General features: G+C 71.5%; 49 protein-coding genes and 2 tRNA genes (2 of these 51 cut by a window edge). 23 read left to right on the top strand and 28 right to left on the bottom strand.

Translation table 11 applies throughout. The features are described from left to right. Positions 1-517, bottom strand: partial view of a GTP cyclohydrolase I FolE gene (gene folE, locus ACFWGP_RS15540; RefSeq protein WP_231430261.1) — the 5' portion only. 122 nt of this gene lie to the left of the window's left edge; only the first 517 of its 639 coding nucleotides appear in the window; it begins with the start codon at positions 515-517; its stop codon lies off the left edge, out of view. Between the two features lie 86 nt (positions 518-603). Here folE and ACFWGP_RS15535 point away from each other — a divergent pair, with 86 nt between their 5' ends. The 4 genes from ACFWGP_RS15535 (at position 604) to ACFWGP_RS15520 (ending at position 4,286) form a co-directional block, all read left to right on the top strand. Then, positions 604-1,278, top strand: a complete 675-nt coding sequence (locus tag ACFWGP_RS15535; protein ID WP_231430260.1) for a metalloregulator ArsR/SmtB family transcription factor — start codon at positions 604-606, stop codon at positions 1,276-1,278. A 56-nt stretch (positions 1,279-1,334) separates the two neighbouring features. Further along, positions 1,335-2,027 carry a response regulator transcription factor gene (locus ACFWGP_RS15530; RefSeq protein ID WP_022894322.1) on the top strand — a complete coding sequence of 231 codons (693 nt, stop codon included), beginning with the start codon at positions 1,335-1,337 and terminating at the stop codon, positions 2,025-2,027. Between the two features lie 31 nt (positions 2,028-2,058). Further along, entirely contained in the window at positions 2,059-3,873 is a 1,815-nt protein-coding gene (locus ACFWGP_RS15525) for a cell wall metabolism sensor histidine kinase WalK (RefSeq protein ID WP_231430259.1), read from the top strand. A gap of 122 nt (positions 3,874-3,995) precedes the next feature. Next, the gene (locus ACFWGP_RS15520) at positions 3,996-4,286 is read left to right on the top strand and encodes a WXG100 family type VII secretion target (protein WP_231430258.1); all 291 of its coding nucleotides are present in this window, start codon (positions 3,996-3,998) and stop codon (positions 4,284-4,286) included. Between the two features lie 156 nt (positions 4,287-4,442). On the opposite strand, the gene groL is transcribed toward ACFWGP_RS15520, so the two are convergent. The 5 genes from groL to ACFWGP_RS15495 all read right to left on the bottom strand — a co-directional run bounded on the left by groL (position 4,443) and on the right by ACFWGP_RS15495 (position 8,748). Then, positions 4,443-6,062, bottom strand: coding sequence for a chaperonin GroEL (gene groL / locus ACFWGP_RS15515; protein WP_231430257.1), 1,620 nt, complete (start codon positions 6,060-6,062; stop codon positions 4,443-4,445). Positions 6,063-6,261: 199 nt separating this feature from the next. Beyond that, on the bottom strand, positions 6,262-7,314 hold the full coding sequence (locus tag ACFWGP_RS15510) for a DUF3048 domain-containing protein (RefSeq protein WP_275505548.1): 1,053 nt from the start codon (positions 7,312-7,314) through the stop codon (positions 6,262-6,264). Positions 7,315-7,464: 150 nt separating this feature from the next. Then, the gene (locus tag ACFWGP_RS15505; protein ID WP_231430255.1) at positions 7,465-7,668 is read right to left on the bottom strand and encodes a cold-shock protein; all 204 of its coding nucleotides are present in this window, start codon (positions 7,666-7,668) and stop codon (positions 7,465-7,467) included. A gap of 210 nt (positions 7,669-7,878) precedes the next feature. Continuing rightward, positions 7,879-8,424 (bottom strand): LytR C-terminal domain-containing protein, encoded by a 546-nt coding sequence (locus ACFWGP_RS15500; protein ID WP_231430254.1) that lies wholly within the window; start codon positions 8,422-8,424, stop codon positions 7,879-7,881. A 27-nt stretch (positions 8,425-8,451) separates the two neighbouring features. Then, the gene (locus ACFWGP_RS15495; RefSeq protein ID WP_231430253.1) at positions 8,452-8,748 is read right to left on the bottom strand and encodes a DUF3263 domain-containing protein; all 297 of its coding nucleotides are present in this window, start codon (positions 8,746-8,748) and stop codon (positions 8,452-8,454) included. A 191-nt stretch (positions 8,749-8,939) separates the two neighbouring features. On the opposite strand from ACFWGP_RS15495, the gene msrB reads away from it, so the two are divergent. Together msrB and ACFWGP_RS15485 are read left to right on the top strand one after the other, a co-directional pair. Then, complete coding sequence (gene msrB, locus ACFWGP_RS15490; RefSeq protein ID WP_231430252.1) at positions 8,940-9,341, top strand: peptide-methionine (R)-S-oxide reductase MsrB; 402 nt, start codon at positions 8,940-8,942, stop codon at positions 9,339-9,341. After that, positions 9,338-9,886 (top strand): nitroreductase family protein, encoded by a 549-nt coding sequence (locus tag ACFWGP_RS15485; protein WP_376931314.1) that lies wholly within the window; start codon positions 9,338-9,340, stop codon positions 9,884-9,886. Before msrB ends, ACFWGP_RS15485 begins: the two co-directional genes overlap by 4 nt. Here the strand turns inward: ACFWGP_RS15485 and ACFWGP_RS15480 are convergent. The 3 genes from ACFWGP_RS15480 to ACFWGP_RS15470 all read right to left on the bottom strand — a co-directional run bounded on the left by ACFWGP_RS15480 (position 9,870) and on the right by ACFWGP_RS15470 (position 12,016). Then, positions 9,870-10,898: a DMT family transporter gene (locus ACFWGP_RS15480; protein WP_376931313.1), complete on the bottom strand. Its 1,029-nt coding sequence runs from the start codon at positions 10,896-10,898 to the stop codon at positions 9,870-9,872. The genes ACFWGP_RS15485 and ACFWGP_RS15480 overlap by 17 nt on opposite strands. 1 nt (position 10,899) lies before the next feature. Beyond that, positions 10,900-10,972 (bottom strand) — tRNA-Thr (locus ACFWGP_RS15475). Between the two features lie 111 nt (positions 10,973-11,083). Then, a complete protein-coding gene (locus tag ACFWGP_RS15470) occupies positions 11,084-12,016 on the bottom strand; it encodes a thioredoxin domain-containing protein (RefSeq protein WP_231430249.1) in 933 nt (310 codons plus the stop codon). A 281-nt stretch (positions 12,017-12,297) separates the two neighbouring features. Between ACFWGP_RS15470 and ACFWGP_RS15465 the strand changes: the two genes are divergently transcribed. After that, entirely contained in the window at positions 12,298-13,398 is a 1,101-nt protein-coding gene (locus ACFWGP_RS15465) for an ABC transporter ATP-binding protein (protein ID WP_231430248.1), read from the top strand. Positions 13,399-13,519: 121 nt separating this feature from the next. Continuing rightward, entirely contained in the window at positions 13,520-14,839 is a 1,320-nt protein-coding gene (locus ACFWGP_RS15460; RefSeq protein ID WP_376931312.1) for a DUF4032 domain-containing protein, read from the top strand. Between the two features lie 76 nt (positions 14,840-14,915). Here ACFWGP_RS15460 and rlmB read toward each other — a convergent pair whose 3' ends face one another. The 4 genes from rlmB to ACFWGP_RS15440 all read right to left on the bottom strand — a co-directional run bounded on the left by rlmB (position 14,916) and on the right by ACFWGP_RS15440 (position 19,184). Further along, positions 14,916-15,959 carry a 23S rRNA (guanosine(2251)-2'-O)-methyltransferase RlmB gene (gene rlmB, locus ACFWGP_RS15455; protein ID WP_275505544.1) on the bottom strand — a complete coding sequence of 348 codons (1,044 nt, stop codon included), beginning with the start codon at positions 15,957-15,959 and terminating at the stop codon, positions 14,916-14,918. Beyond that, positions 15,956-17,386 carry a cysteine--tRNA ligase gene (gene cysS / locus ACFWGP_RS15450; RefSeq protein ID WP_231430245.1) on the bottom strand — a complete coding sequence of 477 codons (1,431 nt, stop codon included), beginning with the start codon at positions 17,384-17,386 and terminating at the stop codon, positions 15,956-15,958. The genes rlmB and cysS overlap by 4 nt, the downstream gene beginning before the upstream one ends. A gap of 40 nt (positions 17,387-17,426) precedes the next feature. Continuing rightward, entirely contained in the window at positions 17,427-18,632 is a 1,206-nt protein-coding gene (ispD, locus tag ACFWGP_RS15445; protein WP_275505543.1) for a 2-C-methyl-D-erythritol 4-phosphate cytidylyltransferase, read from the bottom strand. A gap of 69 nt (positions 18,633-18,701) precedes the next feature. After that, positions 18,702-19,184, bottom strand: coding sequence for a CarD family transcriptional regulator (locus ACFWGP_RS15440; RefSeq protein ID WP_022889889.1), 483 nt, complete (start codon positions 19,182-19,184; stop codon positions 18,702-18,704). A gap of 157 nt (positions 19,185-19,341) precedes the next feature. Between ACFWGP_RS15440 and ACFWGP_RS15435 the strand changes: the two genes are divergently transcribed. Then, positions 19,342-19,866, top strand: coding sequence for a hypothetical protein (locus tag ACFWGP_RS15435; RefSeq protein WP_231430243.1), 525 nt, complete (start codon positions 19,342-19,344; stop codon positions 19,864-19,866). Positions 19,867-19,941: 75 nt separating this feature from the next. On the opposite strand, the gene ACFWGP_RS15430 is transcribed toward ACFWGP_RS15435, so the two are convergent. The 3 genes from ACFWGP_RS15430 to ACFWGP_RS15420 all read right to left on the bottom strand — a co-directional run bounded on the left by ACFWGP_RS15430 (position 19,942) and on the right by ACFWGP_RS15420 (position 22,277). After that, entirely contained in the window at positions 19,942-20,280 is a 339-nt protein-coding gene (locus ACFWGP_RS15430; RefSeq protein WP_275505542.1) for a hypothetical protein, read from the bottom strand. A gap of 75 nt (positions 20,281-20,355) precedes the next feature. Further along, on the bottom strand, positions 20,356-21,036 hold the full coding sequence (locus tag ACFWGP_RS15425) for a response regulator transcription factor (RefSeq protein ID WP_231430241.1): 681 nt from the start codon (positions 21,034-21,036) through the stop codon (positions 20,356-20,358). Beyond that, positions 21,033-22,277, bottom strand: coding sequence for a sensor histidine kinase (locus tag ACFWGP_RS15420; protein WP_376931311.1), 1,245 nt, complete (start codon positions 22,275-22,277; stop codon positions 21,033-21,035). The genes ACFWGP_RS15425 and ACFWGP_RS15420 overlap by 4 nt, the downstream gene beginning before the upstream one ends. Positions 22,278-22,466: 189 nt before the next feature. Between ACFWGP_RS15420 and phoU the strand changes: the two genes are divergently transcribed. Then, complete coding sequence (phoU, locus tag ACFWGP_RS15415) at positions 22,467-23,126, top strand: phosphate signaling complex protein PhoU (protein WP_231430239.1); 660 nt, start codon at positions 22,467-22,469, stop codon at positions 23,124-23,126. Between the two features lie 68 nt (positions 23,127-23,194). Here the strand turns inward: phoU and ACFWGP_RS15410 are convergent, their stop codons facing one another. Then, positions 23,195-23,941: a phosphoglyceromutase gene (locus tag ACFWGP_RS15410; RefSeq protein WP_231430238.1), complete on the bottom strand. Its 747-nt coding sequence runs from the start codon at positions 23,939-23,941 to the stop codon at positions 23,195-23,197. An 89-nt stretch (positions 23,942-24,030) separates the two neighbouring features. Here ACFWGP_RS15410 and ACFWGP_RS15405 point away from each other — a divergent pair, with 89 nt between their 5' ends. Beyond that, a complete protein-coding gene (locus ACFWGP_RS15405) occupies positions 24,031-24,882 on the top strand; it encodes a class I SAM-dependent methyltransferase (RefSeq protein ID WP_275505538.1) in 852 nt (283 codons plus the stop codon). A gap of 220 nt (positions 24,883-25,102) precedes the next feature. Beyond that, complete coding sequence (locus ACFWGP_RS15400; protein WP_376931310.1) at positions 25,103-31,198, top strand: ThuA domain-containing protein; 6,096 nt, start codon at positions 25,103-25,105, stop codon at positions 31,196-31,198. Positions 31,199-31,306: 108 nt separating this feature from the next. On the opposite strand, the gene ACFWGP_RS15395 is transcribed toward ACFWGP_RS15400, so the two are convergent. The 3 genes from ACFWGP_RS15395 to ACFWGP_RS15385 all read right to left on the bottom strand — a co-directional run bounded on the left by ACFWGP_RS15395 (position 31,307) and on the right by ACFWGP_RS15385 (position 33,539). Beyond that, entirely contained in the window at positions 31,307-32,470 is a 1,164-nt protein-coding gene (locus tag ACFWGP_RS15395; RefSeq protein ID WP_376931309.1) for a YgfZ/GcvT domain-containing protein, read from the bottom strand. Then, the gene (locus ACFWGP_RS15390) at positions 32,470-33,078 is read right to left on the bottom strand and encodes an FABP family protein (RefSeq protein ID WP_275505535.1); all 609 of its coding nucleotides are present in this window, start codon (positions 33,076-33,078) and stop codon (positions 32,470-32,472) included. The genes ACFWGP_RS15395 and ACFWGP_RS15390 overlap by 1 nt, the downstream gene beginning before the upstream one ends. Positions 33,079-33,224: 146 nt before the next feature. Next, entirely contained in the window at positions 33,225-33,539 is a 315-nt protein-coding gene (locus tag ACFWGP_RS15385) for a hypothetical protein (RefSeq protein WP_376931308.1), read from the bottom strand. A 76-nt stretch (positions 33,540-33,615) separates the two neighbouring features. Here ACFWGP_RS15385 and ACFWGP_RS15380 point away from each other — a divergent pair, with 76 nt between their 5' ends. From ACFWGP_RS15380 to pstB, 7 genes are all read left to right on the top strand, one after another. After that, a complete protein-coding gene (locus ACFWGP_RS15380) occupies positions 33,616-34,302 on the top strand; it encodes a response regulator transcription factor (RefSeq protein WP_231430232.1) in 687 nt (228 codons plus the stop codon). Positions 34,303-34,347: 45 nt separating this feature from the next. Then, a complete protein-coding gene (locus ACFWGP_RS15375; RefSeq protein WP_376931307.1) occupies positions 34,348-36,555 on the top strand; it encodes an RNA degradosome polyphosphate kinase in 2,208 nt (735 codons plus the stop codon). Beyond that, complete coding sequence (locus ACFWGP_RS15370; protein WP_231430230.1) at positions 36,552-37,487, top strand: NUDIX hydrolase; 936 nt, start codon at positions 36,552-36,554, stop codon at positions 37,485-37,487. The genes ACFWGP_RS15375 and ACFWGP_RS15370 overlap by 4 nt, the downstream gene beginning before the upstream one ends. Before the next feature lie 138 nt (positions 37,488-37,625). Next, a complete protein-coding gene (pstS, locus tag ACFWGP_RS15365) occupies positions 37,626-38,720 on the top strand; it encodes a phosphate ABC transporter substrate-binding protein PstS (RefSeq protein WP_231430229.1) in 1,095 nt (364 codons plus the stop codon). Positions 38,721-38,837: 117 nt separating this feature from the next. After that, a complete protein-coding gene (gene pstC, locus ACFWGP_RS15360) occupies positions 38,838-39,779 on the top strand; it encodes a phosphate ABC transporter permease subunit PstC (protein ID WP_231430228.1) in 942 nt (313 codons plus the stop codon). Then, positions 39,779-40,885 (top strand): phosphate ABC transporter permease PstA, encoded by a 1,107-nt coding sequence (gene pstA / locus ACFWGP_RS15355; protein WP_231430227.1) that lies wholly within the window; start codon positions 39,779-39,781, stop codon positions 40,883-40,885. The genes pstC and pstA overlap by 1 nt, the downstream gene beginning before the upstream one ends. Before the next feature lie 43 nt (positions 40,886-40,928). Next, positions 40,929-41,708, top strand: coding sequence for a phosphate ABC transporter ATP-binding protein PstB (pstB, locus tag ACFWGP_RS15350; RefSeq protein ID WP_231430226.1), 780 nt, complete (start codon positions 40,929-40,931; stop codon positions 41,706-41,708). A 73-nt stretch (positions 41,709-41,781) separates the two neighbouring features. Here the strand turns inward: pstB and ACFWGP_RS15345 are convergent, their stop codons facing one another. The 4 genes from ACFWGP_RS15345 to ACFWGP_RS15330 form a co-directional block, all read right to left on the bottom strand. Beyond that, complete coding sequence (locus ACFWGP_RS15345) at positions 41,782-43,626, bottom strand: glycosyl hydrolase family 18 protein (RefSeq protein WP_376931306.1); 1,845 nt, start codon at positions 43,624-43,626, stop codon at positions 41,782-41,784. Between the two features lie 232 nt (positions 43,627-43,858). Beyond that, complete coding sequence (locus ACFWGP_RS15340; protein WP_376931305.1) at positions 43,859-46,495, bottom strand: glycosyl hydrolase family 18 protein; 2,637 nt, start codon at positions 46,493-46,495, stop codon at positions 43,859-43,861. Between the two features lie 176 nt (positions 46,496-46,671). Beyond that, positions 46,672-49,191 carry a LuxR C-terminal-related transcriptional regulator gene (locus ACFWGP_RS15335; protein ID WP_376931304.1) on the bottom strand — a complete coding sequence of 840 codons (2,520 nt, stop codon included), beginning with the start codon at positions 49,189-49,191 and terminating at the stop codon, positions 46,672-46,674. A 112-nt stretch (positions 49,192-49,303) separates the two neighbouring features. After that, the gene (locus ACFWGP_RS15330; RefSeq protein ID WP_376931303.1) at positions 49,304-50,191 is read right to left on the bottom strand and encodes an aminodeoxychorismate lyase; all 888 of its coding nucleotides are present in this window, start codon (positions 50,189-50,191) and stop codon (positions 49,304-49,306) included. 51 nt (positions 50,192-50,242) lie between these two features. On the opposite strand from ACFWGP_RS15330, the gene ACFWGP_RS15325 reads away from it, so the two are divergent. Together ACFWGP_RS15325 and ACFWGP_RS15320 are read left to right on the top strand one after the other, a co-directional pair. Continuing rightward, positions 50,243-51,148, top strand: coding sequence for a MerR family transcriptional regulator (locus tag ACFWGP_RS15325; RefSeq protein ID WP_376931302.1), 906 nt, complete (start codon positions 50,243-50,245; stop codon positions 51,146-51,148). Beyond that, positions 51,145-52,065, top strand: a complete 921-nt coding sequence (locus tag ACFWGP_RS15320) for a transglutaminase-like domain-containing protein (RefSeq protein ID WP_376931301.1) — start codon at positions 51,145-51,147, stop codon at positions 52,063-52,065. The genes ACFWGP_RS15325 and ACFWGP_RS15320 overlap by 4 nt, the downstream gene beginning before the upstream one ends. A gap of 231 nt (positions 52,066-52,296) precedes the next feature. Here ACFWGP_RS15320 and ACFWGP_RS15315 read toward each other — a convergent pair whose 3' ends face one another. Both ACFWGP_RS15315 and ACFWGP_RS15310 read right to left on the bottom strand, forming a co-directional pair. Continuing rightward, positions 52,297-52,935 (bottom strand): DNA-directed RNA polymerase subunit beta, encoded by a 639-nt coding sequence (locus ACFWGP_RS15315; RefSeq protein WP_231430220.1) that lies wholly within the window; start codon positions 52,933-52,935, stop codon positions 52,297-52,299. Between the two features lie 291 nt (positions 52,936-53,226). After that, positions 53,227-53,706 carry a hypothetical protein gene (locus tag ACFWGP_RS15310; RefSeq protein WP_376931300.1) on the bottom strand — a complete coding sequence of 160 codons (480 nt, stop codon included), beginning with the start codon at positions 53,704-53,706 and terminating at the stop codon, positions 53,227-53,229. 7 nt (positions 53,707-53,713) lie between these two features. Here ACFWGP_RS15310 and ACFWGP_RS15305 point away from each other — a divergent pair. Next, positions 53,714-53,788: transfer RNA gene (locus tag ACFWGP_RS15305), tRNA-Lys, on the top strand. Between the two features lie 85 nt (positions 53,789-53,873). Here ACFWGP_RS15305 and ACFWGP_RS15300 read toward each other — a convergent pair. Continuing rightward, positions 53,874-54,545 (bottom strand): response regulator transcription factor, encoded by a 672-nt coding sequence (locus tag ACFWGP_RS15300; protein WP_231430218.1) that lies wholly within the window; start codon positions 54,543-54,545, stop codon positions 53,874-53,876. Further along, positions 54,542-55,879, bottom strand: a complete 1,338-nt coding sequence (locus ACFWGP_RS15295; protein WP_376931461.1) for a sensor histidine kinase — start codon at positions 55,877-55,879, stop codon at positions 54,542-54,544. Before ACFWGP_RS15295 ends, ACFWGP_RS15300 begins: the two co-directional genes overlap by 4 nt. Positions 55,880-56,037: 158 nt before the next feature. Here ACFWGP_RS15295 and ACFWGP_RS15290 point away from each other — a divergent pair, with 158 nt between their 5' ends. Further along, positions 56,038-56,251, top strand: partial view of a hypothetical protein gene (locus ACFWGP_RS15290; protein ID WP_376931299.1) — the start only. 938 nt of this gene lie beyond the right edge of the window; the window shows 214 of its 1,152 coding nt (coding positions 1-214); it begins with the start codon at positions 56,038-56,040; its stop codon lies beyond the right edge, outside the window.

Genomic DNA, 56,251 nt, shown 5'->3' with positions numbered 1-56,251 from the left:
GGAGCGACATGCAGAGGTGCTCGGCCTCGAGCACGACGCCGACCCCGTCGGGCTCGAGCACCTCGACGAGGCGGTCGGCGATCTGCCGTGTCAGCCGCTCCTGCACCTGCAGGTCCCGGGCGTACTGCTCGACCACGCGGGCGAGCTTCGAGAGCCCGATGATGCGGTCGCCGGGGACGTAGCCGAGGTGGGCGACGCCGCGGAAGGGCAGCAGGTGGTGCTCGCAGAGGGAGTCGAACGGGATGTCGCGGACGACCACGAGTTCGCCGTAGCCCTCGCCGGGGAAGGTCGTCGGCGAGAACGGCCGCGGCGTCAGGAGCTCGATGAAGGCGTCGGCGACGCGTCGCGGGGTGTCGGCGAGGTGCTCGCTCTCGACGTCGCGGCCGAGCGCGACGAGCAGCGCCCGCACCGCGCGGGCGGCCCCCTCGCGGTCGACGGCACGCTCCGGCGCCTCGTCGGCGGTGACGGCGTGGAGTCTCGGCACCTCGGCCGCCCCTGCGAGTTCGATCGACGTCATGCGCACCTCCCGGGCCCTCGATGCCGAGGCTAGGCCCGCGTGATTCTTTTGTCAATGATTTCTGCATTTAGAGATATGATCGGGCCATGGCCTCCGCAGCGCAGGGCGACGCCGACGCGATCCGGGCGGTCGGCGCCCTCGCCGACCCGATCCGCAGACGCGTCTACCGCACCGTCTCGGCGAGCCGCGACGCCGTCGGTCGCGATCACGTCGCCGAGGTGCTCGACCTGCCGCGATCGACGGCCGCGTTCCACCTCGACCGCCTCGCGGACGCCGGTCTGCTCGCGACCGAGTCGCGCCGCCTGACCGGCCGATCGGGACCGGGGGCGGGCCGACCCGCGAAGCTCTACCGGCGCGCCGACGACGAGATCGCCTTCAGCATCCCGGCCCGGCTCTACGAGCTCGGCGGCGGCGTCATGGCCGAGGCGATCGGCCGAGCCGTCGACGAGGGGGTCCCGGTGCGCGACGCGCTGCGCGACGCGGCCGAACGAGCTGGGCGGCGTCTCGCCGAGGCATCCGGCGACCTCACCGAGGCGCTCGGCGACGCCGGCCTCGAACCGCGCGACGACGGCGGCGAGGGGGTCGTGCTCGGCACCTGCCCGTTCCATCGGCTCGCCCGCGAGAACCCCGGCGTGGTGTGCGAACTCAACCACGCCCTCGTCTGCGGCATGGCCGACTCGACCGGGTCCGACCCCGAACGCGTCATGCTCGACCCCGGGGCGGGCGCATGCTGCATCCGCATCGTCGACGCGCCGCACTGACCCGCCGCCCACACGACTCACAGCCACGTTTCAGCAAACGTCAAGAGAATCGAGCCATGAGCGACGGACCTCGCATTCTCATCGTCGACGACGAGCCCAACATCCGCGACCTCCTCACCACCAGCCTGCGGTTCGCGGGCTTCGCGGTGCGCGCCGTGGGCAACGGCGCGCAGACCATCTCGGCCGTGCTCGAGGAGGAGCCCGACCTCATCATCCTCGACGTCATGCTGCCCGACATGAACGGCTTCGGCGTCACCAAGCGGCTGCGCTCGGCCGGGTACACCGCGCCGATCCTCTTCCTCACCGCGAAGGACGACACCGAGGACAAGATCACCGGCCTCACCGTCGGCGGCGACGACTACGTGACGAAGCCTTTCTCGCTCGACGAGATCGTCGCGCGCATCAAGGCCATCCTGCGGCGCACGATGCACGCCGAGGAGGACGCGGTCATCCGCACCGGCGAGCTCACGATGGACCAGGACACCCACGAGGTGCTCGTCGGCGACGTGCCGGTGGAGCTCTCCCCCACCGAGTTCAAGCTGCTCCGCTACCTCATGCTGAACCCCAACCGGGTGCTGTCGAAGGCGCAGATCCTCGACCACGTCTGGGAGTACGACTTCAACGGCGACGCCGGCATCGTCGAGAGCTACATCTCGTACCTGCGCCGCAAGCTCGACCAGCACTCGGCCGAGCCGCTCATCCAGACCAAGCGCGGGTTCGGCTACATGCTGAAGAGCTCCAAGCCCTGACCCAGCTTCCGCCGCCTAGACTCGGCCAGCCATGAATCAGACGATGTTCGAGCGGTGGAACCGCATCTCGCTGCGCACCAAGATCACCGGTGTGACGGTGCTCATGCTGACGCTCGGGCTGCTCGTCTCGGGCATCGGCACGGCCGCGATGCTGCGCTCGTACGTCGAGGACCAGATGGAGTCGAAGCTCCAGTCGCTCGCCTCGGGCGACGGGCTCACGAAGTACTTCGAGATCGACAGCGACCGGCCCCGGGCGCAGACGAACCTCAACCAGCTCGACTTCAGGCCGAGCGACGACGTCTTCGTCGCGATCTACACCTCGAGCGGCGAGTACCTCCGCAGCAACTGGGAGGACCGGCCCGAGGCCGACTGGCCGCGGATCCCCAAGACGCTCACGCAGGGGAAGGTCACCTCGCTCAACGACGGGGGCTACCGGACGTTCGCCCTCGACGACGACGCCGACGAGCCGACCTTCCGCGCCGTGACGACGCTCGTCACCGCCGACTCGCACGGCACCCTCGTGCCGATCGTGATCGCGATCTCGTCGAAGGACACCGAGCGCCTGCTCGCGGTCTACCTGACGATCTTCTTCGGCTTCGGGCTCGGCGTCGTGCTCGTCGGGGCGCTGCTCACCCGGATGCTGGTGACGAGCACCTTCGCGCCGCTCCGCGAGGTCGAGCGCACGGCCGCCGCGATCGCCGACGGCGACTTCAGCCAGCGCCTCGGCGGCGCCACCCCGAACACCGAGGTCGGCCGGCTGAACCGGTCGCTCAACACGATGCTCAACCGCATCGACCGCGCCTTCCGCGACCGCGCGCGCACGATCGACCAGATGCGCCGCTTCGTCGGCGACGCATCGCACGAGCTGCGCACGCCGCTCGTCTCGGTCCGCGGCTACGCCGAGCTCTACCGCATGGGCGCACTGCAGTCGCCCGAAGAGGTCGGCCAGGCGATGGAGCGCATCGAGAAGGAGGCCATCCGCATGGGCGGTCTCGTCGAAGACCTCCTCGCCCTCGCCCGCCTCGACGAGGCGAAGCCGCTCGAGCTCGCCGAGGTCGACCTGGTTCCGCTCGCCCGCGACGCAGCGCTCGACACGATGGCGGCGCATCCCGACCGCACCGTGACGGTCATCGCCCCCGAGGCCGGCACCGTCGAGGACGCCTCGGAGCCCGTGGAGCTCGCCGTCGACCTCGAGCAGGCCCCCATGCGCTCGACCGGCGCGATCGCGTTCGCCGGCGCGACCCTCGCGCGACTCCGTGGCCGACGACTCGCACCGGCGCCGCGGCGCACCTCTTCGCGCGCGGCCGGACGCGAGGCGCAGCGACGGCGCCAGCTCGACGCCGCCGGCATCGAGCTCGAGGCATCCGCAGCCGCATCGGCCGGCGAGCCCACCGGGCCCGCGCCCACGATGCCGGTGCCCATCGGGTCCGGTGAACCCGCCCCCGTGCAGCGCGCCGTCGTGCTCGCCGAGGAGAACAAGATCCGCCAGGTCATCACGAACCTGATGGGCAACGCGATGCGCTTCACGAACGACGGCTCGCCGATCGAGATCAGGGTGAGCATCGACCCGGCCGACGAGCGGGCAATGGTCGAGGTGATCGACCACGGCGAGGGCATCCCGCCGCAGATCCGCGAGAAGATCTTCCAGCGGTTCTGGCGCGCCGACACCTCGCGCACGCGCGAGACCGGGGGCTCCGGTCTCGGGCTCGCGATCGTCTCGTCGATCGTCGCGGCCCACAACGGCAGCGTCGACGTCGTCGAGACGCCCGGCGGCGGCGCGACCTTCCGCGTCATGCTGCCGCTCGCCGGTTCCGCCGCCGCTCCGCAGTCGATCGTCGAGGCCTGAGGCACGACCCGTCCTCGACAGCCGGCCGCTCGTTCGATCGAGGCACCCCGGCGACCTCGCCCGCGGCTCGGGACGCCCGGCGCGCCTAGCGTGTCGAGCGAACCGAACGAAAGGGATGTCCCATGACGAGCTATCACGTCGACGCCGACCAGGTCTCCGCCGCGACCCAGACCGTGCAGGGCACGATCGGGCGCATCCAGTCCGACGTCGCGGCGCTCATGTCGCAGCTCACCGGGCTGCAGTCGTCGTGGTCGGGCCAGGCGTCGTCGGCCTTCCAGGGCGCGGTCGCCGACTGGCGGGCCACGCAGTTGCAGGTCGAGCAGAGCCTCGTCGGTCTCAATCGCGCACTCGGGCTCGCCGCGGCGCAGTACGCCGACGCTGAGCAGTCGAACGCCCGGCTCTTCCTGCGCTGAGCCGGGCGCATTCCCGGCGTCGGTGCCACGTGCCCGAGACCGGGTCCATGACGAACGAGACACCGCTCGACCGGTCGCCGGCGGACGCCCGGCGGGCGGACACGACGAAGGGCGCCTCCCGGGGGAGGCGCCCTTCGCGCATTTCGTGCGGACTGCTTAGAAGTCCATGCCACCCGTGGGGTCGCCGACCGGAGCCGGGTTCTTCTCGGGCTTGTCGGCGACGACGGCCTCGGTCGTGAGGAAGAGGCCGGCGATCGACGCGGCGTTGAGCAGCGCCGAGCGGGTCACCTTCACCGGGTCGTTGATGCCCGCGGCGAGCATGTCGACGTACTCGCCGGTCGCGGCGTTGAGGCCCTGGCCGACCGGGAGGTTGCGCACGCGGTCGACCACGACGCCCGGCTCGAGGCCGGCGTTGAGGGCGATCTGCTTGAGCGGTGCGTCGATCGCGACGCGGACGATGTTCGCGCCGGTCGCCTCGTCGCCCGAGACGTCGAGCTTCTCGAAGGCGGTCTTGCCGGCCTGGATGAGCGCGACGCCACCACCGGCGACGATGCCCTCCTCGACGGCGGCCTTCGCGTTGCGGACGGCGTCCTCGATGCGGTGCTTGCGCTCCTTGAGCTCGACCTCGGTGGCCGCGCCCGCCTTGATGACGGCGACGCCGCCGGCGAGCTTGGCGAGGCGCTCCTGGAGCTTCTCGCGGTCGTAGTCGGAGTCGGTGTTGTCGATCTCCTTGCGGATCTGCGCGACGCGGCCGGCGATGGCCTCCTCGTCACCGGCACCCTCGACGATGGTCGTCTCGTCCTTGGTGATGATGACCTTGCGGGCCTGGCCGAGCAGGTCGAGGGTGACGTTCTCGAGCTTGAGGCCGACCTCCTCGGAGATGACCTGGCCGCCGGTGAGGATCGCGATGTCCTGGAGCTGCGCCTTGCGGCGGTCGCCGAAGCCGGGAGCCTTGACGGCGACCGACTTGAAGATGCCGCGGATCTTGTTCACGATCAGGGTCGCGAGCGCCTCGCCGTCGACGTCCTCCGCGATGATGAGCAGCTGCTTGCCGGTCTGGATCACCTTGTCGACGATGGGCAGCAGGTCCTTGATGTTCGAGACCTTGCTGTTGACGATCAGGATGTACGGGTCTTCGAAGACCGCCTCCTGACGCTCGGGGTCGGTGACGAAGTACGCCGACAGGTAGCCCTTGTCGAAGCGCATGCCCTCGGTCAGCTCGAGCTCGGTGCCGAAGGTGTTCGACTCCTCGACGGTGACGACGCCCTCCTTGCCGACCTTGTCGATCGCCTCGGCGATGAGCGCACCGATCTGCTCGTCGGCGGCCGAGATCGAGGCCGTGGCGGCGATCTCTTCCTTCGTCTCGACGTCCTTCGCGTTCGCGAGGAGCTCGGCCTCGACGGCCTGGACGGCCTTCTCGATGCCGCGCTTCAGCGAGATGGGGTCGGCGCCTGCGGCGACGTTGCGGAGGCCCTCGCGGACGAGCGCCTGAGCGAGGACGACCGAGGTCGTGGTGCCGTCACCGGCGACGTCGTCGGTCTTCTTCGCGACCTCCTTGACGAGCTCGGCGCCGATCTTCTCGTACGGGTCGTCGAGTTCGATCTCCTTGGCGATCGAGACGCCGTCGTTCGTGATCGTGGGGGCGCCCCACTTCTTCTCGAGCACGACGTTGCGGCCGCGCGGGCCGAGGGTCACCTTGACCGCGTCGGCGAGCGTGTTGAGGCCGCGCTCGAGGCCGCGGCGGGCCTCTTCGTCGAAAGCAATGATCTTTGCCATGTGTGTCTCTCGTCCCTTCTCGGACGTCTTCAAAGATTCGTGGTTTAGCACTCAAAACGAGTGAGTGCTAAGACGATTCTGGCACTCTCGTGCTGGGAGTGCAAGCGAGCACCGGACCCTTCCGCACGCTCGCGGCGAACACCCGCCGCTGCGTGCGCGGCGGTCCGAGACCTCCCGGATGCCTCGTGGCCGGCGCCGTTCAGGGCGCGAACTTCACCGAACCCGACTTCGGCACGAGTTCGATCCAGGTGTTGCCCGGCGCGAGCCGAAGCGGCGACCCGTCGTCGGCGGTGAGCACGATCGGCGCCGCCTGCGAGTCCTTCTTCCAGGTTCCGTGGGCGGTGCGCCCGGCGCTCGAGACCCACACCTCCCCCGAGCCGACCATCACCGTCTTCGGCACCTCGCCGTATCGCCAGTCGATGCCGACCCGCATCGTGACGACATTCGTCGCACGGACGCGTTCGCCGCCCTCCTGCGTGTCGGCCCGCCCCTCCTGCGAGCGGAGCCAGCTCGAGGTGCCCGCGTCCCAGTCCCACGAGGGGTTTCGGGCATCGGAGAACACGAGCGCGATCTTCGAGGTCGGTGCCGCCTTCAGGGCGGGGTCGGCGAGCGGGTCGGCCGTGCCGTACGCGAACTGCACCGGGGGCGGATCGAGCTTCGCGTTGCGCCCGACCGCCTCCTTCGAGCGCAGGATCACGTCGTGCGGTCCCGGCCGCTCGTCGGCGCGGTGGAAGAGACCGGTGTCGTCGTAGTCGAACACGATGTTCTTGAGCGGGGTCGCCATCATCATCGCGACGAACTGGTCCTGCCCGCCCGAGTACGCGATGATGCCGCCGAGCGGCGTCACGATGTCGGGATCCATCGGCCGGATCGACCGGACCGGTCCCACGCTGTCCGGCACGTCCGAGTGCCAGACCGCGACGTAGCGGGTGATGCCGCCCTCGACGAGCTCCTCGAAGACGAGGTCGGTGCGGTTGAGCGCGATCTGCGGCCGCGCCTCCTCGTGGTCGTCGATCTTGACCGCGAGCGACGGGTGCGCGGGCGCCGCGGGGTCGGTCGTGGTGCCGCGCAGCGGCGAGAACGAGACCGCGACGGGCTGCGACGTCCCGACCGGCCGCGGTTCGGCCGACGGCGTCGGCGCCTCGGTCGGTTCGGGCGGTGACGACTGGCACGCCGCGGTGACGAGCACCGCCGCGGCGAGCACGAGGACGGCGATCGCACGTCTCGCGCCCGGGCGGACCCCCTTGACCATGCCGTCATCGTAGCCATCGCCGGGCTTCGCCGGCCGGGATGCGGCCCGGGACACGCCGCGCCCGCCGCACGTCGCCGGGTCGCGCGACGAACCCCACGAACACCGAACGCGCCGCCGATCGGCGACGCGTTCGGGACGCTCGGATGACGCTCAGGCGGGACGCACCGCCTCGGCCTGCGGCCCCTTCGACCCGGTGCCGACCTCGAAGACGACCTGCTGGCCCTCTTCGAGCACCTTGTACCCGGCCATGTCGATGGCCGAGTAGTGGACGAAGACGTCCTGGCTGCCGTCGTCGACGGTGATGAAACCGTATCCCTTTTCAGCGTTGAACCACTTGACGGTTCCGTTCGCCATGCGTTGCTCCCATAACTGCAGTGTGTCGATCAGCACGTGCCTGTCGCCTGTACCGGGCCGGCTCAGTCGATGCACTGGCACGAGCCCCGAGGGGGCGCCTGCACAGCGCGGGCGCGAGCGACCAATTCCAGATACTCACAGACCCGACATCCCGCGCACAAGGGGTCCGATGCAACGAATGGTCGCAGAATGGCAACGATTCGCGGGCGATCAGCCGGCGGACGCCTCCGCGTAGTCGGAGCCCAGGACGAGGACGAGCGGCGTGCCCGTCTCGGCGAAGCTCTCCGACAACCGGACGTCGGCTTCCGGCAGGAGTCCGGCGACCCCGCGCGCCGCGCCCTCGAGGTCGGGTGTCGCATAATAGACGACCGTCTCCGTGATGTCGTTCTCGCTGGCGTTCGCGGTGGCGCCCACCGTGACCCCGCCGGCCGTCAGCGTCTCGCTCGCCTTCGCCGCGAGGCCCGCCGTCGAGGTGCCGTTGAGCACCGTCACCGGCACCGGTGCGATCGTCGGCGGGGCCGTGGCGGCGGGCGACGCCGACGCCGTCGCAGCGGGCCCGCCGCCCGAGATGTCGAGGCGGTCGTTGAAGATCATGACCCCCGCGATGCCGATGCCGGCGAGCACGACGGTCGCGAGCGCCGCCCAGCCGAACCTGATCCACTTCGCACCGCGGCGGGCGGGAGCGCGATGCGCGCCGACGCGGTCGATGCCGTGCGGGATCGAGTCGAAGCGGTCGCGGGGGAACTTCTGCGCCATGGGGTCCAGATCGGGGTCGGGGCCGGCTCAGTCGAGCGGTCGGCCGAGGGAGAGCGAACGTTGCGATCTCGCCGCGCGGCGTGCGGACCGCAGGCGTTGCAGTCGCTTGACGAGCATCGGGTCGTGGCGCAGCGCCGCCGGCGAATCGATGAGCTCGCCGAGGATCCGATAGTAACGGGCGGCCGAGATGCCGAACTCGTCGCGGATCGCCTCGGCCTTGCGGGCCGGCTGCTGCCACGCGCGCGCCTCGAAGGCGAGCACGCGCAACTGGCGATCGTCGAGCGGGGCGTCGTCGGGGCGGTGCGGCACGCGCTCGGCGCTCATCCGGTCCTCCCGTCGCGCGAGCCGGGCGGCCCGCCTGCAGCACATCCTAGGCAACGCTCGCCGAGAGGCCGCCGCATGGCGGCGTGTGTCACCGCGGAACAGCCGGGCCGCTCGCGGCGTTGCATCCGATGTCGTCGCCGCCCCTGAGAACTGCGACGATGGAACCGACCCCGTGAACGAGAGGAGCGCCCATGTCACACCCGGTGCAGAAGAGCGATGAGGAATGGCGCGCCGAGCTCGACCCCGCACGGTACTCGGTGCTCCGTGAGGCCGCGACCGAGCGGCCGTGGTCGGGCGAACTGCTCGACGAGGAGCGCGCCGGCGTCTACACCTGCGGCGCATGCGGTGCCGAGCTCTTCAAGAGCGGCACCAAGTTCGACTCGGGGTGCGGCTGGCCGAGCTTCTACGAGTCGGTGCGGCCCGAGGCGGTCGAGCTCATCGAGGACCGCACCCTCGGCATGGTGCGCACCGAGGTCCGCTGCGCGGCGTGCGGCTCGCACCTGGGGCACGTCTTCCCCGACGGGTTCGGCACGCCGACCGGCGACCGCTACTGCATGAATTCGCTCGCGCTCGGCTTCACGCCCGAGCAGTGACGACGGATCCGGCACGCCGGGCGGCGCTCCTGCGCCGCTCGGCACCCAAGGTGACGGAGGCCGCGCCCGACGACGCCGAGCTGCTCGTGCTGCTCGAGGCGGTGGAACGGGTCGCCGATCACGCGGGCCTCCGTCCGTGGCGGACGATCGCCCTGCGCGGCGACGCGCGGAGGCGGCTCGGTGCCGCACTCGTCGAGGCATCCGGTCTCGACGGCGCGGCCGCCGACAAGCTCGCGGCCAAGCCGTTGCGCGCCCCGCTCCTCATCGCGCTCGTCGTGCGCCGCACCTGGCACCCGAAGGCTGCCGACTGGGAGCAGGACGCCGCGGCGGCCGGCGTCGCGCACATGCTGAGCCTCCTGCTCGACGAGGCCGGCTGGGGCGTCATGTGGCGCACCGGGCCGTATACGAGGCATCCGGCCGTCGCCGACATGCACGGCCTCGCGCCCAACGAGCAGCTGCTCGGCTGGCTCTACGTCGGCGGCCGCGACGGCGAACGGGCGCCGAGGGGCCCGGCCAGGCCGCCGCAGTTCAGCTCGATCGATTGACCGCGTCGGGGCGCTCGACGACGTCGGAGCGGTGCCGGTGGCGCGACCACCGGATCGATGCGACCGCGACCGCGGCGAGCGCGAGGAGGGTGCCGCCGATCGTCGCCGCGTCCACGGCGCGTCCGGTCGGCAGGAAGAGGTCGAGCGCGAGCGCGCCCGCGAGCTGTCCGGCGACGCCGCACAGCGCGAGCAGGAGCACGCCGACGACGCGCACGACGAGCGCCTGGCCCGCGATGAAGATGCAGCCGATCGCCCCGCCGGCGTAGAGCCACGGTTCGGTCGGCAGGCGTTCGGGCCAGCCTGCGGCGACGCCGTGCACGACCGCCGCCGCGACGAGAGCGACGGTGCCGACCGCGAAGTTCACGAACGCCGCCGTCAGCGCGCTCGACGCCTCGGCCTTGACGCGGCCGTTGACGGCCTGCTGCCACGAGACGGCGAGGCCGGCCGCGAACGGCAGCAGCATGACGACGAACGGCACGTCGTGGGCGAGCTGCGCCGAGACGGCCCAGGCGATCGCCGCGAGGGCGAGGACCGCGCCGAGCACCCGGGTCGGCGAGAGCGGCCTCCTGCCGCCCGGGCCGAGGCCCGCGAGGTCGAACACGATCCCGCCGATCGTCTGGCCCGCGACGATCGCGACGGTGAACATCGCGACGCCGAGGAGCCCCGCCGACAGGCCCTGGGTCGTGACGAACCACGCACCGCTCAAACCGCCGAGCACCATCCACCAGGCGAGCCGGCGCGCGCCGAGCGCGGCGATCACCCGCCGGAGGCCGACCCGACCCGGACGCCACACGCAGAGGGCGACGGCGAGGATCACGAGCCCCGACCCGAACGAGATCGCGGCGGCCGTGAACGCGTCGTCGAGGTCGGCCGCGAGCGCGCCGTTGACCCGCGACTGCAGGGCCGTGAACGCCCCGAACACGATCGCCAGCGCGATGGCGATCCAGCGCGGCATGCGGGTGCGTTCGGCGTGCTGGTGGTGCTCGTGCACGTCGGCGGGATGCTCGGTCAAGAGCCGACTGCGGGACTTGAACCCGCAACCCCCGTATTACAAGTACGGTGCGCTACCAATTGCGCCAAGCCGGCATGGCCCGACCGGTGCGGGCCCCGACAATCCTACTCGGAGCCCGGCCGCCGGTGTGCGGAGACGACGAAGGCCCGGCGACGCGCGCCGGGCCTTCGTGCGATCGCGATGGGTCAGCCCGCGGGCGTGGGCGTCGGGGTGGGCGACGGGGTCGAGTTCGACTCCGAGAACGCCTCGCCGGTGGCCTGCAGCACGAACGACTGGAACTCGGCCGGGTCGGTGAGCGAACCCTGGTACTGCTTGCCGTTCACGAGCACCGTCGGGGTGCCCTTGATCGACTCGAGCTCCGAGTTCGGCACGGGCTGGGTGAGCGCGCGGGTCGTCGCCTCCTGCACCCACGACTTGAACTGGGTCTCGTCGATGCACTTCTCGATCGTCGACGTCGACTTGGCACCCGACTGCGACACGAACTCCTTCAGCTGGTCGTTCGTGAGGCCGTCGCTGCCCTCCTCGGGCTGGTTCTCGAAGAGCAGCGCGTTGAAGTCGAGGAACGCCTCGGGCGAGGTGTCGGCGACGCACGCCGCCGCGTTCGCGGCGCGCAGCGAGTACTGGGTGCCGTTCGATCGGTTCGTGAGGATCGCGAGCGGGTGCACCTCGAGCGTCGCCGCCCCCTGCTCGACCATCGTGCTGATCGCTTCGCCGTTCGTCGTCTCGAACTGGCCGCAGAAGGGGCACAGGTAGTCGACGTAGACGACGATGTTCGCGACCGTGCCGCTGTCGTCCTGCTCGGTCGGCTTGGGCGTCGCACCGGCTGCCAGCGCCGGGGTGTCGACCGGCGTGATCGTGCCGTCGGCCCCCGTGAGCACGATGCCGTCGCTCGCCATGTTGGCGGGGCCGGGGCCGGCCGGCTTCACGCTGTTGAAGATGAGCGTGCCGACGAGCGCCGCGATCGCGATGACCGCCACGATGATTCCGCCCTGGATCAGCACCTTGTTGCGGCGGTCGCGCTTCTTCTGCGCCTCGCGGAGCTCGCGCGCCTTCTCGCGCGCGGCCTCCCGCTGCTGGTTACGGGTGGGGCGTGGCTGGTTGGATCCGCCGTTGCTCATCGATGGTCACTCCGGTCGCTGTGTGGGCACGCCGAAACAGGGGGGCGCACGTGAACACGATAGTAGGAACGGCATCTGGGAATCACCCGAACCCCGGCTGGACATCGCGACGACGGTCTGGCGGTCCGCCCCGAGAGGTCCGTGCGAGGCATCCCCGCGAATTCCTCCGTGGTCGGGAGCCTCTGCCGCGCGTGCGATACTGAGGAGGCGTCACCGTCGACGCGCTTCCATTCACAACGGATCGTCCGGCACGTACCTGCCGGTGAAGGAGAGAAATCAACATGGCGTCAGTCACGTTCGACAAGGCCACCCGCCTCTACCCGGGCGGCACCCGCCCCGCGGTCGACCAGCTCGACCTCGAGATCGCCGACGGCGAGTTCCTCGTGCTCGTCGGCCCGTCCGGCTGCGGCAAGTCCACGTCGCTCCGCATGCTCGCCGGCCTCGAAGAGGTCAACGACGGCAACATCTTCATCGGCGACCGCAACGTCACCGACGTCCCCCCGAAAGACCGCGACATCGCGATGGTCTTCCAGAACTACGCGCTCTACCCGCACATGACGGTCGCCGAGAACATGGGCTTCGCGCTCAAGATCGCGGGCGTCGGCAAGGACGAGCGCGCTGCGCGGGTCCTCGAGGCCGCGAAGCTGCTCGACCTCGAGCCCTACCTCAGCCGCAAGCCGAAGGCCCTCTCCGGCGGCCAGCGCCAGCGCGTCGCGATGGGCCGCGCGATCGTTCGCCAGCCCCAGGTCTTCCTCATGGACGAGCCGCTCTCGAACCTCGACGCCAAGCTCCGCGTGCAGACCCGCACCCAGATCGCGTCGCTCCAGCGCCGGCTCGGCGTCACGACCGTCTACGTCACGCACGACCAGACCGAGGCGCTCACGATGGGCGACCGCATCGCGGTCCTGAAGGACGGCCTGCTCCAGCAGGTCGGCACCCCGCGCGACCTGTACGAGAAGCCGAACAACGTGTTCGTCGCCGGCTTCATCGGCTCGCCCGCCATGAACCTGTTCCACGCCGACCTCGTCGACTCCGGCGTCAAGTTCGGCACGGCTGTCGTTCCCGTCGACCGCGACGTGCTCGCCGAGGCCAACGGGGCTGTCGCCACGATCGGCGTGCGCCCCGAGGACATCGTCGTGTCGGCGACCCCGGGCGAGGGCCTCGAGGTCGACGTCGACCTCGTCGAGGAGCTCGGCGCCGACGGCTACCTCTACGGGCACTCGACCGTCGAGGGCAAGCGCACCGACATCGTCGCGCGCGTCGACGGCCGCCTGCACCCGAACGCCGGCGACAAGGTCTACCTCACCGCGACGCCGAACCACGTGCACCTCTTCGACGCCGAGTCGGGCGACCGCCTCGGCAACAAGGCCGTCGTCAGCTGACGCGCCTCACGACGATCGATGCCGGTCGGGCCCTCGGCCCGGCCGGCATCGTCGTCTCCGGCGGCGCCCCGCGCGAGGCATCCCGTTTCTGCAACCGCCGCAGGGCTGCAAGGATCGACATATGAGCGGTTCCCTCTCGATCACCTCGGCCATGACCGACCCGGCGCTCCTCGATCTGCCGTGGAACCTCCCGCTCGAGTCATGGCCGTCCGACGCGATCGCCGCGCTGCCGAAGGGCATCTCGCGGCACCTCGTGCGCTTCGCCCATCTCGGCGGCCACGTCGTCGCGATCAAGGAGACGACCGCCGAGATGGCGCGGGGCGAGTACGAGATGCTGCGCACCCTGCAGCGGCTCGAGATCCCCTGCGTCGAACCGGTCGCGGTCATCACGAACCGCACCGACGACGAGGCCGAGGAGCTCAAGCCCGTGCTCGTGACGCGGCACCTGCGGTTCTCGCTGCCGTACCGGGCCCTGTTCTCGCAGACGCTGCGACCCGACACCGCGACCCGGCTCGTCGACGCCCTGGCGGTGCTGCTCGTGCGGCTCCACATCGTCGGCTTCTTCTGGGGCGACGTGTCGCTCTCGAACACGCTCTTCCGCCGTGATGCCGGCGCGTTCGCCGCCTACCTCGTCGACGCCGAGACCGGCAAGCTCTTCGAGGGCGGCCTCTCGAACGGCCAGCGCGAGAACGACCTCGAGATCGCGCGCGTGAACATCGCCGGCGAGCTGCTCGACCTCGAGGCCGGCGGCAAGGTCGCCGACGAGCTCGACCCGGTGCGCATCTCGAACGGCATCGTCGACGCCTACCGCAAGCTCTGGGGCGAGCTCACCGGGCCGGAATCGTTCCCCGGCGCCGAGCGCTGGCGCATCACCGAACGCGTCAACCGCCTCAACGAGCTCGGCTTCGACGTCGAAGAGCTGGCGATCAAGACGGATGCCTCGGGCACGACGGTCCGCATCCAGCCGAAGGTCGTCGACGCGGGCCACCACCAGCGGCGCCTGCTGCGCCTCACCGGCCTCGACGCGGGCGAGAACCAGGCCCGGCGGCTGCTCAACGACCTCGACTCGTACCGCGCGGCGTACGGCAAGGCCGACCTCGACGAGGAGATGGTCGCGCACGAGTGGCTCATGCGGGTGTTCGAGCCGGTGGTCCGCGCCATCCCGCTCGAGCTGCGCCGCAAGCTGGAGCCGGCCGAGGTGTTCCACCAGCTGCTCGAGCACCGCTGGTTCATGGCGCAGCGCGCCGGACACGACATTCCCCTCGCCGAGGCCGTGACCTCGTACGTCAACGAGGTGCTGCGGCACCGCCGCGACGAGGCGACCGTGATCGACCCGCCGACCGGATCGATCACGGCGGCGATGGACGTCGTGCCGACCGAGACGGCTGCGATCAGCGCGATCGACCCCGACGACGAGGACGACTGGCGGCTGAAGGTCTGACGCACGGGCGTCGCGCCCGCGGGTCGGCGCCCGCGGGGGTCGGCGCCCGTGGGTCGGTCGCGCGGCGGCGCGCTCGTTACTCGGCGGCGCGCAGCTTCGCGATCTCGTAGAGCGTGACCGATGCGGCGATGCCCGCGTTCAGCGACTCGGTCGAGGCGCTGATCGGGATCGACACGATCGCGTCGCACGTCTCGGCGACGAGGCGCGAGAGCCCCTTGCCCTCGCTGCCGACCACGATGACGATCGGGCGATCGGCCCAGCTGAGGCCCGGCAGCGACACGTCGCCGTCGCCGTCGAGGCCCAGCACGAAGACACCGCGCTCCTTGAGGCTCTTGAGCGTCTGCGTGAGGTTCGCGGCCATCGCGACGGGCACGCGAGCCGCGGCGCCCGCGGAGGTCTTCCACGCCGCCGAGTTCACGCCGACCGAACGGCGCTGCGGCACGATGACGCCCTGGCCGCCGAACGCGCCCGTCGACCGCAGGATCGCGCCGAGGTTGCGCGGGTCGGTGACGCCGTCCAGGGCGACCAGCAGCGGCGTCTCGTCGCGGGCGATGACCTCGTCGAGCAGTTCGATCGGGTGGGCGTACTCGTAGGGCGGCACCTTGAGCGCGAGGCCCTGGTGCACGCCGCCGTCGCCGGCGAGCCGGTCGAGCTCGGGCCGCATGACCTCGAGGATCGGGATGCCACGGTTCGTGGCGAGCTTGACGGCCTCTTTCACCCGGTCGTCCATCTCGACGCGGGCGGCGATGTACAGCGTCGTCGCGGGAATGCGGGTGCGCAGCGCCTCGACGACCGAGTTGCGGCCCGTCACGATCTCCGACTCGTCGCCGGACTTGGCGCGGCGCGATGCGCCCGAGGCGCCGCGGGGCGCGCTCGCGCCCCGGCCCTGACCTGCGACCTTGCCGGCCGGCTTGCCCTTGCCGCCGGCCGCGGCGTAGCGCTCCTGCGCCGCCTTGCGCTTGCCGGCGGGGTGCCAGGCGCGATCCTCCGCCTTCGGGGTCGGGCCCTTGCCCTCGAGCGCCTTGCGCCCGTGCCCGCCGGTGCCGACCTGCTTGCCTGCCGCGCCCTTGCCGCCCTTGCGTACGGCTCCGGCGCGCGACTTGCCGCTGCTGCCCTTCATGATCCCAAGCTCCAATGCGTGCCGGTCTGACTGTCTTCGATGGTGATGCCCGCCTCGGCGAGCTCGGTGCGGATGCGGTCGGCGGTCGCCCAGTCCTTCGCGTCGCGCGCTGCGCGGCGGTCGTCGATGAGGCGTTCGACGAGCGAACCGAGGGCGGATGCCGCGGGGCCGGCGTCGGCCGTGGCCCAGTGCGGGTCGCGGGGATCGATGCCGAGCACCTCGACCATGGCGCCCACCTGCCCGTGGGCGACGGCGGCGTCGTGCAGTTCTTCGTCGTCGAGCGCCTGGTTGCCGGCGCGCACCGTGTCGTGCAGCACGGCGAGCGCCTGCGGAACGCCCAGGTCGTCGTCCATCGCCGCGGCGAACGCCTCGGGGACCTCGGGCGCGCCGACGCCGACGAACCGGGTGCCGGCGAGTCGGCGTTCGACGCGCTGCAGGAACGTGCGGATGCGATCGACGGCGGCCTCGGCCTCGGTGAGCGAGCCCGGCGAGTAGTCGAGCGTCGAACGGTAGTGGGCCTGCCCCAGCAGGTACCGCACGGCGAGCGGAGAGGCGAGGCTCAGGAGCTCGGCCGCGTAGACCGAGTTGCCGAGCGACTTCGACATCTTCTGCCCGCCGATGTTCACGAGGCCGTTGTGCACCCAGTAGCGCGCGAACGCCTGGCCGGCCGCGGTCGACTGGGCGAGCTCGTTCTCGTGGTGCGGGAAGCGCAGGTCGAGGCCGCCCCCGTGCACGTCGAACTCGTCGCCGAGGTAGCGCGCAGCCATCGCCGAGCACTCGATGTGCCAGCCGGGCCTGCCCACGCCCCAGGGCGAGCGCCAGCCCGCGGACTCGGGCTCGCCGGGCTTGCGTCCCTTCCACAGGGCGAAGTCGCGGGGGTCGCGCTTGCCGCGCGGGTCGGCGTCGGCTGCGGCCTCCATCTTGTCGCGCGACTGACGCGTGAGCTCGCCGTAGGCGGGCCAGCTCGAGGTGTCGAAGTACACATCGCCCGAGTCGTCGGCGGCCGGATAGGCGTGCCCCGATTCGATGAGGCGGGCGATGAGCTCCTGCATCTGCTGCACGCTCGCCGTCGCCCGCGGCTCGTACGTCGGCGGCAGGATGCCGAGCTGCGCGTAGCCCGACGTGAACTCGAGCTCGATGCGGTAGGCGAGGGCCCACCACTCCTCGCCCGAGCCCTGCAGCTCGCGGTGCGCGGCGTCGAGGATCTTGTCGTCGATGTCGGTGACGTTGCGCACGAAGACGACCTCGTTGCCGCGATAGGCGAACCAGCGCCGCATGATGTCGTAGACGAGCGCACTGCGGAGGTGCCCGATGTGCGGGCTCGACTGCACCGTCGGACCGCAGACGTACATGCCGACGCGCCCCTCGCGGAGGGGCACGAAGTCGCGCAGCGCCTGGGCCTTCGAGTCGTAGAGTCGCACGGTCACCCGCCAAGCCTACCGGCGGGGGGCCCGAACGTCGTGCGGCTCAGGCGGGCACGATGAGCGCGGTCGCGATCGCCGCGACCCCCTCGCCGCGCCCGGTGAAGCCGAGCGCGTCGCTCGTCGTCGCGGCGACGCTCACGGGGGCGCCGAGCACGCGGGAGAGCAGCGCCTCGGCCTCGGCGCGACGCGGCGCGAGCTTCGGCCGGTTGCCCACGACCTGCACCGTGACGTTGCCGATGACGAACCCGGATGCCTCGACGAGGCGCCGCGTCTCGGCGAGGAAGACCTCGCCGTGGGCGCCGGCGAAGCGCGCGTCGGCCGTGCCGAAGATCTTGCCGACGTCGCCGAGGCCCGCGGCCGCGAGCAGCGCGTCGCAGATCGCGTGGGCCGCGGCGTCACCGTCGGAATGGCCCGAGAGCCCGCGCTCCCCCGGCCACTCGAGCCCGGCGAGCCACAGCGGCGTGTCGTCCTGCCCGAACGCGTGCACGTCGGTGCCGGTGCCGATGCGCGGCACCGCGGCGCTCCTGCCCCGGGCGGCCGCCGCGGCGGCGCCGGCCGGGTGCGGCTCGGCGAGCAACTGTTCGGCGCGGCGCAGGTCTGCGGGCACCGTGATCTTGAAGGCGCGCACGTCGCCCGGCACGGTGTCGACGACGAGCCCGGTCGCTGCGACGAGCGCCGCATCGTCGGTGTGTTCGGCGTCGGCCGTACGGTAGGCGTGGTCGAGCGCCCCGCGCGGGAACCCCTGCGGGGTCTGCACCGCCCGGAGCTCGGACCGGTCGATCGTCTCGACCACCGACCCGTCGGCGACGCGCTTGATGGTGTCGACGACCTCGAGTGCCGGCACGATTCCGTGACCCCGGGCGCGCACCGCGGCGGCGACCTCGTCGAAGACCGGTGCGGGCGTGAGCGGCCGGGCGGCATCGTGCACGAGCACCGTGTCGACGCCAGCGGCGACGACCGCGAGGCCCCGGGCCACGGAGTCCTGCCGGCTCGCACCGCCCGCGACGACCTCGAGCGGAGCGCCGGCGGCCGCGACGACCGGGGCGAGCCCGCCCCGCACCTCGTCGACCCGGTCGGCGGGGGCGACGACGACGATCGCCGGCGTCTCGCGCATGGCGAGCACGCCGGCGATCGCGGTCGAGAGCACCGTGCCGTCGCCGAGCGGCACGAACGCCTTCGGCTCGGGACGGCCCAACCTCGTGCCGCTTCCTGCGGCGACGATGATGACGGCGGTGCGCGGGGTGCTCATGGGATGAGCGTAGCCGCGACCCCGGTGGCCTCGATACGGCGCTGCGCGCCTACTCGACCGACCGTGACGTCAGGAGGCGAGGACCTCGTCGAGGACGGTCGACGCCGCCTCTTCGTCGGTCTTCTCGGCGAGCGCGAGCTCGGAGATCAGGATCTGGCGGGCCTTCGCGAGCATGCGCTTCTCACCGGCCGAGAGGCCGCGGTCCTGATCGCGGCGCCACAGGTCGCGCACGACCTCGGACACCTTGATCACGTCGCCCGAGGCGAGCTTCTCGAGGTTCGCCTTGTAGCGGCGCGACCAGTTGGTCGGCTCCTCGGTGAACGGCGCGCGAAGCACCTCGAAGACCTTGTCGAGGCCCTCTTTGCCGATGACGTCGCGCACGCCGACGAGGTCGACGTTCTCGGCCGGAACCTCGATGACGAGGTCGCCCTGCGTGACGTTCAGCTTGAGGTAGAGCTTCTCTTCACCCTTGATGATCCGTTTCTTCACCTCGGTGATCGTTGCGGCTCCGTGGTGGGGGTAAACGACGGTTTCGCCAACCTCAAAAAGCATGAATAAAAGTCCTTTCGGCAACTTTCAGGATATCACATTCGTGATCGTGCTAAGGTTCGCCTCCCCTTCCACGCCCGCCTCCTGCCGTGCGATATGCTCGGAGTCGATCGCGCGCGCCACCTGGGCGCGCGTGCGCACGCTCGCACTTGGAGGTTCTGTGAAGGCGCGTCTCGCGGCATCAGCTGCTCTGGCCCTCGGCATCGCGATCGGCGCGAGCGGCTGCTCGATGCTGACCTATCAGGCGACGACCGAGCCGTACGACGCGAGCGACGGCGTCGGGGTCAACGTCGGCGACCTCCACCTCCGCAACGTGCTCGTCGTGAGCGACGACGGCGTCGACGGCACCCTCGTGCTGACGATCGTGAACGACGGCGCCGACGACGTCGAACTCGGTGTCCAGGTCGCCGACGGCGAGACGCAGACCATCCCGGTCGACGCGGGCGCCACGGTCGCCTTCGGCGTCGCCGACGAGGACGAGCTCGACGTCGTCCCGCCGCTGGTCCTCGAGGGCATCGACACGAAGCCCGGCGCGCTGCTGCCGATCTACTTCCAGTACGGCTCGGCCGAGGGCATCGAGAAGGAGGTCCCCGTGCTCGACGGCCGCCTGCCCGAGTACGCAGGCCTGCTTCCGGCCGAGGTCGCCGTCGAGGACGTCGCGACCGAGGCGCCGACCGCGGGCTGACCCCACCGACGACGACGAAGGGCGGATGCTTCGGCATCCGCCTTTCGTGCACCCGGGCGAGCCGCCCGGAGCGGGTCAGCCGGGGAAGGTGCTCGCGACGCCGCCGAGGAATCCGACGAGGAACATCACCGTCGCGGTGACCGCCGCGATGACGCAGATGCCGATGCCCACGAACGCGGGCCACTTCGGGCGCGGACGGAAGATCGCGATCACCGACACCGCGAGTGCGGCGATCAGCAGCACTCCCCCGACGAACTCGAACAGGATGCTCGGGCTGGCCACGCCGACCAGGGCGAGCACCCCGAGGCCGATGCCGAGGTACCCGAGCACGTTGTGGCGCCGGGGCCGCTCTCCTGCGCTCGGTTCGGGCGTGGTCGTGCGTTCGGTTCCGTCGGCAGGGGCGTTGGCGGTCATCACCCGATCGTCGCAAACGCCGCTCGCCCGGTGCAAGGGCGCGACGCCCGCGGCACACGGGCCATGCGGGTCGGCCTAGCCCTCGAAGCGGTAGCCGAGCCCCCGCACCGTCACCAGCTGGACGGGCTCGGAGGGCTGCACCTCGATCTTCGAGCGGATCCGCTTGATGTGCACGTCGAGCGTCTTGGTGTCGCCGAAGTAGTCGGACCCCCACACGCGGTCGATGAGCTGGCCCCGCGTGAGCACCCGCCCGGGATTGCGCATCAGCAGCTCGAGCAGCTCGAACTCCTTCAGGGGCATCGGCACCTGGACGCCGTCGACCTCGACCGTGTGCCGGTCGACGTCCATGCGCACGCGCCCGCCCTCGAGCACCGACTCGTCGAAGTCCTCGATCTCGGTGCGTCGGCGGAGCACGGCACGGATGCGGGCGAGCAGCTCGCGCGTCTTGTACGGCTTCGTGACGTAGTCGTCGGCGCCGAGCTCGAGCCCCACGACGATGTCGATCTCGGAGTCCTTCGCGGTCAGCATGATGATCGGCACCGACGAGCGGTTGCGCAGCTCCCGGCACACCTCCGTGCCCGGCAGGCCCGGCAGCATGAGGTCGAGCAGCACCAGGTCGGCGCCTTCGCGGTCGAACGCCGCGATCGCCGAAGGACCGTCGGCGGCGACCTCGACCTCGTAGCCCTCGCGCTCGAGCAGGAAGCTCAGCGGGTCTGAGAGGGCGATCTCGTCTTCGACGAGCAGGATGCGGGTCACTGGTGTTCTCCTCGGTCGGATGCTGCGGCCTTCGCAGCGTGTCGGCGCGCGCCGGCGCCACTCGCCGGAGGCTCCGCGGATCGCGCAGCATCGGCGCCGGCCGGTTCGTCGACCGGCGGCAGCTCGGCGAGCGGAAGCCGGATCATGAAGGTCGACCCGCGCCCCGGCTGCGACCAGACGCGCACGTCGCCGCCGTGGTTCTGAACGGTGTGCTTGACGATGCTGAGGCCGAGGCCCGAACCGCCCGTGTTGCGGGAGCGGGCCTGGTCGACCCGGTAGAACCGCTCGAAGACGCGCTCGAGCTCGTCGCCGTCGATGCCGATGCCCTGGTCGGTGACGGCGATCTCGACGGAGCCGTCGACGATCTTCGTGCCGACCCCCACCCTTCCGCCCTCGTTCGAATACGCGATCGCGTTCGCGACGAGGTTGTGCACGGCGACGACCATGAGGGCCCGATCTCCGTAGACCTTCGCCCCGGTCGCGGCCTTGACCGCCATCTCGACGCGCTTGCCGCCCGCGACGACCCGGTTCTGGTCGACCGCCGACGCCACGACCTCGTCGACGTCGACGAGGGAGTCGGGGCGCAGCGCGTCGCGCGCCTGAAGCCGGGACAGCTCGATGACCTCGCTCGTGATGTGCGCGAGCCGCGTCGCCTCGACCGACAGGCGGCCCGCGAAGCGGCGCACCTGGTCGGGCTCGTCGGCGGCCTGGTCGAGCGCCTCCGCGAGCAGGCTCACCGAGGCGATCGGCGTCTTCAGCTCGTGGCTGATGTTGGCGACGAAGTCGCGCCGCACCTCATCGAGCCGGTGCGCCTCGGTGCGGTCCTCGGCGAGGAGCAGCACGAACCGGGCGCCGAGCCGGGCGACCCGCACCCGGAGGCGCATCGTCGCTTCGCCCTGTGCGGACCTGGCGACCGCGAGCTCCTCGGCGATCGGCTCGCCCGAGCGGCGGACCGCGGCCACGAGCTCGATGAGTTCGGGATGCATGAGCGCCCGCTGGCGCACGAGCCCCATCGCGAGCGCCCCGGGCGAGGCGCGCAGCACGTTGTTCGACGGGTCGAGCACGATCCCGGCGGACTCCAGCACCTCGAGCACCTGGTCGACCCCGTCGGGGATCGTCGGTGCCACGACCTTCGCGGCGCTCGAGCCACGGCGCTCGGCCATGTGCAGCACGACCATGAAGGCGGCCCCGAGGAACAGGCCGAAGGCGAGCGCGGTGAGCACTGCCCAGGTGGAATCCATGGCACCAGACTAACGACGCCGCAACGGCCCGATTCGCCGTCTCGCCCGCCGTGGAGCGGTACGTTGGTGAGTGTTCAGCCAACCGGCACCTGTTGTTCACCTGCGCCGGAGAAGATGGCGCGGAGCCGGAATCGACCCGGCCGGTTCGTGCTGTGCGCGCGGCCGATGAGAGACAGAGGTATCCCGAACATGCGTGAGGTGTTCCAGCAGGAGCTGGCCGAGGTGCAGGAACGACTCGTCGAGATCGCCGACCTCGTCGCCGTTTCGATCGACAAGGCGACCCGGGCGTTCAACGAGTCGGACGTCAGCCTGGCCGAGGAGGTGATCGCCGACGACGACAAGATCGACCAGGCGGCCGTCGAGCTCGACGAGCTCGCGATCACGATCCTGGCCCGCCAGCAGCCCGTGGCGCGCGACCTGCGCATCGTCGTGAGCGCACTGCGCATCAGCGCCTCGCTCGAGCGCATGGGCGACATGTCGACCCACATCTCGCAGCTCGCCCGCTACCGGTTCCCCGACAAGGTCGTGCCGAAGTCGCTGCGCCCGACCTTCGCCGAGATGGGCCGCCTCGATGTCGAGATCGCCCGCCGGCTCGTCGAGCTGCTGCGCACCGAAGACGTGCACCTCGCCGAGGAGATCCGCAACGAGGACGACAAGGTCGACGCCCTGCACCTCTCGGTGTTCGACAAGGTGCTCGGCGAGAAGTGGAAGGGCGAGACCGTCGACACGGTCGACGCGACCCTCGCGAGCCGCTACCACGAGCGCTTCGCCGACCACGCCGTGTCGATCGCGAAGAAGGTGCAGTACCTCGCGACGGGCGACTGGGACCCGGAGAAGTCCGCACTCTGAGTGCGACGCGGACCTGACGAGGGGGATGCCGGACGGCATCCCCCTCGTCATGTCCCAGCGGCTCGCGCCTACTTCTTGCCCTGCGCGGCGACCGCGGCAGCGCCGGCTGCAGCGGCCTCGGGGTCGAGGTACTCGGCCGGCTTCGTCGGGCGGAACTCGTCGTCGAGCTCGTACACGAGCGGGATTCCGGTGGGGATGTTGAGCTCGGCGATGTCGTCGTCGCTGATGCCGTCGAGGTGCTTCACGAGGGCGCGGAGCGAGTTGCCGTGCGCGGTGACGAGCACGGTCCTTCCCGCGGCCAGGTCGGGGACGATGCCCACCTCCCAGTACGGCAGCATGCGCGCGATCACGTCTTTCAGGCACTCGGTGCGGGGCAGCTCGTCGTCGCTCAGCGCCGCGTAACGCGGGTCGCCGACCTGCGACCACTGGGCGTCGTCGGCGAGCGCGGGCGGCGGCACGTCGAACGAGCGGCGCCAGAGCTGGAACTGCTCGGGGCCGTACTTCTCGAGCGTCTCGGCCTTGTCGAGCCCCTGCAGCGCGCCGTAGTGGCGCTCGTTGAGGCGCCACGTGCGGCGGACGTCGATCCACGCGCGGTCGGCGACGTCGAGCGCGATGTTCGCGGTCTGGATCGCGCGCGTGAGCACCGACGTGTGCAGCACGTCGGGCAGCACGCCGTGCTCCGCGAGGAGTTCGCCGGCGCGCGCGGCCTCGGTGCGGCCGAGCTCGGAGAGTCGCACGTCGACCCAACCGGTGAACAGGTTCTTCTGGTTCCATTCGCTGTTGCCGTGGCGGAGCAGCACGAGGGTGTGAGGCATGCGAACAGCCTACCGGCGAGGCATCCGGCGCCCCGTCGCGTGAAGCGCGATGACCGGATGCCTCGCCGAGTGCCTGACAGACTGGAGGCATGCCCGACGCCTCGCCCCACCCCCGGCGCCTGCGGCCCGGGCAGCGCGTCGGCACCGTGACCCGCGGCACCACGAACGCGAACCGGCTGCGCCGCGTCGACCGGTGGATCGCGGCGCACCCCGCCCTCGTGCACGCGACCGACCCGTTCGTCGTCGACCTCGGCTACGGGGCGAGCGGCGTGACGACGCTCGAGCTCGCCTCGCGCCTCGTGCACGTGCGACCCGACGTGCGCGTGCTCGGCCTCGAGATCGAGCCCGAGCGGGTGCGCGTCGCCCGCGAGCAGCTCGAGCGGGTGCGCGCAGGCGACGCCCACTTCGACCCGGGTCTCGACGTCGGCTTCGCGGTCGGCGGGTTCGAGGTGCCGACGCCGGGCGATCGCCGACCCGTTGTGATCCGTGCGTTCAACGTCCTGCGGCAGTACGACGAGTCCGACGTCGCGGGCGCCTGGGCGCACATGACCGCGCGCCTCGCTCCCGGCGGACTCGTGGTGGAGGGCACGTGCGACGAGCTCGGCCGCGTAGCGAGCTGGATCGGGCTCGGCGGCGACGGGCCGCGCACCTTCACGATCAGCCTCCGCCGCTCGGGGCTCGAGAACCCGTCGGTCGTGGCCGAGCGGCTGCCGAAGGCGCTCATCCATCGGAACGTCCCCGGCGAGCCGGTGCACGAGCTCCTCGCGGCACTCGACGCCGCATGGCGGATGCATGCCCCCCTCGCGGTCTACGGGCCCTCCCAACGCTGGATCGCGATGGTCGCCACCCTGCGGCACGAGGGATGGCCCGTGATCGGCGGTCCGCGTCGGAGCCGGCTGGGCGAGCTCACCCTGCCGTGGGCAGCGGTCGCACCCCGCTGAGTTCGGGCCCGAAACGCCCGTTCAGGGGCCCTTTCAAAGTGCCTTTCGAGGCGCAAGTTCTGCGCGTGTTCGATCATTACAGACCGCCGTGTTCGAGTAAGAAGACGATGCGCGACCAACTTTTGCTTGACGCACGACATAAGTCGCCCTAGGTTCAGGACCGGGCTCGCACTCGATCCGCCATATCGCGTGTCCAGCATCTGAAACCAACGGAGGTCTCATGCTGACGAAGTTGCACCACGTCCTCTCCCGGCTCCTCGCCGGAGCCGTCGCCGCGATCCTCGCCGCAGGCGCGATCACGGCGATCGCCGCACCCGCACAGGCCCACGACGGCGCCCACGTGCTGATCTTCACCAAGACGACGCAGTTCCGGCACACGGACGCGATCGACAAGGGCACGCCGCTCATCACGGCTGCGCTCGAGGCCGAGGGGATGGAGGTGACGCACACCGAGGACTCCACGATCTTCAACGACACCGATCTCGCCGGCTTCGACGCGCTCATCATGTTCCAGGCGTCCGGCGACCCGTGGAACGCCGACCAGAAGGCGGCCCTCGAGCGCTACCAGGAGGCGGGCGGCGGCATCGTCGCCATCCACAACGCGACCGACATGCGCGGCAACTACGCCTGGTGGGACCAGCTCGTCGGTTCGCTCATGCCGGGCCACGCGGCCACCGGCACCGACCCCGGCCAGCCGGGCACGGTGCGGATCGAGGACCATGCGCACCCGTCGACGGCCCACTTCGACGACGCGCGATGGGAGCGCTCCGACGAGTGGTACAACTTCTCGAACAACGTGCGCGGCACCGCGCACGTGCTCGCCTCGATGGACGAGTCGACCTACGACGCCGGCGGCAACGCGATGGGCTACGACCACCCGATCTCGTGGTGCAAGCCCTACGACGGCGGACGCGCCTGGGCGACCGCGATGGGGCACTTCGGCTCGCACTACCTCGAGCCCGACTTCATGGCCCACATCGTCGGCGGCGTGAAGTACGCCGCGGGCATCGAGCCAGGTGACTGCGGCGGCACCGTCTGGAACGACTTCGAGAAGGTCGCCCTCGACGAGAACACCTCGGCACCGTTCGCCATGGACATCGCCGACGACGGCCGCGTCTTCTACACGGAGCTCGTACGCGGCCAGGTACGGGTCTGGGACCCGGCGACGAACAACGTCACGACCGCCCTCGAGCTCGACGTGTACTCGGGCGGCGAGGACGGCCTGCTCGGCATCGCCCTCGATCCCGACTTCACCGACAACGGTCGCGTCTACCTCTACCGATCGCCCGACGCCGCCGACAACGCGGACCCGTCGAACTTCTTCAGCCGTGTCTCCCGGTTCACGATGGAGAACGGCGTCATCGACCCGGCCAGCGAGGAGCTCATCATCGAGGTCCCGGCCCGGCGCCTGCCCGACGAGCCCGGCCACACGGGCGGCGGGCTCGACTTCGACGCCGACGGCAACCTCTACCTCAGCGTCGGCGACGACGTGAACCCGCACTCCGAGCCCTCCGGCGGCTACGCGCCGCTGTCGACGCGCGACGGCACGTTCCACGACGCGCGGGCGACGTCGGCGAACACCAACGACCTGCGCGGCAAGCTGCTGCGCATCACGCCGAAGGCCGACGGCCCCGGCTACACGGTGCCCGAGGGCAACCTGTTCCCCGAGGCCGACGACCCGGGCGACAAGACCCGTCCAGAGATCTACGCGATGGGCTTCCGCAACCCGTTCCGCTTCTCGGTCGACCAGGAGACCGGCTGGATCAGCCTCGCCGACTACTCCCCCGACAACGGCACCGATGCGCCCGCCACCCGCGGCCCCGCCGGCATCGCCGAATGGAACCTCATCAAGAGCCCCGGCAACTACGGCTGGCCCCTCTGCATGGGTGACAACGAGCCGTTCCGCGACGTCGACTACACGACGAGCCCGGTGACCGTCGGCGACTTCTTCGACTGCGACGCCCCGGTCAACGACTCACCTCGCAACACCGGCCTGACCGAGCTGCCCGCGGCCCGGGCCGCCGACATGTGGTACGGCTACAAGCGCTCCTCGGTGCCCGAGATGATCCCCCAGGGCGGCGGCCTCGCCCCCATGGGCGGTCCGGTCTACGACTACGACGCCGACCTCGTGTCGGACACGAAGTTCCCCGCGTCGTACGACGGCAAGCCGTTCTTCTACGAGTGGGCGCGCAACAAGATGTACTCGATCCAGCTCAAGGACCCGGCTGCCGAGTCGGGCTCGCAGGTGGAGAAGGTCAACGCCTTCCTGCCGCAGGAGCAGTTCCTCGCACCGATCGACTCGAAGTTCGGTCCCGACGGTTCGCTCTACGTGCTCGACTGGGGCGGCGGCTTCGGCCGCGACAACCCGAACTCGGGCCTGCACCGGATCGACTACATCCAGGGTTCACGGTCGCCGATCGCGAAGATCGCGGTCGACCGTGACTCGGGCCCGGCGCCCCTCGAGGTCGCCTTCGACGGAACGGCCTCGACCGATCCCGAGGACGCCGCGCTCGCGTACGAGTGGGACTTCGACGGCGACGGCACGACCGACGCGACCACCGCGACGGCGAGCCATTCGTACGCCGCGACGGGCGTCTTCGACGCACGGTTGACCGTGACCGACCCCGACGGCAAGACCGGCACCACGACCGTGCCCATCACCGTCGGCAACACGAGGCCCGACGTCGGCATCTCGCTGCCGCCGGACGGCGCGTTCTTCGACTTCGGCGACGAGCTCGCGTGGGCGGCCCAGGTGACCGACCCCGAGGACGGCACCGTCGACGGCTCGGAGGTCATCATCCAGCCGGCACTCGGCCACGACGACCACGCCCACCCGCTGACCCCGTTGAGCGGGCTCACGGGGACCACGGAGACGAGCCTCGGCGGCCACGCGCCCGACGAGGACATCTTCTTCGCGATCGACGCGCGCTACACCGACCACGGCGGCGAGGGCGGCGCGAACCCGCTCACGGGTTCGGCGACGACGCTCGTGTTCCCCAAGCTCAAGCAGGCCGAGTTCTTCGACGGCGCCTCACCCGGGGTGACCGTGGCACCGAGCCGCGACACGGAGGGCGGCGAGGCCGACAAGGTCGTCGTCGGGCACGACGGCGACTGGGCGCACTACGAGCCGGTGAGCTTCCACCGCGTCGACGAGCTCGCGCTGCGGGTCTCGGCGAACGCCGAGGGCGGCTCGATCGAGCTGCGAAAGGGCGCGGCCGACGGCGAGCTGCTCGCGACCGCCGACGTGCCCGCGACCGGATCGACGCGGTTCGCCGACGTCGTCGTCGACGTGAGCGCGTTCCCGAGCGACTCGCTCGACCTCTACCTCGTGTTCCGGGGCGGCGAGACGAAGCTCAACTTCATCGAGGCGATCGGCCGCGGCTCCTCGCCGACCGCCGCGCCGGACGTCGCGATCACCGCACCCGCCCCGGGCGTCGAGCTCGAGCCCGGCCAGGACGTGACGATCGAGGCCGCGGCGACCGACCCGCACAACGTCGATGGCGGCGTCACCGCCGTCGAGTTCTTCGTCGACGGCGAATCGATCGGCACCGACGAGTCCGCGCCGTTCGCCGCCGCGTGGGCGAGCCCCGAGGAGGGGCTCTACGAGCTCACCGCGGTCGCGAGCAACGAGGCGGGCAAGTCGCGCACCTCGCGCGTCGTCGTCGCCCAGGTCGGTGAGCTGTTCGGCGACCTCGTGCCGTTCACGAACGCCGACGGCGTGTTCGAACGCCTCGGCGAGGGTCGCTTCCGCATCACCGGCGCCGGAGCCGACACGTGGCAGGGCATCGACGAGTACTCGACGCTGTACGCCCCCGCCGGCGGCGACGAGGACTGGGAGGCGGTCGTGAAGGTCGACGCCCAGCAGAACACGAACGGCTCGGCGAAGGCCGGTGTCATCGTTCGCAACGACCTGACGCAACCGGGCACCTCGCCCGGCTACGCGATGGTCGGCATCCGCCCCTCGGGCGGCGTCGAGTTCCTGGCCGACCCCGACGGCAACGGGCAGCTCAACACCTCGGTCGCGGGCGGCACCACCAGCTACCCCGTCTGGGTGAAGCTCAAGCGCTCGGATGCCTCGTACAGGGCGTACTTCTCGAAGAACGGCACGAGCTGGACCCAGGTCGGCGGCGCCGTGACCCTCACGGGTGCGGCGAGCACGCAGGACGTCGGCATGTTCACGGTGTCGCATGCGAGCGGCGCCGGCACGGTCGACTTCGCCGACTTCGCGATCGACACCGACCCGCAGGGGCCCGAGCCCGAACTGCCGCTCGAACCGCTCATGTGCGCGGGTGCGCCGCTCTCCGACGAGTTCGACGGACCGGCCGTCGCGCCTTCGTGGGCCTTGCGCACGGGCCCGGTTCCGATCACCCAGTCGGGTGGCACGCTGAAGCTGCCGGTGACGACGGGCGACATCAACGAGACGTCGACCGGCCCCGTGAGCTTCGCGGGCAAGCCGCTGCCGACCGGTGCCTGGGAGGCGACGACGAAGCTCTCGCTCGCCCACACCTCGCACTGGCAGTGGGCCGGGCTCGTGGTGCACCAGAGCGACGACGAGTACAACAAGCTCGCCTTCGTCCGCCACCAGAACGGAAACCGGTTCATCGAGTTCCAGAGCGAGACGGGCGGATCGCGGACCACCGCAGCGGCGCCCACGCTGCCGGCCGACTTCCCGTCGACGATCCACCTCAAGCTGACGAGCGACGGCACGACCCTCACGGGCGCGTACTCCGCCGACGGCACGACGTGGACCCCGCTCGCCGGAAGCCTGCAGCTCAAGGCGAACGCGAGGATCGGACTGATGTCCGCGGGCGACCTCGGCAGCACGCCGGTGGTGGCGACGGCCGACTGGTTCCGCTTCGCACCGGAACCGGAGCCCGGTGATCCGGTGACGCCGAACGACGAGTTCGACGGGACCACGCTCGACGGCTGCCGCTGGTCGCAGAGCGTGCGCTACGACTCGAACCACCTGGAGGTCGCCGACGGTCACCTGAGGATCGAGACGCAGCCGGGCGACGTCAACGGCACGAACCCGATCTCGCCGCGCAACTTCATCCTCACCGAGGCGCCTGAGGGCGACTGGGTGGCGACGACGAAGTTCACGGCGCCGCTGAAGCACCGCTGGCAGCTGGCCGGGCTGATGATGTGGGCCGACGACGACAACTACGTCAAGGCCGACGTCGTGGCGTACAACAACCCGGGTACGGCGCTCGACCTGCGGGCGGAGCTCGCGGGCGAGGCCGACGCGGTGGGCATCGGCAACCGGAACCTCAACATCGCGGACTCCAGCGAGAGCGGGTACTGGTACATCCGGGTGACCAAGACGGGCGATCTGTACACGGCCGAGGTGAGCGACGGCGGCGTCAACTGGACGTCGATCGGCGCCGACATCACCTTCGACCGGCCGCTGCGGGGCCTCGGCCTCATGGCGATCGGTCCGCAGCAGGAGGAGTCGGTCGTGGTCGGGTTCGACTCGTTCACGCTCGAGGCCGAGTCGGAGGACACGACATCGCCGACGACGACGCTCACGTGGGATCCCGCCGAGCCCGACGGCGAGGCGGGCTGGTACACGGCCGCGCCGAGCTTCTCGCTCGAGGCGAGCGACGCCGGCGGATCGGGGGTCGCCACCACCGAGTACGCGATCGGCGACGGAGCGTGGACGGCCTACACCGAGCCGGTCGCCGTCACCGTCGAGGGCGAGGCGACCGTCGCCTACCGGTCGACCGACACGGCCGGAAACGTCGAGGAGGCGGGATCGGCGACGGTCCAGGTCGACACGGTGGCGCCGGTCACCACCGCCACGGTCGACGCCGGCGACGGCGACGCCCGCGTCACGCTGACCGCGACCGACGACACCTCCGGCGCGGCGCGCACGGAGTTCCGGGTCGACGACGGCGAATGGGGCGCGTACGCCGACCCGATCGTCGTGACCGGTGCCGGCGACCACACCGTCGCCTACCGCTCGGTCGACGTCGCCGGCAACGCCGAGGAGGAACAGGCGGCCACGCTCACGATCGACGAGCCCGTCCCCGTCGAGATGGGCGTGACGGCGACCGCCGCCAGCCAGTGCCTCGCCGGAACCGCCCAGGTCGCCGTGTACGCGGCGAACACGGGCAACACGCCGGCCGACCTCGTGATCTCGACGCCGTGGGGCGACCACGAGATCGCCGACGTCGCGGCGGGCTCGGCGGTGTACCACCTGTTCGACACGGGCACGGCGCGACTCAAGAAGGGCACGCTTGAGGTGACCGCCCGCCATCAGGACGGCGAGCACGAGGCCGAGGCGCGCGCGGCGTACGCCAAGGCGAACTGCAGGTAGCCCTGTGACGTCGGCCCCGGCGCTCCGGCGTCGGGGCCGTCGTCGTGCGCGCGAAGGAGCCGGCGCGCGACGGACGTCGGCACCCGGCAGATCAGCCGGTCGGCGGTGTCAGGGCTTGCGCACGCCGAGGCGGGGCAGGCGCGGCACCTCGACGGCGGCGCCCGCATCGGCGGGCACGATCTCGACCTGGGCGGCCGCCACCTCCACGCCGTGGCGCTCGACGATGAGCGGCAGGTCGGCGGGAACCGCGCGCTTGACGAGCGCGAGCGCGATGGGGCCGAGCTCGTGGTGCATCGCGCTCGAGGTGACGTGGCCCACGACCTTGCGCTCGGGCGCCTCGCCCTCGGCGGGCTCGGGCCGCACCTTCTCGCCGACCACTTCGTCGCCCGGCACCGGCAGCACGGTGTCGCTGCCGTCGAGGTGCAGCAGCACGAGTCGCCGGGGCGGCCGGCCGAGGTTGAGCACCTTCGCGACCGTCTCCTGGCCCTTGTAGCAGCCCTTGCCGAGGTCGACCGCGCTGCGCAGCCAGTCGACCTCGTGCGGAATGGTCTTCTCGTCGACCTCCGTCGCGAGGCGCGGACGCCACGCGGCGATCCGCAGCGCCTCGGCGGCGAGCGCTCCGGCGGCGGCCACGCGGCCCGAACGGACCGATGCGGCCGCGTCGGCCAGCGCGGCGCGTTCGACGATGCGCTCGATCCAGCGCCAGTCGGCGCCCGGGTGCCCGGCTGCGGCGGCGTACTGGTGGCCGCCCGGGCGGGGTTCGGCCCAGGGGTCGAACCAGTCGAGCGCGACGCCGGCGGGCGCGTACGCCGCGACCGCCGCATCGAGCGCGTCGGCCGACATCGCCGCGATCACGGCCAGGTCGGCCGTTCGGTCGGCGACCTCGACCCGGAGCATGAACCGCATGCGGTCGAGCCAGGCGGCGAGCGGAGCCGCTTCGTCGCCCTCGACGATGAGCCACACCGACTCACCGTCGTCGACCGCGTGCACCGCGTGCTCGACACGGCCGGAGGCGTCGAGGAGCAGCGCCTCGATACCTTCGCCCGGCCGGAGGCCGGTGAACGACTGGCTCGCCATGGAGTGCATCCAGCTCAGCCGGTCGGGACCGGTGACGACGACGAGACCGCGGTCGGACAGATCGACGATCGCCTCGCCGCGCTCGAGGCGACGCTGCTCGATCATCGGCTCGCCGTAGTGGCCGGCGACGCCGGGCGACGTCTCGAGGGCGACGGCTCCGGGAAGGGCGAGGAACGGCGACGGCGACCCGGTCATCAGTCGACCTTCGCGAGGCGGGCCGACGCATGCGTGCGCAGGTCCTGACCGAGCGCCGCGATGTCCCAGGCCCACAGGAGGTGCCCCTCAACGAGGCCGTACAGCCGCGTCGCGGCCGCGTAGTCCTTCGCACCGGCCGAGCGCATGACGGCGTCGGTCGCGAGGTCGATGCGCGGGCCCTTCACCTGGCCGAGGTAGAGCTCGCTCACCCCGCCGGGGTGCACGATCGACACTTCGAGGTCGAACCCGCCCTCGGCGTTGCGCAGCCGCTCGACGGCCTCGGCGTCGCCGTAGCGCGGCTCGCCGACGGCCGGCAGCATCGCTGGGCCCGGGTCGCCCTCGCCCTGTGCACGTGCGAGCCGCCAGTACCCCGTCTCGGTGGCGAGCGGCGTCGGTTCACCGCCCTCGTCGTCGGGGAAGAGCCACGTGTACGAGGTGTAGTTGAGGTGCGGCAGCCCGTCGTGGCTGAAGCTCACCCGCTGGCCGAACTCGTGCGTGACGGACTCGTCGCCGACCTTGTAGTCGATGACGCCCGACCCCTCCCACACGCCGAGGAGCCACGAGAGCGGGACGAGCTCGGCGGGAAGGTCGACGGGCAGCTCGATCATCGCCACGCCTTCACCAGCGCCTAGCGCTGACCCTTGAAGAGCTTGTAGACGACGACGCCGCTAATCCACGCGATCGCGAGGCTCGCGAGGCCGAGCAGGCCGATGAAGAGGAGTTCGAGGGCGAGCAGCTCAGACATGCCTCGAGTCTAGCCCGCGGCGACGGGGGCGACGATCGCCGCCGCGACCGCGACGACCACGAACGCGCCCGCGATCGACGCCGAGACGCGACCGACGAATCCGGCCGGCCGGCGGCTCGCGAGCTGGACCGCGAGCGTGCCGAGCACCGAGACGGCGAGCACGACGCCGAGCGCGCCGAACACGCCGAGCCACGAGTCATCCTCGAACCAGTCGTCGAGGCCGCCGAACGCCAGCCCGGCGACGATCGCGGAACCGACGACGGCGACCGCCCAGATCAGGACGATTCCCGGCCATCCCGTGCGCGTCTCGGTCTCGTCGGTCATGCCGCTCCGTTCGGTTCGCAGGACGGCGTCGGCCGTCCCGTAGTATTGACCGCACCTTACTACTGGAGGGTGTGGCGTGGCGCAGCTGCTCATTCTGACGCCGGCGGCCGACGACGTTCTCCCGGCGCTCGCACTCCTGACGCATCGGGTGCGGGTCATCCCCGCCTCGCCCGAGCGCCTCGTCAACGCGCCCGACGCCGAGCTCGTGCTGCTCGACGCCCGCACGAACCTCGCCGGCGCCAAGGCGCTCGCGCAGATTCTGCGCACCACCGGGCTCTCGGCGCCGCTCGTGCTCGTCGTCACCGAGGGCGGGCTCACCGCCGTCTCCCCCGACTGGGGCGTCGACGACGTCGTGCTCGAGGGGGCCGGCCCGGCCGAGGTCGACGCGCGCATCCGGCTCGCGATCGGTCGGGCGCTGCAGTCGCAGCCCGCGGAGCGGATCCAGACCTCGGGCGTCGTCATCGACGAGGCCAGCTATTCGGCCAAGGTGCACGGCAAGCCGCTCGACCTCACCTACAAGGAGTTCGAGCTGCTGCGCTTCCTCGCGGCGCACCCGTCGCGGGTCTTCACGCGCGAGCAACTGCTGAGCGAGGTGTGGGGCTACGACTACTTCGGCGGCACCCGCACCGTCGACGTGCACGTGCGGCGACTTCGGGCGAAGCTCGGCGACCTCGACAGCCTCATCGGCACCGTGCGCAACGTGGGCTACCGGTTCAACGTGCACGAAGAGGATGACGAGAGCGCGCCCGTCACCGCCCGTTAACCCTGCCCTCATCGGCCGCAACCGCGTGCGTGCCATGATGAGTGGATGAGCCCGGACAGCATCCTCGAGGACGACCGGACGTCGGATCGCACGGCGAGCGACTTCGACGACGACTTCGAACCGCTCGACATCGAAGGCGCGCCCGAGCTGCCGGCCGAGCGCTACCTCGACCGCGAGCTGAGCTGGCTCGCCTTCAACCAGCGCGTGCTCGAGCTCGCCGAGGACCCGCTCGTCCCGGTGCTCGAGCGGGCGAACTTCCTCGCGATCTTCGCGTCGAACCTCGACGAGTTCTTCATGGTGCGGGTCGCCGGGCTCAAGCGCCGCATCATGACCGGGCTCGCCGTGCCGACGAACGTCGGCCGCGCCCCGGTCGACGTGCTGAGCGACATCTCGCGCATGGCGCACGAACTGCAGGAGCGCCACGCCGCCGCCTACCAGGAGCTCGTGAAGCCCGCCCTCGCCGACGTGGGCATCCGCATCGTGACCTGGGCCGAGCTCGGCGACGACGAGCGCGCGCACCTGCGCGGCTACTTCTCGTCGCAGATCTTCCCCGTGCTCATGCCGCTCGCGGTCGATCCGGCGCACCCGTTCCCCTACATCTCGGGCCTCTCGCTGAACCTCTCGGTGCGCGTGCGCAACAGCCGCACCGGCCGGCAGGAGTTCGCGCGCGTGAAGGTGCCGCAGATGCTGCCCCGGTTCGTCCGCGTCGAGCCCGGCGAGTCGGTCGAGGACGCGCGCTACATCACACTCGAGGACCTCATCGCGAACCACCTCGGCGACCTCTTCCCCGGCATGGAGATCGTGGAGCACCACGTGTTCCGCGTCACCCGCAACGAGGACGTCGAGATCGAGGAGGACGAGACCGAGAACCTCATCAAGGCGCTCGAGAAGGAATTGCTGCGACGCCGGTTCGGCCCGCCGATCCGCCTCGAGGTCACCGACGACATGGACGAGGTGACGCTGGGCCTGCTCGTGCGCGAGCTCGACGTCACCGAGCAGGAGGTGTACCGGCTGCCCGCGCCGCTCGACCTCGGCGGGCTCTTCGACCTCGCGCGGCTCGACCGCCCCGAGCTGCACTACCCCACGCACGTGCCGACCACGGCCGTGCAGCTGCAGCCGACCGAGTCGAACCTGCGCGCCGACGTGTTCAAGGCCGTCTCCCGCCAGGACGTGCTGCTGCACCACCCGTACGAGTCGTTCGCGACGAGCGTGCAGGCCTTCCTCGAGCAGGCCGCCGCCGACCCCGACGTGCTCGCGATCAAGCAGACCCTGTACCGCACGTCGGGCGACAGCCCGATCGTCGAGGCCCTCATCGACGCCGCGGAGTCGGGGAAGCAGGTGCTCGCCCTCGTCGAGATCAAGGCCCGCTTCGACGAGCAGGCGAACATCACGTGGGCCCGCAAGCTCGAGAAGGCCGGCGTGCACGTCGTCTACGGCCTCGTCGGCCTCAAGACCCACTGCAAGCTCGCGCTCGTGATCCGCCAGGAGAAGGGCGTGCTGCGGCACTACAGCCACATCGGCACGGGCAACTACAACCCGAAGACGAGCCGCATCTACGAGGACCTCGGCCTGCTCACCGCCGACGACCAGGTCGGCAAGGACCTGACGCGCCTCTTCAACGAGCTGAGCGGCTACGCGATCGAGAAGAAGTTCAAGCGGCTCCTCGTCGCGCCGCTCCACCTGCGCAAGGGGCTCCTGAAGCTCATCGCGGGCGAGATCAGGGCGGCCGAGGAGGGCCGGCCCTGCGGCATCCGCATCAAGGTCAACTCGATGGTCGACGAGGCCATCATCGACGCGCTCTACCGGGCCTCGAACTCCGGCGTCCCCGTCGAAGTGTGGGTGCGCGGCATCTGCAGCCTGCGACCGGGCATCCCCGGCCTCAGCGAGAACATCCGCGTCCGGTCGATCCTCGGCCGCTACCTCGAGCACTCGCGCATCTTCTCGTTCGCGAACGACGGCGACCCGCAGGTCTACATCGGCTCCGCCGACATGATGCACCGCAACCTCGACCGCAGGGTCGAGGCGCTCGTGCGCCTCACCGACCCGCAGCACCTCGTCGAGATCGAGCGCATCTTCGACCAGGCGATGGACGAGTCGACGAGTTCGTGGCACCTCGACGGCGACGGCGTCTGGACACGCCGGTCGGTCGATGAGGAGGGGCGCCCGCTCACCGACCTGCAGAATGGCCTCATGCTCGAGATCGCCCAGCGCACCCGATCGGGCCAGCGCACCCGATCGGGGTCGCGCCGGTGACGACGGCCGTCTACGCCGCCGGCGCCGTCTGCTGGCGCTACATCGACGGCAAGCTGCACGTGCTCGTCATCCACCGCACCGTGTACGGCGACGTGACCATCCCGAAGGGCAAGGTCGACCCCGGCGAGTCGCTGCCGCAGACGGCCGTGCGCGAGATCCAGGAGGAGACCGGCCTCGCCGTCGACCTCGGCGTGCCGCTCGGCGTCTCGCGCTACCCGCTGCCGTCGGGCCGCGAGAAGATCGTGCACTACTGGGCGGCCGAGGTGGGCGAGAAGGCGGTGCAGCGCTCGACCTTCAAGCCGAACGCCGAGGTCGCCGCGCTCGAATGGGTCACCCCCAAGCGCGCCCGCGGCTACCTCACCTACGAACCCGACGTCGAGATCCTCGACAACTTCACGGCGCTCGTCGAACAGGGCGTCACCGAGACGTTCAGCATCACGGTCCTCCGGCACGGCAAGGCGGTCGGGCGGGGCGGCTTCGACGGACCGGATGCCTCGCGGCCGCTCTCCGCCCGCGGCGTCGACCAGGCCGCGGGCCTCGTCGATACCCTCACCGCCTGGGGCCCGAAGCGGATCGTGTCGAGCCCGGCCGTACGCTGCGTCACCACCGTGACGCCGCTCGCCGCGGCCACCGGCATCGAGATCAAGCGAGACGCCGGCATCAGCCAGGAGGCGTTCGAGGCCGGCGAGGCCGAGGTGCGCCGGGTCGTCGGCAAGCGCGTGCGCGCAGGCAAGTCGGCCGTCATCTGCAGCCACGGGCCGGTGCTGCCCGACATCATGCGCGAGCTCGCACTCGCGACCGGCACGCCCCTCGGCACGTACGCGACCGACGCCGCGGAACTCGAGCCCGGCGCGTTCAGCGTCGTGCACCTGTCGGCGACGAACCAGGGCTCCGGCATCATCTCGATCGAGACGCACGCGCCGCGCGCCTGAGCGCAGCGGAATCAGGCGCCCGATTCCGTTCACCTCCCGTTCACCGGCGTGGCGGAAGCTCGTAAGGCGCACTGATTAGCGTCGCAGGCGGGTCGGCACCGACCCGGACCTGCAATCGAACCCCGGAAGGGACTTCACGTGAACTTCAAGCGTTTCGGCGTGCCCGCCGTCGTCGCCGTCACCGCGGCGCTCGCGCTCAGCTCCTGCGCAGCAAACGAAGGCGGCGGCAGCGCCACCCCCGAAGAGTCGACCTCGACCCTCTCGGGCACGATCGACGCGGCCGGCGCCTCGTCGCAGGGCTCGGCGCAGGAGGCGTGGGTCGCCGCGTTCCAGACCGCGAACCCCGACGTCACCATCAACTACGACCCCTCGGGCTCGGGCGCGGGCCGTGAGGCCTTCATCGCGGGCGGCGTCGACTTCGCCGGCAGCGACTCGTACCTGAAGGACGAGGAGCTCGCGGGCGAGTTCGCCGCGTGCGCCCCCGACACCAAGGCGATCGACCTGCCGGTCTACATCTCGCCCATCGCCGTGATCTTCAACGTCGAGGGCGTCGACGAGCTCAACCTCGACTCGGCGACCCTCGCGAAGATCTTCAAGGGCGACATCACCAAGTGGAACGACCCGGCGATCGCCGCGCTCAACGAGGGCGCCGCCCTCCCCGACGCGACCATCACCGCGGTGCACCGCTCGGACGACTCGGGCACGACGAAGAACTTCGCCGACTACCTCAACCAGACGGCCGCAGACGTGTGGGCCGAGGAGCCGAGCGACACCTTCCCGTACCAGACCGGTGAGGGCGCCCAGGGCACCTCGGGCGTCGTCGACGCCGTCACCAACGGCGTGAACACCATCGGCTATGCCGACGCATCGCGCGCCGGCGACCTCGGTGTCGCGAAGATCAAGGTCGGCGACGAGTTCGTCGGCTACTCGCCGGAGGCCGCCGCGGCCGTCGTCGCGGAGTCGCCGCTCGTCGAGGGCCGCGAGGCCAACGACCTCGCGATCGCGCTCGACCGCACCACGACCGACCCGAGCCACTACCCGCTCGTGCTCGTGAGCTACGCGATCGTCTGCCAGGAGTACGCCGACGCGGCCCAGGGCGAGCTCGTGAAGAGCTACGTCTCGTACCTCGCGAGCGAGGAGGGCCAGTCCCTCTCCGCCGAGCAGGCCGGTTCGGCGCCGCTCTCGAGCGAGCTCGGCGAGCAGGTCCAGGCCGCCCTCGAGACGGTCAAGTAGTCCGGCGCCCGCCCGTCCCGATCGCACCGCAGCGGTGTCCGATCGGGCCGGGCGGGCTCGGTGCGCGAGCCCGGCTCGCGCGCTCCCCATTCGCACGAACCAGGAAGACCCCGCCCCATGACGCCCCCCGAGGCATCCACCATCACCGCCAAGCAGCGCCCCGGCGATCGGATCTTCTCGACCGCCACGCTGGTGGCGGGCGTGCTCATCCTGGTCACCCTCGCGGCCGTCGCGATCTTCCTCGTCGCGCAGTCGCTGCCCGCGTTCACCGCAGTGGCCGACGACTTCAAGGGCGACGCCGAGAACTTCTGGCAGTACGTGTGGCCGCTCGTGTTCGGCACGATCTGGGCGGCGGCGCTCGCGCTCATCATGGCCGTGCCGCTCTCGATCGGCATCGCGCTGTTCATCTCGCACTACGCGCCGCGGCGCCTCGCGCAGGGGCTCGGCTACATCATCGACCTGCTCGCCGCCGTGCCGTCGGTCGTCTTCGGCCTCTGGGGCATCACGGTGCTCGCCCCCGCGGTGCAGCCGTTCTACACCACGCTCACCGAGTGGTTCGGATGGTTCCCGCTGTTCGCCGGGCCGGTCTCGGGCACGGGGCGCACGATCCTCACCGTCGCGGTCGTGCTCGCCGTCATGATCCTGCCGATCGTCACCGCGCTCTGCCGCGAGATCTTCCTGCAGACCCCCGTGCTCCACGAGGAGGCGGCGCTCGCCCTCGGCGCGACCCGCTGGGAGATGATCAAGCTCGCGGTGCTGCCGTTCGGCCGCCCCGGCATCATCTCGGCCTCCATGCTCGGCCTCGGCCGCGCCCTCGGCGAGACGATGGTCGTCGCGATGGTGCTGTCGCCGTCGGCGATCATCAGCTTCGCCGTGCTGCAGTCGCAGAACCCGACCACGATCGCCGCGAACATCGCGCTCAACTTCCCCGAGGCGCACGACATCGGGGTCAACATCCTCATCGCGACGGGCCTCATGCTCTTCACGATCACGCTCGCCGTCAACATGGTCGCCCGCTACATCGTCGAGCGCCGCAAGGAATTCTCGGGAGCCAACTGATGAGCCTCACCGCCACTCCCCCGCAGGCGCCGGTCACGCAGAACGGCATCTCCAACTCGCTGACCGCGGGCAAGCTGCCGCGCTACGCCTCGATCTACGTGCTCGTCGGCGCACTCGCCGCGTCGAGCGCCGTGTTCGGCCTCGTCGCCGTCTCGAGCGGCGAGCTCTTCAACATCGCCGGGGCCGTCTTCTGCGGCGTCGTGCTCTACACCGCCTCGATCTGGCTGATCTCGCGCCTCGTGGAAGGCTCGCGCAAGGCCGCCGACCGGTTCGTCACCGCGCTCGTCGCGACGGCGTTCACGATCGCGCTGCTGCCGCTCATCTCGGTCGCGTTCACGACGATCGTGAACGGCCTGCCGCGCTTCGACGCCGCGTTCTTCACGGAGTCGATGCGCAACGTCGTCGGTGCCGGCGGCGGCGCGCTGCACGCGATCATGGGCACGCTCCTCATCACGGGCATGGCCGCGCTCATCTCGGTGCCCGTCGGCCTGCTCACCGCGATCTACCTCGTCGAGTACGGCCGCGGCAAGCTGAAGCACGGCATCACGTTCTTCGTCGACGTGATGACGGGCATCCCCTCGATCGTCGCCGGCCTGTTCGCGTTCGCGCTCTTCGCGCTCGTGACCGACGACCCCGGCGTGCGCATGGGCTTCGGCGGCGCCGTCGCCCTCTCCGTGCTCATGATCCCGGTCGTCGTGCGCTCGAGCGAGGAGATGCTGAAGCTCGTGCCGAACGACCTCCGTGAGGCGTCCTACGCGCTCGGCGTGCCGAAGTGGCTCACGATCCTGAAGGTCGTGCTGCCCACCTCGATCGCGGGCATCATCACCGGCATCATGATCGCCGTCGCCCGCGTCATCGGCGAGACCGCGCCGCTGCTCATCATCGCCGGCTTCACGACGAGCATGAACTACAACCTGTTCGCCGACCGCATGATGACGCTGCCGGTGTTCGTCTACACCCAGTACATGAACCAGGGCACCGACTCGCAGGCGTACATCGACCGCGCCTGGGCCGGTGCGCTGACGCTCATCCTCATCGTCGCCCTCCTCAACGTCGTCGCCCGCATCATCGCGAAGGCGTTCTCCCCCAAGACCGGCCGCCGCTGAGCGCCCAGACCGCAACGACCCCGTACAGAGAGAAGCAGCACCCGTGTCCAAGCGCATCGAGGTCGAGGACCTCAACGTCTACTACGGCAACTTCCGCGCCGTCGAGGGCATCACGCTCGAGATCGAACCCCGCACCGTGACCGCGTTCATCGGCCCCTCCGGCTGCGGCAAGTCGACCTTCCTCCGCACGCTCAACCGCATGCACGAGGTGATCCCGGGCGCGCGCGTCGAGGGCAAGGTGCTCATCGACGGCAACGACCTCTACGGCCCTGGCGTCGACCCGGTGCTCGTGCGCCGACAGGTCGGCATGGTCTTCCAGCGTCCGAACCCGTTCCCGACGATGTCGATCAAGGAGAACGTGCTCGCCGGCGTGCGCCTCAACAACAAGCGGATCTCGAAGCCCGACGCCGACGAACTCGTCGAGCGTTCGCTGCTCGGCGCGAACCTCTGGAACGAGGTCAAGGACCGCCTCGACAAGCCCGGGTCGGGTCTCTCGGGCGGCCAGCAGCAGCGCCTCTGCATCGCCCGCGCGATCGCCGTCTCGCCCGAGGTCATCCTGATGGACGAGCCCTGCTCGGCACTCGACCCGATCTCGACCCTCGCCATCGAGGACCTCATCGAGGAGCTGAAGCAGCAGTACACGATCGTGATCGTGACGCACAACATGCAGCAGGCCTCGCGCGTGAGCGACAAGACCGCGTTCTTCAACATCGCGGGCACCGGCCAGCCGGGCAAGCTCATCGAGTACTCGGACACGACGACGATCTTCTCGAACCCGCAGGTCAAGGCGACCGAGGACTACGTCTCGGGCCGCTTCGGCTGATCGGTCCTGGCGGCGACGAAACGGATGCCTCGGAGCGGACTTCGCTCCGAGGCATCCGTGTCTCACGACGGGATCAGCAGGCCTTCACGAGCTCCCAGGGGCCCCACTGCTCGGCGCCGGGGACGTTGTTCTGCGTCCACCACTTCGCCCGGTACTCGCTGCCCTGGTAGCTCACGACCTGCCCGCCGGTGTAGGCGGTCGAGGCGCTCCACGCCGCGGCCGCACAGGTGCCGGGGTCGGTCGGGTCGGTCGGGTCGGTCGGATCCGTCGGGTCGGTCGGATCCGTCGGGTCCGTCGTGCACGAGCCGACCTCCGCCCAGACCGCGGACGTACCGGGCTGCTCGCCCTGCGTCCACCACTTGGCCGAGTACTCCTTGCCGCCGAACGAGACCTTCTGGCCGCCCGTGTAGACCGCGGTCGAGCTCCAGGCCGGCGACGCGCAGTCGCCCGGGTCCGTCGGGTCGGTCGGGTCGGTCGGATCCGTCGGGTCGGTGGTGCCGACCGGGTCGGTGGCCGGACCGGACTTCGCCGCGCGCAGCCGGTCGGCGAGCGTGCCGATCAGTTCGCCCCGGCGGTCGCCGTCGAGCTCCCACCACATGCCACCGCCGAGGCCCTGGTCGACGATGTACTGCGACTTGCGCGCGGTCGACTGCGCGTTGTCGTAGCTCCACCACTGGTTGCCGTCGTAGCGCCAGGCCGCGCCGATCGCGGCGTCGTAGTGGTCGGTGCCGAGGGTCTTCAGCTTGTCGTAGTCCTCGTTGCCCTTCTCCCAGGTGCCCGGGGCGGCACCGGTCGCCGGCCCCCATGCGTTCGCCGAGCTCGCGCCCTGCCAGCCGCGGCCGTAGGCGGCGAGGCCGATGCCGAGCTGCTTGGGCGAGATGCCCGTCTTCAGGTACTCCTTCACGGCCTTGTCGACGCTGAACCTCTTCGAGGCCGGCCGGGTGTCGGCCGGATCGTCGAAGAGGTTCGCCTGGTGGCCGGTGAGTGCCGGGTCCCAAGCGCCGTGCAGGTCGTAGCCCTGGATGTTGCCGTAGTCGAGGTAGCGGAAGTTCTCGGGGTTGTTCCAGCCGCCCGCCGCGATGTCGGCCGGGTTCGCCGGCAGGAATGCGGAGAGCTGGTACGGGTGCCCGTTCTCCGCGGTCAGGGCGTCCATCTGGGTGCGGAACTCCTTGAGGAGCAGCGTGAAGTTCGCCTTGTCGTTGACCTCGTCGACGTAGTTGCCGACCTCGCCGTTCTGCGAGCCGGGCCACTCCCAGTCGATGTCGATGCCGTCGAACACCCCCGCGGCCGCGCCGGTGCCGCCGCGCCCGTCGATGACGGGCAGGTTGCCGCGCAGGTAGAGGTCGACGCAGCTCTTCACGAACTTCTTGCGCGAGGCGTCGGTGGCCGCCGCCTTGGAGAAGTTCTTCGACCAGGTCCAGCCGCCGATCGACAGCATGACCTTGAGCTTCGGGTACTTCTGCTTCAGCTGCTTGAGCTGGTTGAAGGAGCCCGCGAGCTTCTGGTCCCAGGTGTCGGCGACGCCGGCGACCGAGTTGGCCGCGGTGTAGCCCATGCCGAAGTCGGCCCACGCGTCGCCCGCGCCGTCGGATCCCGTCGGCCCGGTGCCCTGCGCCTTGTTCGCGATGAAGCAGGTGAGGTCCTGGTAGTGGATGTTGCCGAACGCGTAGTTGATGTGGGTGAGGTCGTCGGCGGCGCCCGACACCTCGAGCTGCTTCGCCTGGAACGCGCGGCCGTACACGCCCCACTGGGCGAAGTAGCCGACGTTGCGGTAGCCGTTCACGGCGCTCGGCGCCTGCTCTGCGGCGACGGCCGGTGCGGCCGCGCCGAACGCGGCGAGGCCGGCGACCATCGCGCCGGTGGCGATGGCGGCGAGCGCAGTGCGCAGGCCCCGTCGCGTGCGTTGCTGATTCTCCATGATGTCCTTCGTCGTGTGGGGAACCGGACGCGCATCGTGCACGCCCCTGGACGCTCTCACGCTAGGGACGGATGCCTCGCCCCGGCGTCCGCACGATCCACATGATCCGCGCCGTGCGGGGCCACGGGTACGTGGAACTACCTACAGCCCCCGCAGCGGGCCGCCGGGCGCGCCGGGACGCCGGAGCGGGGGCTCCGGTCGCCGGAACCCCCGCCCGAGGCATCCTGTTCGATCAGCAGGCGGCGGCGTCGCCCCAGACGGCCGCACTGCCGGGCGTCTCGCCCTGCGTCCACCACTTCGCGGTGTACTCGGCACCCCCGTAGCTGACCTGCTGGCCGCCCGTGTAGACCGCGGACGCGCTCCACGCGGACGCGTCGCACGTACCGCCGGTGCCGCCGCCGGTGCCGCCGCCCGAGCCCGAGCCGCCGCCAGGCTGGACGACCATCGCCCCGCGGGGCAGGTCGTAGAGCGCCGCGTAGGTCTCGGTTCCGATCTTCACCCGCAGGTTCGAGAGCTCGGCAATCGGCAGGCGCCAGCTCAGCTTCGTGGAGACGCTGCCGCCCGCCGCGATGCCGCCCGATGGCACCGTGATCGTGTACGTGTGGAAGTCGCCCTTGAGGCCGCCGACGTTCGATCCGGTGTGATCGCTCGAGACCTTCGTGATGCCCCATCCGTTCTGCTCGCCCATCGCGCCCGTGTCGCTCGTCGCGGTGTCGAACGTGATCTTCGATCCGGCGGGGATCGCGGTCGTCGAGTTGTTCGTGAACGTCACCTTGGGGTTGATCGGGTAGTTGTTGTCGCCGAGCGCGAACTCGGAGAACCTCACCTGCAGGTCGATCGACTTCGCGGGCATCGCGACGTTGGCCTTCGCCGCGTCGTACGGCTGCGAGGCCGCGAGCCGGTCGTGCAGCAGCGACACGAGGGTCGAGCCCATCTCGTACTGGCCCTTCTGGGCGTTGTACGAGTAGTCGCCCGCGAGCTCCCAGATCATCGCGCCGCCGATGCCCTGCTGCGCGATGTAGTCGGCCTTCGCGCCGATCGCCTGGTCGGCGTCGCCAGAGAGGAAGGTCTTCGTCGTGTCGTTCCACCACCACTCGGTCTTCGTGACCGAGTCGAAGTGATGCGTGTACGAACCGCTGATCGACGTCGGTGCACCGTAGCTCGCCGTGTAGTCGCCCACGACGCCCTTCTGCAGGTTGAGCACGTGCCAGATCGGATTGGCGCCGGCACCCACCTCGGCCCCGGTCTTGTCGAGGTCGTGCCACAGGTTGTTGATGCCGACCGCGCCGTTGCCGCACTTCGACGTGCCGCCGAGCGACGGACCGGTGCCCGCGGGGCACTTCGTCTGGTCGGGCAGCGGCGCCTTGCCGTAGAGGCCGTTCGTCCCGCCCTGCACGCCGTCCCACCCGCGGGTGTAGAACGGCACGCCGACGTTGATGCGGCCGGGCGGCATCGCACCGCGGAAGTAGTGGTACGCCCAGTCGGTGTTGAGGTAGCCGATGCCGTTGTACGCCCCGTACACGCCGCCCGCGGCGAGCTCGGGGTCCTTGCCGTCGTCGAAGAGCGGGCCGTTGCCGCCGACGTAGTCGTTCCACGAGCCGTGCAGGTCGTAGCTCATGATGTTGACGTAGTCGAGGTACGGGGTGACCTGGTAGACCTCGGCGCCGCGCAGCAGCCAGCCCGAGGCGGGTGCGGCAACGGTGAGCAGGTAGTGCTTGCCGTCGGCGGCGCCGGCGCGGTCGAGCTTCTCGCGGAGGGTCTTCATGAGCGACTCGTAGCCGGCCCAGAGCTTCGCCCGACGCGGCTCGGAGAACGAGAAGTCGTCGGGGCTGCCGGCCTTGCCGTTGGAGTTGGCGTACTCGTAGTCGATGTCGACGCCGTCGAAGCCGTAGGTGCGGATGAACTGCACCGCCGAGTCGGCGAACGCGTCGATCTTCGCCTGCGAGTCGGTCAGCGTGTAGAAGCCGCCGTCGGCGACCCTGTTGCCGTCGGCGTCGAAGTGGCCGCCGGTCTCGGCCCAGCCGCCGACCGAGACGAGCGCCTTCACGCCCGGATTCTGCTGCTTGTACTTCGTGAGCAGGTTGAAGTGCCCCTGGTACGGCAGCGTCGGGTCCATCTCGGCACCGGCGACGCCGGGCCAGGTCATCTTCGTCGAGGCGTTGCCCGCGACATCCTGGTTGACCGAGACCTTGCCCTGTCCGTCGATGTGGGCGAAGGCGTAGTTGATGTGGCTGAGCTTCTTCCACGGGATGTCGCTCGCGAGGTAGCGCGGCTGGCCGTTCTGGCCCGTGCGCCAGTTCGTGAAGTAGCCGATGACGCGATGCTCGAGGCCGTTCGGCAGCTTCTCGCGGCCGGCCTCGTCGTAGATCGTGCAGTAGGGCACGTTGACGCCGGGCGTCTGGTAGAGGCCGTCGGGGCGGCACTTCTCGTCGGGGTTCGTCGTCCACGGGGTGCCGCCGGGGTCCGGGGTCGGCGTCGGCGTGGGCGTCGGGGTCGGCGTGGGCGTCGGCGTCGGCGTCGGCGTCGGCGTCGGCGTGGGCGTCGGCGTCGGCGTGGGCGTCGGCGTCGGCGTCGGCGTCGGCGTCGGCGTCGGGTTCACCGTGCCGCACGCGCCCAGCGACTCCCACGGGCCCCACTGCTCGGCACCGGGGACGTTGTTCTGCGTCCACCACTTGGCCTTGTAGTTGACGCTCTGGTACGAGACGAGCTGGCCGCCCGTGTACGTCGCCGACGACGACCAGGCGGGTTCGCACTCGGTCGTGGCGGCGGTCGCGGCCGTGGCGCCGGCGAACCCGAGGGTGCCGATGAGCGCCAGGCCCGATACGATCGCGCCCGCACGGAAGCGGGCACGAGAAGAGAGTGTGCGCATTCGAGTCCTCACTGACTGGGGATGCCGCGGCGGAGGCCGCCCGGCGGCTCGACGCTATTCGAGCCGGAGGCGCGAGCGCGTCCGTACGACCCCGCATACGTAGGACTGCGTAGACGTCGCCGGCGGCGAGCGGCGGGTCGCATTCGGCACCGGCTCGCGGCGCGGACGGCCGGAGATCAGCGCAGGGCGTGCGCCGCATGGGCCATGCGGTGGGCGAGCACCGCGAGCTCGACCCGCGAGTGCACGTCGAGCTTCTGGAACACCCGGCCGACGTGCACCTCGACGGTGCGCACCGAGACGTAGAGCCGGGCGGCCGCGTCGCGGTTCGAAGCACCCTCCACGACGAGCATCGCGACTTCGAGTTCGCGCTCGGTGAGCACGTCGGTCCACACGGCCCGGCACGCCGCGAGCGGATCGCCCGGCACGTCCACGACGCCAGAGGTGGCGCCACGGTCGCGGACGCCGGCGGATGCCTCTGGAGGGCGACGCGCGCGCGCGGCGGGTTCGCCCGTCGGGTTCGTCGTGAGCGCGGGCGCGGACTCCGCCGGCACGGGCCCCTCGGCGCGGGAGAGGCTCCCGTCGGGAGCGAGCGCCCGACGTTCGTGGGCGACGGCCGTGAGCCAGGCGTCGGCGCCGGCCTCGCCGAAGAGGTGCTCGGCCGCCAGCAGGTGCCGTTCGGCGCGCTCGGGCACGCCCGCCTCGCCGCAGGCCCGCGCGAGCATGAGCTCGGTGCGCGCCCGCTCGTAGGCCGATGCGATCGCCCGCCCGCCCTCGACCGCGGCGAGGTAGTCGGATTCGAACCGCGTGCGGTCGGTGCTGCGCATCTGCCGGCGCAGCGCGCTCGCGAGCAGTGCGTCGGGCGGCCGACGCACCGCCGGGTCGCCCGCCGCCCGCCCGGCATCGGTCGAACACCAGTCGATGCCCGCGTCGAGCCCGGGCACGTGCAGTCCGCCGCCGCGCTCGAACTCCGTCGCGAGCGCGACGAGCGTGGCCGCCTCCGTGCGCGCACCGCCGAGGTGGGCCGCGACGGCGCGGTCGATCAGTTCCTCGTACCGCACCGCTCCCGCCGACGGTGGTTGGGCGGCCTCGATCGCGCGGGCGAACGCGGAGACCTCGCCCGTCGTGATGATGTCGATGCGCCGTGCGACGGCCGCGCCGATGCCGCCGAGCGGCGACGCGATCGGCAGGTCGGCCGCGCCGCGGGCGCGCACCTGCGCGGCCCGTCGCACGTCGCCCGCCCAGAGTTCGAGCAGGCTCGTCGCGACCGCCCGTGCGGCGCGCATGAGCGGCGACCGGTCACCGCGTGCGATCGCCGGGTCCGCCGCCGTCTCGCGCACGGCGCCGAGCCAGCGCACCGCGGCCGCCGGGTCGCCGGCGAGACCGCGCTCGAGGGCCGCTGCGACCGCCCGCGCGCCCCCGACGAGGGCGATGCCGCCGGTCGAGACCGCGACGGCGTCGTCGGAGTCGGCGGACTCGGTCGAGCCTGCAGCGCCGGTGACGTCGAGGCCGAAGAGGGCGCACCAGGCGCTGCCGGCCTCGAGCGGCGCCCGATCGAGGCCGTACCGTTCGGTGATGACCCGAGCCTGTGCGAGTCGGCGTCGGGCGACCGGCAGCATCCCCCGCTCGGCGAGCAGCCCCGCGGCGGTCGCGACGGCCCGGGCGAGTTGCAGGCGCATCGGACGCGTCGCGGGGTCGAGCGCCGCGGCATCGACCGTCGAGCGTCCCGTCGGCGTCGCCCCCGGTTCGAGCGCACCGCCGGCCTCGTCGAGCGCCGACCCGATCTCGTCGCCGAGCCCCGCGAGCCGGCGGTCGAGCTCGACCTCGGGGACGTCGCCCTCGAGGATCGCGCGGGCCGTCAGGTAGTCGGCGAGCACGGACGTGCGGGCGGGCTCGTCGCCGTGCTCGATGACGCGGTCGAGCCAGCCGCGCGCGTCGTCGACGTGCCCGCCGTGCAGTGCGGCGCGGCCCGCGATGCTCCACGCGGTCACGGATTCGGCACCGCAGGCATGGCTCGCGGCCTCTCGCGCGACCGCATGGGCCCACTCGGATTCGCCCGACGCATCCGCGGACTCCGCGATCTCGATGAGCGGCGCGACGAGGTCGCGCGAGCCCTCGAGCGTCGCGAGCGAGCGATGCCAGGTCGCCTGTCGCGCATCGCCGAGCCGGGCGCACGCCCGGGCGAGCGACGCATGCGCGGTCGTCCGCTCGGCGAGCGTCGCGGAACCGTGCACCCAGACGCGCATGCGCGGGTCGGCGAAGGCGAAGTGCCCGGCCACGAGGAGCAGGTGCCGGCTGACCTCGCCGTCGATGAGGTCGGCCATGGGGCGGTTCGATGCGGCGAGCAGCACGTCGATGCGGTCGTCGACGCACACCGACGCGACGACGAGCAGCTCCCGCTCCCACGCTGCGAGCCGCGCCCCGCTCGGTGCCATCGCGACCTCGATGGCCGGCACCGACGGCAGCGGGTCGGGCAGCACGGCATGGCCGAGGCGCTGCGCGACGCGCAGGAGCCCGGCGACCTCGATGATCGCGTCGGCGTCGCCGCCGAGCGCGAGGCCGAGGCGAGCCGCGACGTGCGGAGCCGCGACGAGCCGGTGCCGGGCGAGCAGTTCGACGACGGCGCGGGTGTCTTCGAAGGCGTCGACGGGCGAGCGGTGCCGCGCGGGCGGCCGGGGGTGCTCGGGTGTGTCAGGCATCGGCCCCTCCGCTCGCTTCACGGTCGCGTGGGGTTATGTTAGCAACATTTACAAAGTGGTCGCGAGGGCCGATGCCGCCAGCGCAACTCCCCGTTCGAGGGGCGGGCCGGCGTCAGTCGCGCGGGCTCAGCAGGTAGTCGTTGAACCGTCGCGTCTCGGCGGCGTCGAACGGCACGGCCGTTCCGTCGAGTGCGGTCACGCCCGCCGCGAGGCGCACGCTCGACACCAGCCAGATCGCGTCGGCGGTCGCGAGCTCGGCGACCGGGATGTCCCGGTACTCCGTCGCGTGACCGTCGCGCTCGAGGAACTCGAAGAGGCTCTGCTGCGTCGTGCCCCGCAGGATCGCGCCGCTCGGCTCTGGGGTCGAGTAGACGTCGCCGTGGCGCAGGATGACGCTCGACGTCGGCCCCTCCATGACGTACCCGTCGCTCGAGACGAAGAGCGCGTCGTCGGCACCCCGCCGCTTCGCCTCGCGGATCGCCGCCATGTTCGTCGCGTAGCTCAGCGTCTTCGCGCCGAGCAGCAGCCACGGCGCCTTCGCCGCGGCGTCGTGCGCGAGGCCGCGGTCGAGCGAGACGATGCGGATCCCGTGCTCGCGCTCGGCGGTGCGATCGGCCGCGCGGGAGGCCGCGAGCCACGCGGTGGGCGCGGGGCCGTGCTCGACGCCCCGGCTGAGCACGAGCTTCAGCGCGAACTCGCCCGACGCGGGCAGCTGCGAGACCGCCGCGGCGATCGCCGCCCGCCATTGCGCGAGGTTGGGCTCCGGGAGCTCGCAGATCTGCGCCGAGTTGCGCAGTCGCTCGAGGTGCGCCTCCGCCTCCTGCGCATGACCGTCGACGACGGCGAGGGTCTCGAAGATGCCGTCGCCGCGCTGCGTGGACAGTTCGCCGACGCGCAATGCGGGCTCCGAGGCATCCACCGCATGGAACGTCGAGTCGAGGTCGACGGCGGGTGCGTCCGCAGTGAGGGGCGCGATGAGGAACGTCACGGTCTCGGGCATGCACCAATCGTAGGCGTGGATGCCTCGCCGCCATGCGCTACCGTACGGTGCATGCGCGCGCTCGGCACCGGGGAGATGAGCCGGGCGTCCGGGCTGTCACTCAAGGCGCTGAGGATCTACGACGCGAGCGGACTGCTCGTGCCGGCCGACGTCGACCCGCGGACGGGCTACCGACGATACGCGCCCGAGCAGGTGGCTCGCGCGCGCACGATCGCGATGCTGCGCCGCATCGACCTGCCGCTCGCCGAGATCGGCGGACTGCTCGATGCGGCACCCGCGGAGGCGCGCGAGCGGCTCCTCGGCTGGTGGGCGGCGCAGCGCGAGGACTTCGCGGAACGCAGCCAGGCGGTCGATCGGCTCGCCGCATCGGACGCGGGCCCCGTGGCGGGGGCCGGCACGGCGGACGACGGGTTGCGCGAACGGGTGCGCTTCGAGACGATGCCCGACACGTCGATCGCGACCATCGTCCGCACGGTCGTGCAGTCGCGACTGGTGCCGAGCTTCGTCGCGGACGTGATCGAGATCGGGCGCCACCTCGAGCGCGAGGGCGCCACGGCGGGACCCGGCCATTGGGTGCTCTTCCACTCCCCCGTCGGCGACGCCCTCCCCGGGCGCATCGAGACCGCCGTGCCCTTCACCGGCCGGGCCGCCCCGACGCGGACCATCGCCCTGCGGATGGAGCCCGGAGCCCGTTACGCGGTCATCGACGTCACCGCCCGCGAGGTCGTCTATCCGCAGCTGCTGCGCTTCTACGACGCGGTGCGCGGTGCGGCGGGCACCGGCGCGTCCGAGGCATCGGCCGGCCGGGACGCCTCGGCGCCCGCGGCGCCGCGCGAGTGGTACCCGGGGCCGTGGCCCGAGGACCCCGACGAGATCGCGATGCGCGTCGCGATGCCGCTGCGGCCCGGTGTCCGGCTTGACCCGGCCCCTGGGACCGACTCGACGATGCCGGTATGACCGGACACCCCAACCCTGCCGAGTACGCCCGCCATTCGCCGTTCTCCGACCCGGGCGCCCATCGCGCGCTCGTCGCGGGGGTCGCCGCCGAGCCCGGCGCGATCCACCGCGCGGTGACCGCCGCGATCACCCACTACCGCGCCGACCCCGCGGTGACCTCCGAACAGTTCGCCGACATCGACCGCCGCTGGATCGCGTCGATCCTCGATGCCGCGACGGAGCGCGCCGACGGCCCGCTCGACGCCGAGCGCGCGCCCGACCGGCGAGTCGGCGGCTGCTGCCGCGACCATTCGCTGCTCGCGGTGTCGATCCTGCGCGAGCACGGGCGCCCGGCACGCACCCGCCTCGGATTCGCGGGCTACTTCACGCCGGGGTTCCGCCACGACCACGTCGTCGTCGAGGCCGGGCACAACGGCCGCTGGGTGCGCTTCGATCCCGAGCTCGACCCGGCGGCGCACGGATTCGACGTGCACGACCTGCCGACCGGACCGGGTTCGCCGTTCGAGACCGCCGCGGAGGCCTGGCTCGGCTACCGCGCCGGCGAGATCGACCTCGCCGGGTACGGGGTGGCGCCGGGGCATCCGATCTCGGGGCCCTGGATCGTGCACGGCTACGTGCTCGGCGACCTCGCCCACCGCATGCGCACCGAGCTGTTGCTCTGGGACGGCTGGGGCGTGATGGACGCCCCCGACGCGCCGATCGCCGCCGACGCCCTCGACCTCGCCGACCGCGTCGCTCGGCTCACCGTCGCAGCCGACGGCGGGGATGCCTCGGCCGAAGCGGAACTCGCCGCGCTCTGGCGCACGGACGAGCGGGTCCGGCCCGGGCGCACGGTGACGACCTTCTCGCCGGCCGGCGGGTTCGGCACCGTCGATCTCGAGGCCCGCACGACCGCTTGGGCGACCGCGGAGACGTGAAAGGCCGGCCGCAGAACGCCTCTCGGCGCGAGGCCGCTCGGAGCGGCGAATTTTGGAGCCCGGGGTTACTGCGGCCGGCCTCAGACAGTCTAAACGACAGCGAGGGGCGGTTCATTCCCGACGCGAGCCACCGGTCGCCCCATGCGATGTGCGGAGCGCGGACGTGGCCGTTCCGACCGGCTGCGCCCCTTCGCGGGGCCACGCTCGGCCGGAACGGTCACATCCGGCGAATCAGTCGAGCGCGTCACGCCGCCAGAGCTTCGCGCAGGCCGTGAGCTCGTCGCCGAGCTCGGTGAGGCGCAGCGCCCGCCTCGTGAGCGCGGCCGAGCGGTCGTGGTGCACCGAGTCGGAGGCGTCCGCGTCGTCGGCGAGGCTCGTGAAGCCGGTCGCCGTGACCCGCGCGAACGCGGCCGCCCGCTCGAGCGCGACCGCGAAGTCGCCCGTGAACACGCCGTGCAGCACCCGGTCGGCCAGCTCGCGGATCTCGGCGGGGCCGGCCGGGGACGCCGCACCGGCGACGACCTGGTCGATGGTGTGCGACATCTCGGTGCCGCGCCGGTAGGCGAGGCTCAGCGTCTCGGCGTCCTGCCCGATGAGCGTGCGCAGGAGGTAGATGCGCCAGAGCGCGCCAGGCAGGCTCTTCGCCGACGCACCCGACCACAGCTCCGCGATCGCGTCGATGCCGTGGCGGTCGGTGTACGCGATGAGACGGGCGACGATCTCGGGGTCGGGGTCGGCGCGAACCCGGGCGAGCAGGGCCTGCGCGGTGTCGTGGGCTGCCCGGTTGAGGTGGGCCGGGTCGGCCCCGCCGATGAAGTCGTCGAACATTCCGGGTGGGAGTTTCGTCGGGCGGTGGAAGTCGGCGGCCATTCGGTACAGGATACTCCGGTCGGGTGCGGCCATCCCCGGCCGGGTGCCCTGCGCTCCCCCGTGCTCCCCTGTGCGGGGGCCGCTCGCACTGGGGGCTTCGATGCCGTCGCGATCGGGACTAGCCTGCGGGTCATGCACACCCGAAGCATTCTCGGGCGGGCGGCGAGCTGACCGTGATGCCGCTCGAGGGCGAGCGTTCGGCCGTTCGGGCGGACGCGACCCCCGTCGCCGAGATGGCGAGCGGCCGGTCGCCGGGAGCGCCGGCGGCCGGTCGCATCGCCGTGCGCGGCGCTACGAGGCCAGGCCGTCGTCTCCGGCACGACGCATGAGCCCTGACCTCCCGTTGTCGCCCATGCGCTCGCAGGTGACCTTCGCATGACAGTTCCGGCAACGGACATCGCATTTGTCGATCTCGGCCATGATGCGCAGCAGGCCGTACCCGTCTTGAACGAGCTTCATCACCTCAGCGGTCTCGTCGCAGTTCTCCCGGTGATCGAAGTCGAGTACCCGGACGTCGGCCTCACCGCAATCGATGCACGGGTGGTCGAGGAGGTGGTCGCCCACCGCTGCGAGCGCGATCTGGCGCTGAACTGCCTTGCGCGCCATGATCACTCGAATGCGGGCCTCACGGTGTCTCGCGTCGTAGTCGCGAGCCTTCTGCGTGTTGCACTCGCGGCAGATGGGCTGGAGTCCATCGCGGGCCGATCGCAACCGATTGAAATCGGCGATTGGCTTAGACTGTCGGCAAGCCGAGCAGCGCTCCTGCGTCATCGGCGTCGCCCCCGTAGCTCAGAGGCAGAGCAGCGGACTTTTAATCCGCGGGTCGGGATGTCGGAATTCCCCGGGGGCACCATCGAGGGCCGATCGCGGTGGGAGATGCTCGCCGGTTGAGCGCTTCATGCTTCGAACATATCTTCGACCACCGAAATGGAGGCCGCTCACCGCGGAACGAGCCCCCGCTCGTACGCCCAGATGACGACGTGCACGCGGTCGGGCAGGTCGAGCTTCGCGAGGATCGCCTTGACGTGCGTCTTCACGGTGTTGCCCGTGAGGAAGAGCCGCTCGGCGATCTCGTCGTTCGAGGCGCCCGTGACGAGGAGCGCGAGCACATCGCGCTCGCGCCCCGTGAACGGCTCCAGCAGCGTCTCGGCGTCGACCGGCTCGGGCGCGCGCGCGACGAAGTCGACGAGGCTCGCCGTCGCGCGCGGCGCGAGGGTCGCGTCGCCCGCATGCACGGCGCGGATCGCCGCCGCCAGCTCGTCGGCCGAGGCGTCCTTGGTGAGGAAGCCGCTCGCGCCCGCCCGGATCGCGGCGAACACGACCTCGTCGAGGTCGAAGGTGGTGAGCACGAGCACCCTCGCGGCGGAATGCTCCGCCCGCACGCGCCGCGTCGCCTCGATGCCGTCCATCCGAGGCATCCGCACGTCCATCACGACGACGTCGGCACGGTGCGCGCGCAGGCGCTCGACGAGTTCGGCACCGTCGGCGGCCTCGACGACGAGCTCGAGGTCGTCGTGCGACTCGAGCATGACGGCGAGCGCCGAGCGGATGAGCTCCTGGTCGTCGGCGAGCGCCACGCGGATGCGCGCGGCCGCCGGATCGTCCGTCACTCCTCGCCCTCCGCTCGAACGGGCGCCGCGACGAGCGGAAGCCGGGCGACGACGCGCCACCCCGGCCCGTCGGGGCGGGGGCGGGCGTCGAGGCTGCCGCCCAACTGGGCGACGCGTTCGCGCATGCCCGGGATGCCTCGACCGCTCGCCGCACGCGCGGCGGCGGAACCTCCGGCGCCCGCATCGGACGCCCCCGTGCGGATGGGCAGCCCGATCGGCTGCCCGTCGTCGTCGACGGTCACGACGAGGTCGCGCCCCCACTCGAGTCCGACGCGGGTCGTCGTCGGCGGCGATGCGTGGCGCAGCACGTTCGTGAGCGCCTCCTGCACCACCCGGTAGGCGGTCAGCGCGAGTCCGGGCGGCACCTCGCGCGCGGTGCCGGTCACGACGAGCTCGACCGCGCGGCCGGGTGATTGCGCGCGCTCGACGAGCTCGGCGATGCCGTCGAGCCCCGGGCTCGGCTCGCGGAGCGCCGACTCGCCGCCCCCGCCGCCCTCGCCACGGATGCCGGCGCGAACGCCGGGCTCGACGAGCGCCCCGAGCAGTCCGCGCATGTCCCGCATCGCCGCGCGGCCGGTCGAGACGACGTGCCCGACGGCGACCCTCGCCCGGTCGTCGTCGCGCCCGACGAGCACCCTCGTCGCCTCGGCCTGGGCGACCATCACCGCGAGCGAGTGGGCGATGACATCGTGCAGCTCGCGGCCGATGCGACGCCGCTCGTCGGCGACGGCCCGGAGCTCCGTCTCGATCCGCAGCTCGGCGGCCCGCGCGACGGCGACGCGCTCGGCCGCCCGCTTGCGCAGGGTCTCGCGCCGGTACCGGCCGAGCGCCCACGCGACGCCGATGCCGCCCGCGAGCGATCCGGCGAGCGCGAACGCGGCGCCCGGGCTCGCGACGATCGCCGCATCGTTCGGTCGCTCGGAGACGATCACGAGCCCGGTCATGATGCCCGCGCCGGCGAGGCCGCAGCCGAGCGCCGCCCAGCCGGCGACGAGGTCGTCGCCGGCGGCCGCGGCGAAGACGAAGACGAGGTAGACGAGCGAACTCGCCTGCAGCACCGCGAGCCCGGGCATGCCCGGCACGCTCAGCGCGGCGAGCACGAGCATGAGTGCGGATGCCGCGGCGATCGCCGTGCGCGGCAGCCGGCGCCGCACGACGACGAGGAGATGCAGCAGCACGTAGCATCCGAGCACGGCCGCCGCCCAGGCCGCGTGGCGACCGCCCGCCTCGCCGAGCACTTCGACGACCGTGAACGGCAGCAGCGCGCCGGCCGCCACGGCCGCCGTCACCCGATCGGCGTATCCCGGTGCGCGCGACTCCCCCGAGGCATCCATCACCGGCCCCACGCTACCGGCCGTGCTGCTGGCGCATCTCACCCGACCGGGTGAGGCGAACCGCCCGCGACCGCCGCGAGGCTGGCGGAGCCGGGGCGGCGGATCCGCCCGGCGGGCGCCCCGGCGGCGCCCCCTCCGACGATGCACAGGAGCACACGATGACCTCCGTCCGCGAATCCACCGGCGCCACCGCGGTGCCCCCACGAACGCGCCCGAGGCGATGGCTCGCCGCGACGGCGTTGCTCGCATCGGCTGCGATCGCCGCGCTCGGCACCGCATGGTGGCTCGTCCCCGATTCCGATCCGTTCGTCACGGCGTCGTCGCGCAGTCTCGCGAGCGCCGTGCTCGACCCGACCCAGTTCGCCGCCGTCG

The sequence above is a fragment of the Agromyces sp. NPDC127015 genome, from assembly GCF_042725165.1.
GTDB classification, from domain to species: Bacteria; Actinomycetota; Actinomycetes; order Actinomycetales; family Microbacteriaceae; genus Agromyces; species Agromyces chromiiresistens.
This window is presented reverse-complemented; position numbering and strand designations above follow the sequence as displayed.

Coding starts and splice junctions, on each gene's coding strand:
- ACFWGP_RS15535 (WP_231430260.1), top strand. CDS start 604: ATGGCCTCCGCAGCGCAGGGCGACGCCGACGCGATCCGGGCGGTCGGC.
- ACFWGP_RS15530 (WP_022894322.1), top strand. CDS start 1,335: ATGAGCGACGGACCTCGCATTCTCATCGTCGACGACGAGCCCAACATC.
- ACFWGP_RS15525 (WP_231430259.1), top strand. CDS start 2,059: ATGAATCAGACGATGTTCGAGCGGTGGAACCGCATCTCGCTGCGCACC.
- ACFWGP_RS15520 (WP_231430258.1), top strand. CDS start 3,996: ATGACGAGCTATCACGTCGACGCCGACCAGGTCTCCGCCGCGACCCAG.
- groL (WP_231430257.1), bottom strand. CDS start 6,062: ATGGCAAAGATCATTGCTTTCGACGAAGAGGCCCGCCGCGGCCTCGAG.
- ACFWGP_RS15510 (WP_275505548.1), bottom strand. CDS start 7,314: ATGGTCAAGGGGGTCCGCCCGGGCGCGAGACGTGCGATCGCCGTCCTC.
- ACFWGP_RS15505 (WP_231430255.1), bottom strand. CDS start 7,668: ATGGCGAACGGAACCGTCAAGTGGTTCAACGCTGAAAAGGGATACGGT.
- ACFWGP_RS15500 (WP_231430254.1), bottom strand. CDS start 8,424: ATGGCGCAGAAGTTCCCCCGCGACCGCTTCGACTCGATCCCGCACGGC.
- ACFWGP_RS15495 (WP_231430253.1), bottom strand. CDS start 8,748: ATGAGCGCCGAGCGCGTGCCGCACCGCCCCGACGACGCCCCGCTCGAC.
- msrB (WP_231430252.1), top strand. CDS start 8,940: ATGTCACACCCGGTGCAGAAGAGCGATGAGGAATGGCGCGCCGAGCTC.
- ACFWGP_RS15470 (WP_231430249.1), bottom strand. CDS start 12,016: ATGAGCAACGGCGGATCCAACCAGCCACGCCCCACCCGTAACCAGCAG.
- ACFWGP_RS15465 (WP_231430248.1), top strand. CDS start 12,298: ATGGCGTCAGTCACGTTCGACAAGGCCACCCGCCTCTACCCGGGCGGC.
- ACFWGP_RS15460 (WP_376931312.1), top strand. CDS start 13,520: ATGAGCGGTTCCCTCTCGATCACCTCGGCCATGACCGACCCGGCGCTC.
- rlmB (WP_275505544.1), bottom strand. CDS start 15,959: ATGAAGGGCAGCAGCGGCAAGTCGCGCGCCGGAGCCGTACGCAAGGGC.
- ispD (WP_275505543.1), bottom strand. CDS start 18,632: ATGAGCACCCCGCGCACCGCCGTCATCATCGTCGCCGCAGGAAGCGGC.
- ACFWGP_RS15440 (WP_022889889.1), bottom strand. CDS start 19,184: ATGCTTTTTGAGGTTGGCGAAACCGTCGTTTACCCCCACCACGGAGCC.
- ACFWGP_RS15430 (WP_275505542.1), bottom strand. CDS start 20,280: ATGACCGCCAACGCCCCTGCCGACGGAACCGAACGCACGACCACGCCC.
- ACFWGP_RS15420 (WP_376931311.1), bottom strand. CDS start 22,277: ATGGATTCCACCTGGGCAGTGCTCACCGCGCTCGCCTTCGGCCTGTTC.
- phoU (WP_231430239.1), top strand. CDS start 22,467: ATGCGTGAGGTGTTCCAGCAGGAGCTGGCCGAGGTGCAGGAACGACTC.
- ACFWGP_RS15410 (WP_231430238.1), bottom strand. CDS start 23,941: ATGCCTCACACCCTCGTGCTGCTCCGCCACGGCAACAGCGAATGGAAC.
- ACFWGP_RS15405 (WP_275505538.1), top strand. CDS start 24,031: ATGCCCGACGCCTCGCCCCACCCCCGGCGCCTGCGGCCCGGGCAGCGC.
- ACFWGP_RS15400 (WP_376931310.1), top strand. CDS start 25,103: ATGCTGACGAAGTTGCACCACGTCCTCTCCCGGCTCCTCGCCGGAGCC.
- ACFWGP_RS15395 (WP_376931309.1), bottom strand. CDS start 32,470: ATGACCGGGTCGCCGTCGCCGTTCCTCGCCCTTCCCGGAGCCGTCGCC.
- ACFWGP_RS15390 (WP_275505535.1), bottom strand. CDS start 33,078: ATGATCGAGCTGCCCGTCGACCTTCCCGCCGAGCTCGTCCCGCTCTCG.
- ACFWGP_RS15385 (WP_376931308.1), bottom strand. CDS start 33,539: ATGACCGACGAGACCGAGACGCGCACGGGATGGCCGGGAATCGTCCTG.
- ACFWGP_RS15375 (WP_376931307.1), top strand. CDS start 34,348: ATGAGCCCGGACAGCATCCTCGAGGACGACCGGACGTCGGATCGCACG.
- pstC (WP_231430228.1), top strand. CDS start 38,838: ATGACGCCCCCCGAGGCATCCACCATCACCGCCAAGCAGCGCCCCGGC.
- pstA (WP_231430227.1), top strand. CDS start 39,779: ATGAGCCTCACCGCCACTCCCCCGCAGGCGCCGGTCACGCAGAACGGC.
- ACFWGP_RS15345 (WP_376931306.1), bottom strand. CDS start 43,626: ATGGAGAATCAGCAACGCACGCGACGGGGCCTGCGCACTGCGCTCGCC.
- ACFWGP_RS15340 (WP_376931305.1), bottom strand. CDS start 46,495: ATGCGCACACTCTCTTCTCGTGCCCGCTTCCGTGCGGGCGCGATCGTA.
- ACFWGP_RS15335 (WP_376931304.1), bottom strand. CDS start 49,191: ATGCCTGACACACCCGAGCACCCCCGGCCGCCCGCGCGGCACCGCTCG.
- ACFWGP_RS15330 (WP_376931303.1), bottom strand. CDS start 50,191: ATGCCCGAGACCGTGACGTTCCTCATCGCGCCCCTCACTGCGGACGCA.
- ACFWGP_RS15325 (WP_376931302.1), top strand. CDS start 50,243: ATGCGCGCGCTCGGCACCGGGGAGATGAGCCGGGCGTCCGGGCTGTCA.
- ACFWGP_RS15320 (WP_376931301.1), top strand. CDS start 51,145: ATGACCGGACACCCCAACCCTGCCGAGTACGCCCGCCATTCGCCGTTC.
- ACFWGP_RS15315 (WP_231430220.1), bottom strand. CDS start 52,935: ATGGCCGCCGACTTCCACCGCCCGACGAAACTCCCACCCGGAATGTTC.
- ACFWGP_RS15310 (WP_376931300.1), bottom strand. CDS start 53,706: ATGACGCAGGAGCGCTGCTCGGCTTGCCGACAGTCTAAGCCAATCGCC.
- ACFWGP_RS15295 (WP_376931461.1), bottom strand. CDS start 55,879: ATGGATGCCTCGGGGGAGTCGCGCGCACCGGGATACGCCGATCGGGTG.